Source organism: Spirochaeta cellobiosiphila DSM 17781 (assembly GCF_000426705.1).
GTDB classification, from domain to species: Bacteria; Spirochaetota; Spirochaetia; order DSM-17781; family DSM-17781; genus Spirochaeta_E; species Spirochaeta_E cellobiosiphila.
The window spans coordinates 346029-394611 of record NZ_AUFW01000007.1; the positions used below are offsets into that span (position 1 = coordinate 346029).

At 33.1% G+C, this 48583-nt stretch carries 44 protein-coding genes (1 of these 44 running past the window's edge); 23 read left to right on the forward strand and 21 right to left on the reverse strand.

The genetic code is table 11. The features are described from left to right. The 5 genes in view from dgcA to K345_RS19250 are tightly spaced (at most 41 nt apart) and all read left to right on the forward strand, a layout consistent with a single transcriptional unit that may run on beyond the window. A protein-coding gene (gene dgcA, locus K345_RS0101520) for a diguanylate cyclase DgcA (protein ID WP_053227968.1) crosses the window boundary here: on the forward strand, window positions 1-197 show its final stretch. The gene continues 832 nt to the left of window position 1, outside the view; the window shows 197 of its 1029 coding nt (coding positions 833-1029); the start codon falls outside the window, past its left edge; the stop codon is at window positions 195-197. Continuing rightward, window positions 197-502 carry a 2Fe-2S iron-sulfur cluster-binding protein gene (locus K345_RS0101525; protein WP_028972672.1) on the forward strand — a complete coding sequence of 102 codons (306 nt, stop codon included), beginning with the start codon at window positions 197-199 and terminating at the stop codon, window positions 500-502. Before dgcA ends, K345_RS0101525 begins: the two co-directional genes overlap by 1 nt. A 41-nt stretch (window positions 503-543) precedes the next feature. Further along, window positions 544-1089: a bifunctional nuclease family protein gene (locus tag K345_RS0101530; RefSeq protein WP_028972673.1), complete on the forward strand. Its 546-nt coding sequence runs from the start codon at window positions 544-546 to the stop codon at window positions 1087-1089. Next, window positions 1086-3047, forward strand: a complete 1962-nt coding sequence (locus K345_RS0101535; protein ID WP_028972674.1) for a 4-alpha-glucanotransferase — start codon at window positions 1086-1088, stop codon at window positions 3045-3047. Before K345_RS0101530 ends, K345_RS0101535 begins: the two co-directional genes overlap by 4 nt. Next, window positions 3034-6525, forward strand: coding sequence for an alpha-amylase family protein (locus tag K345_RS19250; RefSeq protein ID WP_053227969.1), 3492 nt, complete (start codon window positions 3034-3036; stop codon window positions 6523-6525). Before K345_RS0101535 ends, K345_RS19250 begins: the two co-directional genes overlap by 14 nt. Here the strand turns inward: K345_RS19250 and K345_RS19255 are convergent. Together K345_RS19255 and K345_RS0101550 are read right to left on the reverse strand one after the other, a co-directional pair. Continuing rightward, window positions 6485-8128 carry a PP2C family protein-serine/threonine phosphatase gene (locus K345_RS19255; RefSeq protein WP_053227970.1) on the reverse strand — a complete coding sequence of 548 codons (1644 nt, stop codon included), beginning with the start codon at window positions 8126-8128 and terminating at the stop codon, window positions 6485-6487. The two genes, K345_RS19250 and K345_RS19255, sit on opposite strands and share 41 nt — an antisense overlap. A gap of 109 nt (window positions 8129-8237) precedes the next feature. Next, entirely contained in the window at window positions 8238-8813 is a 576-nt protein-coding gene (locus K345_RS0101550; RefSeq protein WP_028972675.1) for a TetR/AcrR family transcriptional regulator, read from the reverse strand. Between the two features lie 143 nt (window positions 8814-8956). Here K345_RS0101550 and K345_RS0101555 point away from each other — a divergent pair, with 143 nt between their 5' ends. Both K345_RS0101555 and K345_RS0101560 read left to right on the forward strand, forming a co-directional pair. After that, a complete protein-coding gene (locus tag K345_RS0101555; RefSeq protein ID WP_211227809.1) occupies window positions 8957-9601 on the forward strand; it encodes a Rossmann-fold NAD(P)-binding domain-containing protein in 645 nt (214 codons plus the stop codon). A gap of 11 nt (window positions 9602-9612) precedes the next feature. Then, the gene (locus tag K345_RS0101560; protein ID WP_028972677.1) at window positions 9613-10833 is read left to right on the forward strand and encodes a dicarboxylate/amino acid:cation symporter; all 1221 of its coding nucleotides are present in this window, start codon (window positions 9613-9615) and stop codon (window positions 10831-10833) included. Here the strand turns inward: K345_RS0101560 and K345_RS0101565 are convergent. From K345_RS0101565 to K345_RS0101575, 3 genes are read right to left on the reverse strand one after another with little or no spacing between them, the layout of a single operon-like run. After that, window positions 10817-11425 (reverse strand): hypothetical protein, encoded by a 609-nt coding sequence (locus tag K345_RS0101565; RefSeq protein ID WP_156888264.1) that lies wholly within the window; start codon window positions 11423-11425, stop codon window positions 10817-10819. The genes K345_RS0101560 and K345_RS0101565 overlap by 17 nt on opposite strands. A gap of 7 nt (window positions 11426-11432) precedes the next feature. Continuing rightward, a complete protein-coding gene (locus K345_RS0101570; protein WP_028972679.1) occupies window positions 11433-12503 on the reverse strand; it encodes a DUF8086 family protein in 1071 nt (356 codons plus the stop codon). Between the two features lie 7 nt (window positions 12504-12510). Then, window positions 12511-13212, reverse strand: coding sequence for a DUF2259 domain-containing protein (locus tag K345_RS0101575; protein ID WP_028972680.1), 702 nt, complete (start codon window positions 13210-13212; stop codon window positions 12511-12513). Between the two features lie 96 nt (window positions 13213-13308). Here K345_RS0101575 and K345_RS0101580 point away from each other — a divergent pair, with 96 nt between their 5' ends. Then, window positions 13309-14151, forward strand: coding sequence for a hypothetical protein (locus K345_RS0101580; RefSeq protein WP_156888266.1), 843 nt, complete (start codon window positions 13309-13311; stop codon window positions 14149-14151). On the opposite strand, the gene K345_RS0101585 is transcribed toward K345_RS0101580, so the two are convergent. Together K345_RS0101585 and K345_RS23400 are read right to left on the reverse strand one after the other, a co-directional pair. Continuing rightward, window positions 14152-14772 carry a diacylglycerol/polyprenol kinase family protein gene (locus K345_RS0101585; RefSeq protein ID WP_028972682.1) on the reverse strand — a complete coding sequence of 207 codons (621 nt, stop codon included), beginning with the start codon at window positions 14770-14772 and terminating at the stop codon, window positions 14152-14154. A gap of 159 nt (window positions 14773-14931) precedes the next feature. Continuing rightward, complete coding sequence (locus K345_RS23400) at window positions 14932-15174, reverse strand: hypothetical protein (RefSeq protein ID WP_211227810.1); 243 nt, start codon at window positions 15172-15174, stop codon at window positions 14932-14934. 121 nt (window positions 15175-15295) lie between these two features. On the opposite strand from K345_RS23400, the gene K345_RS23405 reads away from it, so the two are divergent. Next, window positions 15296-15484 carry a hypothetical protein gene (locus K345_RS23405; protein ID WP_211227811.1) on the forward strand — a complete coding sequence of 63 codons (189 nt, stop codon included), beginning with the start codon at window positions 15296-15298 and terminating at the stop codon, window positions 15482-15484. A gap of 82 nt (window positions 15485-15566) precedes the next feature. On the opposite strand, the gene K345_RS0101595 is transcribed toward K345_RS23405, so the two are convergent. From K345_RS0101595 to K345_RS0101615, 5 genes are read right to left on the reverse strand one after another with little or no spacing between them, the layout of a single operon-like run. Further along, complete coding sequence (locus K345_RS0101595) at window positions 15567-16679, reverse strand: hypothetical protein (protein ID WP_028972684.1); 1113 nt, start codon at window positions 16677-16679, stop codon at window positions 15567-15569. Continuing rightward, window positions 16676-17626 carry a prolipoprotein diacylglyceryl transferase gene (gene lgt, locus K345_RS0101600; RefSeq protein ID WP_037570752.1) on the reverse strand — a complete coding sequence of 317 codons (951 nt, stop codon included), beginning with the start codon at window positions 17624-17626 and terminating at the stop codon, window positions 16676-16678. Before lgt ends, K345_RS0101595 begins: the two co-directional genes overlap by 4 nt. A 9-nt stretch (window positions 17627-17635) precedes the next feature. After that, window positions 17636-20509, reverse strand: a complete 2874-nt coding sequence (locus K345_RS0101605) for a flagellar assembly protein A (protein ID WP_028972686.1) — start codon at window positions 20507-20509, stop codon at window positions 17636-17638. Window positions 20510-20530: 21 nt separating this feature from the next. Beyond that, on the reverse strand, window positions 20531-21673 hold the full coding sequence (locus K345_RS0101610; protein WP_028972687.1) for a P-loop NTPase: 1143 nt from the start codon (window positions 21671-21673) through the stop codon (window positions 20531-20533). Next, a complete protein-coding gene (locus K345_RS0101615) occupies window positions 21673-22137 on the reverse strand; it encodes a hypothetical protein (protein WP_028972688.1) in 465 nt (154 codons plus the stop codon). The genes K345_RS0101610 and K345_RS0101615 overlap by 1 nt, the downstream gene beginning before the upstream one ends. Before the next feature lie 61 nt (window positions 22138-22198). Between K345_RS0101615 and K345_RS19260 the strand changes: the two genes are divergently transcribed. Genes K345_RS19260 through K345_RS0101635 form a run of 4 tightly spaced genes read left to right on the forward strand, consistent with a single transcriptional unit; the run spans window position 22199 to window position 25570 of the window. After that, window positions 22199-23680, forward strand: a complete 1482-nt coding sequence (locus K345_RS19260) for a S41 family peptidase (RefSeq protein ID WP_053227971.1) — start codon at window positions 22199-22201, stop codon at window positions 23678-23680. A 2-nt stretch (window positions 23681-23682) separates the two neighbouring features. After that, window positions 23683-24084 (forward strand): secondary thiamine-phosphate synthase enzyme YjbQ, encoded by a 402-nt coding sequence (locus K345_RS0101625; protein WP_028972689.1) that lies wholly within the window; start codon window positions 23683-23685, stop codon window positions 24082-24084. Continuing rightward, window positions 24084-24830, forward strand: coding sequence for an RsmE family RNA methyltransferase (locus K345_RS19265; protein WP_053227972.1), 747 nt, complete (start codon window positions 24084-24086; stop codon window positions 24828-24830). Before K345_RS0101625 ends, K345_RS19265 begins: the two co-directional genes overlap by 1 nt. Next, window positions 24815-25570, forward strand: a complete 756-nt coding sequence (locus K345_RS0101635; RefSeq protein WP_053227973.1) for a WecB/TagA/CpsF family glycosyltransferase — start codon at window positions 24815-24817, stop codon at window positions 25568-25570. Before K345_RS19265 ends, K345_RS0101635 begins: the two co-directional genes overlap by 16 nt. Here the strand turns inward: K345_RS0101635 and K345_RS0101640 are convergent. Next, the gene (locus K345_RS0101640; RefSeq protein ID WP_028972691.1) at window positions 25567-26010 is read right to left on the reverse strand and encodes a hypothetical protein; all 444 of its coding nucleotides are present in this window, start codon (window positions 26008-26010) and stop codon (window positions 25567-25569) included. The genes K345_RS0101635 and K345_RS0101640 overlap by 4 nt on opposite strands. A gap of 157 nt (window positions 26011-26167) precedes the next feature. Between K345_RS0101640 and K345_RS0101645 the strand changes: the two genes are divergently transcribed. The 4 genes from K345_RS0101645 to K345_RS0101665 all read left to right on the forward strand — a co-directional run bounded on the left by K345_RS0101645 (window position 26168) and on the right by K345_RS0101665 (window position 30869). Beyond that, window positions 26168-26719 carry an STAS domain-containing protein gene (locus K345_RS0101645; RefSeq protein WP_028972692.1) on the forward strand — a complete coding sequence of 184 codons (552 nt, stop codon included), beginning with the start codon at window positions 26168-26170 and terminating at the stop codon, window positions 26717-26719. 42 nt (window positions 26720-26761) lie between these two features. Beyond that, the gene (locus tag K345_RS0101650) at window positions 26762-27145 is read left to right on the forward strand and encodes a YbjN domain-containing protein (RefSeq protein ID WP_037570754.1); all 384 of its coding nucleotides are present in this window, start codon (window positions 26762-26764) and stop codon (window positions 27143-27145) included. Window positions 27146-27154: 9 nt separating this feature from the next. Continuing rightward, complete coding sequence (locus tag K345_RS0101655) at window positions 27155-27835, forward strand: PspA/IM30 family protein (protein ID WP_028972694.1); 681 nt, start codon at window positions 27155-27157, stop codon at window positions 27833-27835. Window positions 27836-29189: 1354 nt separating this feature from the next. After that, on the forward strand, window positions 29190-30869 hold the full coding sequence (locus K345_RS0101665; RefSeq protein WP_028972696.1) for a hypothetical protein: 1680 nt from the start codon (window positions 29190-29192) through the stop codon (window positions 30867-30869). Window positions 30870-30880: 11 nt separating this feature from the next. Here K345_RS0101665 and murA read toward each other — a convergent pair whose 3' ends face one another. Both murA and K345_RS0101675 read right to left on the reverse strand, forming a co-directional pair. After that, entirely contained in the window at window positions 30881-32161 is a 1281-nt protein-coding gene (gene murA / locus K345_RS0101670; RefSeq protein ID WP_028972697.1) for a UDP-N-acetylglucosamine 1-carboxyvinyltransferase, read from the reverse strand. Window positions 32162-32192: 31 nt separating this feature from the next. Continuing rightward, window positions 32193-33314 carry a hypothetical protein gene (locus tag K345_RS0101675; protein ID WP_156888267.1) on the reverse strand — a complete coding sequence of 374 codons (1122 nt, stop codon included), beginning with the start codon at window positions 33312-33314 and terminating at the stop codon, window positions 32193-32195. A gap of 118 nt (window positions 33315-33432) precedes the next feature. Here K345_RS0101675 and K345_RS0101680 point away from each other — a divergent pair, with 118 nt between their 5' ends. Both K345_RS0101680 and thrC read left to right on the forward strand, forming a co-directional pair. After that, window positions 33433-34806, forward strand: a complete 1374-nt coding sequence (locus tag K345_RS0101680) for an aspartate kinase (protein WP_028972699.1) — start codon at window positions 33433-33435, stop codon at window positions 34804-34806. A 1-nt stretch (window position 34807) separates the two neighbouring features. After that, the gene (thrC, locus tag K345_RS0101685; RefSeq protein WP_028972700.1) at window positions 34808-36121 is read left to right on the forward strand and encodes a threonine synthase; all 1314 of its coding nucleotides are present in this window, start codon (window positions 34808-34810) and stop codon (window positions 36119-36121) included. A gap of 65 nt (window positions 36122-36186) precedes the next feature. Here the strand turns inward: thrC and K345_RS0101690 are convergent, their stop codons facing one another. Further along, entirely contained in the window at window positions 36187-37926 is a 1740-nt protein-coding gene (locus K345_RS0101690; protein WP_028972701.1) for a DUF4954 family protein, read from the reverse strand. 83 nt (window positions 37927-38009) lie between these two features. Here K345_RS0101690 and K345_RS19270 point away from each other — a divergent pair, with 83 nt between their 5' ends. Beyond that, a complete protein-coding gene (locus K345_RS19270; RefSeq protein ID WP_053227974.1) occupies window positions 38010-39272 on the forward strand; it encodes a glycosyltransferase in 1263 nt (420 codons plus the stop codon). On the opposite strand, the gene K345_RS0101700 is transcribed toward K345_RS19270, so the two are convergent. The 4 genes from K345_RS0101700 to K345_RS0101715 are packed head-to-tail and all read right to left on the reverse strand — an operon-like array spanning window position 39269 to window position 43805. Then, window positions 39269-40933: a hypothetical protein gene (locus K345_RS0101700; RefSeq protein WP_028972702.1), complete on the reverse strand. Its 1665-nt coding sequence runs from the start codon at window positions 40931-40933 to the stop codon at window positions 39269-39271. The two genes, K345_RS19270 and K345_RS0101700, sit on opposite strands and share 4 nt — an antisense overlap. Next, on the reverse strand, window positions 40926-41720 hold the full coding sequence (locus K345_RS0101705) for a DUF6675 family protein (protein WP_156888269.1): 795 nt from the start codon (window positions 41718-41720) through the stop codon (window positions 40926-40928). The genes K345_RS0101700 and K345_RS0101705 overlap by 8 nt, the downstream gene beginning before the upstream one ends. 8 nt (window positions 41721-41728) lie before the next feature. Further along, a complete protein-coding gene (locus K345_RS0101710; protein WP_028972704.1) occupies window positions 41729-42691 on the reverse strand; it encodes a GDP-mannose 4,6-dehydratase in 963 nt (320 codons plus the stop codon). Window position 42692: 1 nt separating this feature from the next. Further along, the gene (locus tag K345_RS0101715) at window positions 42693-43805 is read right to left on the reverse strand and encodes a glycosyltransferase family 4 protein (protein ID WP_028972705.1); all 1113 of its coding nucleotides are present in this window, start codon (window positions 43803-43805) and stop codon (window positions 42693-42695) included. 51 nt (window positions 43806-43856) lie between these two features. Here K345_RS0101715 and K345_RS22020 point away from each other — a divergent pair, with 51 nt between their 5' ends. Next, the gene (locus K345_RS22020; protein ID WP_169714741.1) at window positions 43857-45215 is read left to right on the forward strand and encodes a sugar transferase; all 1359 of its coding nucleotides are present in this window, start codon (window positions 43857-43859) and stop codon (window positions 45213-45215) included. 3 nt (window positions 45216-45218) lie between these two features. Then, window positions 45219-46919: a hypothetical protein gene (locus tag K345_RS0101725; RefSeq protein WP_028972706.1), complete on the forward strand. Its 1701-nt coding sequence runs from the start codon at window positions 45219-45221 to the stop codon at window positions 46917-46919. Here K345_RS0101725 and K345_RS0101730 read toward each other — a convergent pair. Then, window positions 46916-48040: a glycosyltransferase family 4 protein gene (locus K345_RS0101730; protein ID WP_028972707.1), complete on the reverse strand. Its 1125-nt coding sequence runs from the start codon at window positions 48038-48040 to the stop codon at window positions 46916-46918. The two genes, K345_RS0101725 and K345_RS0101730, sit on opposite strands and share 4 nt — an antisense overlap. A gap of 239 nt (window positions 48041-48279) precedes the next feature. Between K345_RS0101730 and K345_RS19280 the strand changes: the two genes are divergently transcribed. Then, a complete protein-coding gene (locus tag K345_RS19280; RefSeq protein WP_053227976.1) occupies window positions 48280-48504 on the forward strand; it encodes a transposase in 225 nt (74 codons plus the stop codon). Window positions 48505-48583 lie beyond the last annotated feature (79 nt).

A 48583-nucleotide genomic window follows, 5' to 3' on the forward strand; every position in this document is an offset into this window, starting at 1 on the left:
CAGAAAGAATCAGAACTGATGTGGAAGATTGTGTTGTGCGTTCACACAATGAATCATTAAAAGTAACATTATCCATTGGTGTTGCCGAGTTTGATACTAAAAAAGACAAACAAGAAGTGAATTTCATTGATCGTGCTGATAAAGCACTATATACATCTAAGACTGAAGGAAGAAACAGGACTACAATAGCAGTATAATGGCGTCGATTACACTATTGAATACTAATACAACCATTAAAACCTCACCAGCAATATCCATACTAAATTCACTACTAAGAGAAGGTATATTCATTAACCATCTTTGCGGGGGCAAAGCAGGGTGTGGGACGTGTCAGATTAAAATCATCAGCGGGCATAAATATTTAAGTAAAAAAACAGAAAGAGAGAAACTTAGGCTAGTTAAAGTGAAAGCCCAAAAAGATATTCGCCTAGCTTGTCAATGTCATACTTTTGGAGATATCACAATAGCCATAAGATTCAAAAAAGCTTCCATCAAACATTGAAAGTTGAAATTAAATACATAGAATTTAGATGGGAGACGAATATGCTTGTTGCTGCTGAGATATGGACGGTAGCAAGAACAAACCAAGGAAATGCAGTTGTTGTTAAAGCAATAAATACTGAGAAGGCTATACCAATACTGATAGGTAATTTAGAAACACAGTCTATTCTCATTGGCTTAGGTAAACTAAAAATACCCCGTCCATTAACACATGACCTATTTATATCTCTTTTGGATCAATTACATGTTGATATACAACAAGTAGAAATTTATAAGTACTCAAATGAAACATACTATGCGAATATTGTATATATGTGTTCCGATGAAGTTCATAAATTGGATTGCCGTCCATCAGATGCTCTCAGTCTAATGGTTCGACTTAAAATTCCATTACTCATCGAAAGTGAAATTTTTGAAGCACAAGGTGTAGAAATATTTACATTTGAAGAGGACATGCAAATAGAATCACACCCTAATAAGAAGATTATGTTGGAAGAGAAACTAAAGGACTGTGTCGAACAGGAAAAATATGAAGAAGCTGCAGTAATCAGAGATTTATTAAAGGAGATTGATGATTTAACAAAATGAATACATCTGTGAAAAATATCTATAAAACGTCTGTCAGCATCCCTCTGTTTTCTCTTTCATCAGAATCTTCTGTGGGATGCGGTGAATTTCTTGATTTGATTCCATTTGGAAATTGGTGTAAGCAAGTAGGCATAGATAACATACATCTACTCCCCGTTAATGATACTGGATGTAATAAATCTCCTTATTCAACAATTAGTACTTTTGCTCTTAACCCAATATATATTCAATTGCAAGTGTTAGCTCATTATGAAAATATTAAGGATGATGTAGAAAAGAGTTTTAAAAAAATAACTTTTAAAGAACATATAGACTATAGCGCTGTTAGAAATAAAAAAATAAAAATACTGAGACAATTGTACCATTTATTACCAAAGACATGGTCAGAAGGACCTGAAATCAATAATTGGATAAATGACAATACATGGGTGAAAAGCTATAGTTTGTTCTGTCATTTATTACAAAAACAACATAATGACCCATGGAAAGGGTGGAAGGAATACCGAACTTTAGAAGAGGAAGAGTGTTTTTCACTATGGAATAAAAAACAAAATAAACAGGAACTATACTTTTATATTTGGGTTCAATATGAATTAGATAAACAGTTTAAAAGTGCAGTGAAGCATCTTGAAAACCTAGGAATAACATTGCAATGCGATCTATCTTTATTAGTACCCGAGGACAGTTGCGATGTTTGGTATCATAGAGAAATTTTCAAACCACGCTTACATGCAGGAGCTCCCCCAGAAAAAAACCTTCCCTCAGGACAAAATTGGGGGTATTCCATATATAACTGGAAAAATTACCGTCACGAGGTTTATAACTATTGGGATAAAAGATTAAATTGTTTATCTCAATATTTTCACTCCATTAGAGTAAGTCATGCTCAAGGATTGTTTAGAATCTGGTGTACACCAGAATATAATTACTCTGGAATACTAGGATATTACACACCAGCAGTGTACATAGATCATAAGAAATTAATGGAATTTGGTTTCGATGATACACGAATCAAATGGCTCAGTTTACCCCATATTGAGGGATCAAAACTTTTTGGAATCTTAGGCCAAGAAGCATCAAAGGTCATAGAATTAGCCCTCAATCAATTGCCTAATGAAGATCTTTACCTTTTCAAACCATTTATTAAGGGAGAAAAAGTAATTAGGGAATTGCCCCTGAGTAAGGAAGCAAAGAAATTCCTCACTAGTGAATTTAACAGTCGTTGCTTAATAGAAGTATCTAAAGACAAGTATGCTCTGGCATGGAATTATAAATACTCTCCCTCCTATCTTTCCTTAAGTTCATTAGAAAAAAATACACTTTTAGCCTTAAGCGAGGAATGCCAAAGAGATTCACAAGTATTATGGAAAAAACAAGGAACAAATACACTTCAATATCTTATTTCAAAAGACTTGGATATATCTGTAGAGACTTTAGGCGTAAGCCCTGAAGGGATATATGATGTTCTTAAAGATATGAATATCGAAAATACAGTAGTGTTAAAGTGGCATAGGGAATGGAACAAATACGGTTCTCCCTTTCTTAAAAGTAACCAATATACATACTTATCCAGTTGTACATTAAGCACTCATAATACGAACACAGCTAAACAATGGCTCAGGAATGAAGTATTGAGTGATTTACAAAAAGAAAGCTTAAACTTACCCTTAGGAGAGAATCAAACGAGCTTCAATAGTTATAAGAGTCTCATCAAGCATCTACTTTCTATAAAATGTAGGAATGTACTCCTTAATATCCAAGATATCATCAACCTGGATGAAAAGAATTTCCATAACATCAATGACATTATCATAAATGATGCAAATACAAATAATGAATTGAATTGGTCCTATAAAATTCCAATAACTATTGAAGAATTGAGTAACAATAATGACCTAAATACTTATCTAAAAAGAAACATACAGATACGAAGAGGTATGGAAGATGCATCATTTTAATAGGCAAATAATAGTAACGAGAAGTCAATCTCAACAAGGTCGATCTATGGAGTTTCACATTTCAAAAGAAACACGTGATAAATATCAATTTGATAATGAATTATTTACTACTAATGGTAACGTCATTATCACGAACCTTAATGGAGCTAGACAATTAGCTTTCAAATTAAATGAAAATAAAGATCTATTAACAAATCCTGAAGAGGAAATTAAAGCAGCACAAATTTTCACAATGGGATTAATTGATGAAATATTACATTACGTGTGTCATTTATATCGAACAGAAAAAGGCGCTGATACATTTGATAATGTCATTCCCCATTTAGTACAAGCACTGGGACAAGAAGAACTTAATAAAGTCCTTTATGAATTTACGAATCTTTTCCCTCCTAAAGCAGTGTATCAAAATACCCAAACTAGTGAAGAATACTTATCAACATCTACTGATACCATAGACAACAATATCATTTCCATTGAAGAAATCATGCTATTATGGTTAGCAAACCAAAACCAAGCTTTTAAACCTTATAAAGAATTGTTTGATGATTCTAAATTAATAGAGAATACAAAATACACTCTGCTTATGGGACAATTAGATATTTATTTTAAGGGCCAAGATTTCTTTGGTCCAGAAAATTTAGACTTATTAGGATTATTGCAAAGTCCATCAAAACATCATCCTACGTCACTAAGAAAACAGTTAGAGTATATAAAAAATAATTGGGGGCATTGGCTAAGTGAGTATTTATTGCGATTGTTGAATGCATTGGACTACATGAATGAGGAGGACAAGTTTTTCCTGAGACCTACATCATTTAACCCGCAGCCCTCCATTCCCTCCTATAGTGGACTATCAGAACGTGAGGGATTTACGGAAGACAAATCTTGGATGCCTAATGCCATTGTATTAGCAAAAAATACTTTAGTTTGGTTAGAACAGTTAAGCAAAAAATATCAAAAAGACATTCATACTTTAGACAAAATCCCGGACGAAGAGTTGATTAATTTATCGAATTTTGGTTTTACAGCTATTTGGTTTATTGGATTATGGGAACGCAGTAAGGCCAGCCAGACTATAAAACAAATTAATGGAAACTTAGAAGCAACGGGATCAGCTTATTCTGTTGCTCATTACGATATTGCACAAAATCTAGGAGGCTGGGAAGCATTATATAATCTTAAAAAGAGAGCCTCTCATTATGGTTTGAAGATTGCTAGTGATATGGTTCCAAACCATACCGGAATTGATGCTAATTTATTATATGACCATCCTGATTGGTTTATACATTGTGAATATTCCCCTTTTCCCAATTATAGCTTTAATGGAATTAACCTATCCCAATCATCAAATGTAGGTATTTTTCTAGAAGACCATTATTATGACCATACAGATGCTTCTGTAGTATTCAAACATATCGAATATTCAAACAATAAAATTCGATATATCTATCATGGAAATGATGGAACTTTTATGCCCTGGAATGATACGGCACAGCTTAACTATTTATTACCAGAAGTTCGTGAGTACGTTATAGACCAAATAATAAAAATAGCCAATATTTTTCCTATTATCAGATTCGATGCTGCTATGACCCTAACAAAAAAACACATTCAACGGCTGTGGTTTCCAGAACCAGGTACAGGTGGTGCTATTCCCAGTAGAGCAGAACATAGCTTAAATAAACATGATTTTGATCAATTAATACCTGAAGAATTTTGGAGAGAAGTGGTCGACCGAGTTCAAAAAGAAGTACCTGACACTTTATTAATAGCAGAAGCCTTTTGGATGATGGAAGGATATTTTGTTAGGTCATTAGGTCTACATAGAGTATATAACTCAGCTTTTATGCATATGTTACGAGATGAGAAAAATGGAGAATTTAGGACCCTCATCAAAAATACATTATTATTTGATGCTGATATACTGAAGAGATTTGTAAACTTTATGAACAACCCAGATGAAGAGACGGCAATTGAACAGTTTGGTGATGGTGATAAGTATTTTGGAGTTTGTACTCTATTAGTAACACTACCAGGAACACCAATGTTTGGACATGGTCAGATAGAAGGTTTCAAAGAAAAATATGGAATGGAATACGTAAGACCTTTATGGGATGAAAATCCTAATCTTAGTCTTTTAAATAGACACCAAAATGAAATATCGCCATTGATGAAGAAACGATATTTATTCTCTGGTGTTAAAAATTTTTATTTATATGATCTCTGGTCAACAGAGGGATTTGTCAACGAGAATGTCATTATATTTTCCAATAAACTAAACAATGAAAATGTCTTAGTTCTCTATAATAACTGTCATCAAAATGCTCAAGGCTGGATTAATCAAACAGTTGGATACAAAGATAAATATCAATCAGATGATCACATAAAGCAAAGAAAATTGGGAGAGGTGTTAAATCTATCTCTTGCACAAGATAGATATGTGATCTTCAGAGAGTATTTTTCTAATTTATGGTATATCAGAAGCTGTTATGATTTTTCCTCAGAAGGTCTTTTTATTAGTTTAAATGGCTATGGTAAACATATTTTTACAGATTTTTATGAAATCCAAGATGATCATAATAGACATTATAATAGTCTTTGTTACTACTTAAATGGACATGGTGTTTCTAATATCCAGAAAGCTTTAGGAGCCATGGTAATAGCGCCGATCGGATCAGCAATTCTTAACTTTATGACCGAAGGATATAATGTCATTAATAGAGAAAACAATTTTGAAGAAAGGTTAAATGAAATCACAGGACTTTATTCTACTTTTGTAAATGATCTCAACAAACACTTTCATCAAAATTTAAATTATAAATGTGATATTACAGGACTTGTTAAAATTCTCGAATTCGAAAAAATATTCAAAGCAAGTAAGTCACGAAAAGTAAATACAATTATCGACTTTATAAACAAAGAGACTGTTATAAGTATCTGGATAGTTTTTGCTGCCAAAACTCTTTTAGATAATATTATGACCAATGTGATAGAAAAACCTGAGTATCTTTATATAAAGGATTTAATACTAGAAGCTATCATTGAAGAATATTTCCTTCCCTACTGTAACACACATAATATCAAAATTGATAATTTGAGTTATTTATTGAGAGTACTAACACAGGAGAGGATCTGCTTTATTCATAAGAATGAATCTACCAATAGTTATAAAGTCTTAACAAGACTTTTTAGAGATACTGATTGCCGTCAATTATTTGGAGTCAATCAGTTTGATGGAATATTATGGTATAATAAGGAAAAATTTATAAATACATCAATGTGGTTAACCATTAATAGTCTTATTACAAATATCAACAATATGCCCATTGATAAGAACGTCTATAAAAAGATTATTGATCATAGTATTAAAATAATTGAACCTTGGATAAATAATTCTGATTTAAGTGAGTTCAGGGTAAAGAAATTACTAAGACTTGTTATGGAGTGTTCAGATCAAAAATCAGCTCAAGTAAACTGAAGTCATCTTCAAAGAACTCAAGTTCCGAAGTCTTTTTTATATTTAAATACAAAGGTTGAACACTGGTATCACCTTTAGAAATTGATTGAACCAATATCCTTTTAAAATCTGAGAACTCCAACATTTTGCCATTACTCTGGCGTATTTCAAACACACCATCAGAAAATAAGTAGATCCTATCTCCAGGTTGTACTGTTGTAGTGCATGTCTTATATTTATACTCAGTATCTAGTCCAATTATCATATCACCTGATGCCAATTCCTCTAGTTGAACTTCATCACCTTCATTAAAACTTACCAACATAGCAGGAGGAGCACCAGCACTACCATATTCCATCACATTTGTTTTGATATTTAAGACACCGTACCAAACAGTAAAATACATGTTATTTTGTTTTTCCATCTGGAAATTATTGCTTAAGGCTCGTAAAACATCAGAAGGTTCATGAAAATTTGTCTGTGGTAAACTTTGCGTTCTTAATACATTCATGACGGATACTGAGAGTAACGCAGCCCCAATACCATGACCACTAACATCTAATAAATAGAATGCAAAATGATCCTTATCCAGCTTGTGATATCCAAAAGAATCTCCACCTAATTGTGTTGAAGGAATAAAAACCCAGTTTGTTTTAATACCACCTTCTGTTATAGGAGGAGGGAGTAAACTTGTAACATAGGAAGCTGCTTCTGCTAATTCACTTTCAAGGTTTTCCTGACTTTCAATCAATGCAGATATATACATAGCTTCTTGATCACGAAGTTGTTTCTTTTCTAGACAGGCTCCTATACGAGCTTTTAATAAAATAGGATCAAATGTTTTAGGTAAGTAGTCTTCAGCACCCATTTGAATACATCGAATAACACTTTCCATTTCATCAAGTGCAGATATCATTATCACTGGTATAAATCTAGTTTTGGGAGAATTTTTTACCTCTTCTAAAACCTGATATCCGTTTATATCTGGCATCATAATATCCAGTAGAATTAGATCAACTGAAGATTTATGTAGCAGATCAAGAGCTTCACGTCCACCTTCAACGGAAACGACCTTATGCCCTTGTCTTTCCAAATGACGAGACAGAATATCTCTGTTTAATGCATTATCATCTACAATAAGAATTTTACCAGTTATCGTAGGAAAATCTGTAGCCAATGTTGCTGATTCAAAATTGGGAATTACTTTCTGCGGAACATCTATAGGTACAAATTCCTTTGCAGTATTTGTGGGAGCAATAAAGAGTTGAAGTAAACTATTAGCTGATTGTACGATCTTATTTAAATCTGTTACAAAAAAATCCGTATTTGTTTCATGAGCTATGTCAATAAGCCCCTCTGTTAAGCCTATTATTGTGTATATAGGAGAATGAATACTTTTTGCAAACCTATTTAATTGCGGATCAACTCCATCATCACCATAAAAAAAATCCTGAAGTAACTGTTCGAGATTCACGCCTTCCTTATGAACTCGTTGTATATCAGGAATCATTGATGGTATTTGAACATCCTTTATGTCATCTTCAAGAAGTTCACTATAAGCAGTAATGTGATTCACAAAAGTGCGAACTTCATGTCTAAGCTCTGCAATTGAATCTTGTGTCATGGATGTCTCCCTTCAAACTTTACCACTAGGCTATTATAACCCTAAGAAGTGAGAAGCCAATTGTCAAGTTCAGTAAAACACTTTACTCGAAGGGTATTATTTGATGGCATTATGATTTCATAAAAAAGTGTTTATATATACCCTTTCTGATAAAATCTATTTTTTGTTTTACTTCTTTTTTTTCTACAACAGATAATTCAAATAGAATTCCACATATATAGGTCTCAAGTTGAAAACTTCGTAATTCTGGATCATCAGATATTACAAAAATGCCTTCAGCCTGACCTGCCAAAAACAATGGTTGAATAGCATTGATTGTCTGTTTTAAGTGAAATGTAAGCATTGCTCGTCTTTCTGCAGTAGAAAGCATACTGCCCAATAGATAGTGAGCCTTATAAAGTAGCTCTAAACCAAAATCTATTGATTCCATAAATTTTGTTTCAAAATCCCAGTCTTCATTAGAAATGTTTATAGTTCTTTCAATATATCTATTCCACACATCGTCTATAGTCGCTACAAAAAGTGTGGTTTTATCATTAAAGTAAGTGTAGATTGAACCTGGAGCAATTTCTGCCTTTGTGGCAATATGTTTGATAGTGGTTTTCTTATAACCAAGCTCACCAAAAGCCTCTAGAGACGCTTCCAAAATCTTTCTCTTCTTATTCTGATCTGGATGTCGTGACATGAATTCCCCTTATTTATTTATGAATTTAGAGAATAATGATAAGTTCTTCAACTACTACCTTATTAATAACTGAATATTATGCCATGTTTTTTCAATTAATTGTTATGTTGACCGTGATGATGTTTAAAGCTAATATGATTTTCATGGCTAGGAACGTACTTTTAACAGGTTATGATACACATCTTGGATATGAAATCGGTTCATTCTTAAATAAGGAAGGATATAACGTATTAGCTACAGTTGAAACATCTCTAGAAGACAAACAAAATGAAGAAGACGTTAATACTATTTCCTGGAAACCTTCCTCTTCTATTTCAGCAAAAAACCTACTTTTACAAACTAGAACATTTTTTGAAACTGTGGATGAAATTATAACTATATATAGACCTATTAAAGAGGGTATTCGATTTCAAGATTACACCAATCAAGAAATAAGTAATATCCTCACAAATTACTTATTCAGTTCACTGTACCTGTGTAAAGAATCATTGCAGTTATTAAGAAAACAGAAACAGGGGAACCTTACAATCATTATATATGAAGAAACAGGTGATTCTCACAATAAAGCCATTGATGCCTGTGTGTATGAAGGCTTTAGAGGTTTTGCAACATCTCTGATTGGTGAATATACCGATAAAAGGGTAACTGTTTTTGATTCAAAAGCTTCAGAAACTGATAGCTTTTTAGAATATTATTATGACTTAATACGATCAATGCCTAAGAAATATCCTTATGGTAAATATGTTAAACACAAAGATCGAAGAAATTTTTTCTGGAATAATAAATAGCAGGAGTACAAATGAAAATTTGGATCAAATATCTTATTGGAATACTGGCAGGTGTTATATTAGGAGTTTTTATTCCCAATACATCATTTTCACTAATATCTGAAATTAGCGATTTAGTTATCCGAATTGGGAAGTACGCTGTTTATCCCTTAGTGTTTTTCTCTTTCTCAATTGCTGTCTATAAAATGATGGAAGAAAAAGATAGTATAAAAACTTTTTTATATTCCCTCTTCTTTATTGTATTTAACACATTTGTTGTTTTATTAATTGGGGCAACTGTAGCGTTTATAATAAATCCTAGACGTATCCCAATAATCACAGAAGAAGTAGCTCAAGTACAGGCTAGTAATTGGATTGATGTATTTAAATTGCTTATACCAGATAATGTATTTAATGTCTTTTTAGGAGCAAATGCTCTCCTGCCTATTTTATTTTTTAGTTTTATGATTGGTATTCATTTAAATTATGATAAAAGAGAAACCTTAATTATAAAAGATGTGTTAGATACTCTAGGTAAATTATTCTACCAAATGAATAGTTTAATTGTTGAACTTTTAAGCTTAGGAATGATTGCTTTAGGAACATTTTATACAATTCAATGGAAAATGGTTGAAGACATAACCCCCTATTTACAAGTTGTATTAATTATTGGAATATTCACAGTCTTTCTTCTATTCGTTATTTATCCCCTACTAACTATGTTAATTACTAAAACAAAAAATCCATATCAATTATTAAGAGGGTATATTGGTTCAATAATGGCTGCTTTGATATCTGGTAATTCTATATTTGCATATGGAACTATTGTTAAAGAAAGTAGAGAAAACCTGGGTATTCCCAGAAAAATAGGAGCTATACACCTTCCTTTGAATATTTTATTTGGACGGCCTGGTACAGCGGTTATCACAGCAGTAAGTTTTTTTGTAATTCTAAGATCTTATTCAAGTCTAGAAATTACTATTTTTCAATATTTATGGACTTTTGGATTCTCATTTCTCATTTCATTCACACTACCCTTTCATTCCTATGGAGCATCATATGTTGCCCTTTCTATGCTTTGTGGCTTATACGGCAAGGGGATGGAAGACGGTTTCTTAAATTTACAACCAATTCTATTTGTGTTATCTAGTTTTGGAGCCTCTATTGATGCCGGATCAGCTTTAGTTAATGGATATTTTACCTCTGATAAACTTGGAAGAACTCACAAAATTAATCCTAAATATTATATTTAAAGGAAATACCGCACTTAATGGTTAAGTTATCAAATGGATCAACCTTAGAAATTAATAGAGGGTAATAAATGGCAAACTGACTTTCAATATCCCATTTATTACTAATTTCACTTTCAAAGCCAAAACCAACTCCTGGGTAAAGAAAATGTCCACTTCCATTAAAATTAGTAAAAAGACTAGATCTGTATTTTTCACCTTCGCCATAACTTATTAATGGGATTCTAAAAACAAAAGCTGGTGAAAGAAATAGATATGGTTTAATAACTGTTTTTAAATCTATGTGGTACAGAAACTGTGGATCCAACATCACCGTCAAGACACTAATAGCATCTTTATATTCTATTTCTACAGGAACTGTCCTATTATCAATATTAGAATAGTCATTTATCCAAAAAATCATATGCGGTTCAAAAACAACATACTCATTAATTGGTCTATTTCCATACACATCAAATGCTGTTAATAGAGGACTAGGTGCACTATCTTCATGACTATTATGTATATACACACTATTTAAACCTGCACCAATTTGCCATTGACTAAAGCTAAGTGTTGAGACCAGCATTAATATAAATATACCAAATAAACGCATACTAATATTATATATCAAAATAGTAATAAGGAAGGTAGATTATTCCACTATTGCCAACTTTATAAAAGTCCTGTTCTTCCCACAAGAGATAATATCCCTGTTCATTCCAGATAATATTGGTAATTCCAATATTACTTGGCATATTTGGTATACTATAAAAGTCACTAACAGAACCATTTTCATACAAGAAGATAACCCTTCCTTCAGGTAAATAAATAAAAAGACTGTTACCTAGAGCATAAGCCAGGATTTCTTTTAATTCTGAGTTACCAGACAGCAACTCTCTTGTTGAACCTATTTGGTATCTTTCAGGAGCCTTTTGATCTTTACTTCTAATTGTCAAATGTTCCACACTTGATTTACCATAAAAATCGTTCAATTTGGCTATTAATTCTGTATATATTCTTGGAGCCTCTGGCGGTAAAATAAAATCATAACTAGCTCTATATTCACTTATAGATATAGATTTAAATTGCTCTAACCCTGGATGATATAAGAAATAATCAAAGTAAATTCTGTCTCGTTGATTTCTTTTTACTTCTATAGCCCAATCACCTGATTGCCTTTGGACAAGCCCAGTCATTTCTTCTGCATTATTAACTATAAACGGTAGAGGTCTCACACTATATTGACCATTACTGAACTGAAGCCAATTAACTCTATCGAGATGTGGTTTGCTATGTCCAAATACAGTGTTGTAGTAGATATGAATATTAATTTTACCCCCATACCTAAACATGTTCACAGCACTTCTTTCTGTAAAAAGTATATCTGGAAAATAGGAAAATTCAAGATCTTGGTTGATTTGCTTGATATTTATCAATCCATAATGGTTAGCAAGCCCCCAGATATCATTATCTGACTCAATGATATCTACTAATCTATCTTTTTCAGACCACGCTAACCACGAAGCAGGCTTCCTATTACTCCAGCTTGTCAACCTTTGTAATTTTTTATCCTGCCATATATAAATAAAATGATCTTTTTGGGGTTTATCATCAATATCTTTTTTCTCGACAGATTGATAGCAACTTAAAAGAGACAATAGAGATAATATAAGTATTAAAAAACGAATCATTAAATGGCTATTTCAAACTTACAGTCTCAACCATATATCTAACTCCGCCGCCCTGGGCTTCAGATAAATTCTTTTCGATAACAAAAACAAGCGAATTACCATCAGGACTTTTAATAATTCTATTGATCCTATAGCTACTTATTCCAGGTCGATAATAATTAGGCAAACCAACAGTTTTTCTTATTTTGCCACTATTATTAAGAGTGATATCTAGCTGTATAAAAAAAGATGACCTTTCTTGTTTTCCAGTGCCTTCTTTTTTCTGATCAATATTCACCTGATAATTATCTTTAGTTACAAAATCAGTAAAATTAATACCAGAAAGGTCTTTAGAAACATCATTAGGTTCCATAACTCTTACAAAAATTAATCGACCTTGATTAAGATATTGAATGCCATATTTCTTTCTTTGAGGAACCATTTCCTCCAATAGAGAATACAAAGCCCCCTGCGCTGTTCCACCCAAGCTGATTGTCGAATTGAATTCTTTCTTTCTCACACCATCATTTAAGAATTGATTACTTGAGACATCGACTAAATACACTTCACCATAAGGGTTATGATTTTCATCGGTTACACCATACTGACCGAAATAAAAATACCTTCCATCTGCAGAAAAACCTAAATTGACAAAATCTGCCACATCTCCAGCAAACACCCCAACCTGTACAAATCCATATAATAAAAGTAGCAATATAGTTTTTTTCATTAGTCTGCACCTCACTATTACTATCGACAAATAACAAACAAGATTAAAGTATTTTTCCTTTGACCTAGTTACTCGTATAGTGTTTAATTCTAGTATATGACATTGGCCCTTAGAAGTACTTTTACATTATTATCAGTTATTCTATCATTACTTTTATCAATTTTAGGTATTTATATATTTGCTCAACTCCTTTATCTTCATGGTCTGTCATTTTTTGAACAACTTAACTTGTCCAGTTCCTGGATTTGGTGGTTTCTAACAGATGAATCACCTGTTATGCCAAAACAAGCTTTCCAAACTTCTATCTCTGCCATTATCCTTAGCTTGATTGCCTTCATTGCGCTTGTATTATTTAGAATGTATTTCCGAAAAACATCATCACCAGAAGTCTTTTTCTTTTCCTTATTTCTTTTAACTTTATCTTTTAATGTTTTAAGAATTTTAAATCTGTATATCTATAGTGAAAATTATATAATTAACTTTATAGAACTGAACACAAGAATTATCCTTATGTCTCGTATATCAGGTTGCCTGTTCTTATTGTCAGCCTCTTTATATGCAGCGGACTTTAAATATCAAGATTATGGAATACTCATATTATTAAATATAGTATTGTCTTTTCTAATAAGTGCGAATATCCCAATTAATGATATGAAAATATCCTCTAACCTGCTTAACACACCAGGAGATCTTCCCTATTTTGTCATATTTCTTCTTATAATAGAACTATTAGGAATACTTAATCTTATTGTTGCGTTTCTCATTAAGAATAATCAGGATTACTTATATTTAGCTGTGAATTTATTATTTGTTTATCTAGGTATTGAATTAGTATTCCAACCCTTGCCTATCCTGATAAACGTCTTGGGATATGTACTTTTAATTATTGGAACAATCAGATTCGGAATCCGATTCCATAGAATATATCTTTGGATCTAATTAGGCCATTATTATCAAAGAAAATAGCCCTGTTAGTACAGGAATAGCTATATTATCAAAATCTCTTAATGGAAAAATTTCTACAAATCCGCAAAACAACGCTATAGCGATACTCAAAGAAACATCATTAGTAATAAAAAAAACTGCTATTAAAACTGCTATTATACCAGCCAAAGTTCCTTCAAAAGTTTTTCCACCAGTAAATGGGATTTTTATAATACCAAAATATTTACCAACCAGACTGGAAATACCATCTCCAAAGGCCAAAGCATATATTCCAATAGAAGCTGATGGTTCAGGATATAATAACAAACATAACATAGTCCCCAATCCTAGGGTAATGGGTCCTAAGACCATCTTACCAGAATCACGCTTTCTGGCTGCCATCACTGTCACCTTACTTAATACAGGTATATTTATTCCGTTAGTTCTTAACATCTCACTAACAGAATAAAAAATGGTTCCTAATGCCAACAAAACCATAGTTAAATTTAAATTAATTTTAGCGAATAACGGAACTAATGCAATAGTCATATGAATAGACTTGCGAACTAGTTCAGTACGTAATTCTGAACGATCGCTTTTCTTAACTAAACTCACTGTTCCAATCACTTGTTCCATATTCAAATCCTCATCACTCATCCCTTACATATTATGCAATTATTTTGCCAACAATAAAAATATTACTTATTTATATAATATATATAGAATTAAACACCACTAATATAGTTTATCTAATGAACCAACCTTATTTGTGTATACTATTTAATACAAACTAATTCATTTTTTACTATGAATTTCTTTTTTAAGATCTTCTAGGTCAGTTCTTAAATCATTTATTTGTAGCTTTAGCTTTCTTTGGGCATGGGCAGTGTAAATCATTCGCAATAGAGTTACAGGGATATAGGATAGAATCGCTATCAAAACTTTGTTGATAAGAAAATCAGATTGAAAACTCGAATTCTCAGGACTTATATAAGGCCATATAGATTTTAGAAGGTCTATATTCTTCGCCTCTTCCATTAAATATATCACAGGAATCAAAAAAGGAGGATAAAGCCTAACACTAAACAAAACTATTAGACTCACTATTGAAATCAGTAAATAGGATATTGTGATAAGAACGAAGGAGCGCCTATAACTTTTGGGTCCTCTAAGACTGGATATCTTCAATAATATTGATAATGTTAATATCAATATTATCTGTAATACCATACCAATTATGTCTAATGGAATAACAATATTGTTAGAAAAACCAGAAAACATAGTCAGCAAGAAAATAGAACTCGGTGTAACCATTAATAAAAAACGCCAAGGGCTGTCTTCTGCATAGTTTAAAGGATGTTCCCATTGTTTATACAAATATATTGACCATGACACAATTATCAAAAAGGTAAGAATATAAATTAACCAAATCATCTTGAGCGGCTCCAAAAGGATACGCCTAACCATTTACTAGGATCAGCTACATTACTCCCAATCAAACCAATGGATACAGATTCTGTAGTTTCTGCTACTACATATTTTCTAGAATTAAAATTAAATTGGGCTCCAGTATAATCCATACTTATACCGACCATAGCATGAGAATACTCTTCAGATACCATCAATATTGATTCCACCCCCCAATGCTCTAAAATACTTATAATGAGTAAGGATCGCGAATCACAATCACCACTAAACTCATAAGCTGTAGCTACAGGTGACAATAGATCTGAGAAAAGTTCAGATCTTGTATACTTAAAATTTTGAACCCATGACACTAGTTTCTGAATTCTTTCAGTCTCTGAGTACTCGGACCAGTATATATCAAGAAAAGAAGACAAAACATCAAGTCGTTCATAGTTATCTTCATATATAAGCTGATAATATCTAATCCATGCTTCAGTAAAATCATTTTTACCATAAGAGGCCAGTATCCTTGCTTCCCGTTCAATTATAATCTGACTAACCTTAATAGAATTTTGATCGTAAAAAATATATCTGTTATCTAAAACCAAACCTTTTTCATTATCTTGTTTAAAATGAGAAGCAACACTAATAATTCCTGCACAATTTTGAATAGGGAGGATACGGACACTATCAATGGTGGATAGTATAATGTCAGAGGCATTATCAAAATCGTTCTGAAGGGTAAAGCAAGAAATACCAAGAAATCCATCTTTGGTTTCAACAAAGGCAAAAACACCAGTCATATCTATAGCATTAACTACAAAATCATAAAAACCCAATACACCTTTATATGAACGATACTTAAAATCTGTTGAGTCTCCAACTAATACAAATTGATCTGAATACAAATCAACCAACTGATTTAAACCTTGTATTTCTTTTGAAGTATAATACCCAATTTGACAGGCAATCTTTCCATCTGAAGAGCTAAAAGACCACAAAAAATCATTAGTGTTATCCACAATTTTCCAGCCCACTGGTAAGTAAATAGAATATTGACCTAACTGATTTATTATAGGATCTGCTCCTAATCTCTGAACAATTATAAATAAGAACAGGAGCAGTAGCTTTTTCATTTTTTTGTCTTTCTATCCACTTGAACAAAAGCAATATAAGAAATAATTCCACCTAAAATCATTAGAAAACATAAAATCTGACCAGTAGTAAAATTAAATAAGCTTTGAAAAAGATAGTTAGGATTATTTTGCACACCAAACATAATGGGGAAATCCATACCTACATCTGGTTCTCTAAAATATTCAATAACAAAGCGGAAGAATCCATAGCCTATCAAATAAAAACTAATCAGGCCTCCTCTAACTTTTACAAAACGGGGAATGACAAACCAAAGCAACAGCCAAAGAATCACACCTTCAAACAAAGCTTCATACAACTGAGAAGGATGTCTTGGTAGATTGATTTTATCCATGTTGTTCGCAATAGTAATATTCAATCTATTCATAGTATCTTTAACCCAGGGCTGATTAACATCAAACTTTTCAGCATTTGGAAATATAACACCCCATGGAGCAGTGGTTACTCTCCCATATAGTTCTCCATTCAAAAAATTACCTATCCTTCCAAATGTATACCCTAATGGAATAGAGGTTACTAACATATCGCCCCAAACCAGAACATCCATTTTCTTGATCTTTGAGAAGATAACAGCAGCAATGGTTCCTCCAATTACACCACCATGATAACTCATACCAGCCAAGCCAGTAAAATGACCATTTTGAAAAGGCCAAAATATTAACCAGGGGGCAGTCCAATAACGGCCAGAAGTATCATATACCAAAGTAGCAAAGATTCTTGCCCCAACAATAACTCCAACAATGACCCAAGTAACATAATCACTTACAATATCTTTTTGCGTATTCAATTTTTTCTGTTTTATTTGATAATTCAATAAATAATACGCTATAGCAAAAGCAACCAAATACATAAGTCCATACCAACGTATTGGTAGCCCAGGAATTATTTCAGGTTTAATCCATGAGGGATAATTTAAATATGCCAGCATCTTAACTCCTTATATTGATTCATATTTAATATGACCTGTTTCTTTTTCAAAATAAAATTTTACATTTTTTAACTTTGTTTCAACTACATATTCACGACCGTGGCTTTCTAGAACAACTCCTGGAAAAATACTACCCCAAATAACAACATCAGATTCGAAATGTTCTTCGTATTTTTCTCTAAGATTAAAAACAGCTAAAGTCTTCTTTTCCATTTTTTTCATAATATCTACTTTTTGCTTTCGAATTTTATCCAAACCTTCCTTTTTTTGATTCTTTTCATAGGCTACCATTATTTGATCTATCTTTAATATAGTTTGTTTCAACTTCTCAATATCCCGCTCTTCTGCTGCAATTTTATTTTCAACTAAGTAATCTTGACCAAAAGAGACCCTGGTTGTAACAGCAGATTCAGAACCTAAGTTTAAGACTTCTAAACCTCTTCTACTCTTGATCACTCCACCAACAAGTGAAGACTGAGTTTTATTTAAAAAAATACGGCCATTGCAATTAATATTAACTCTCAAACATGACTTTGTTATATTAACATTACCTACAGACATAAGAGTCGAGTTTTCCACAAAAGATAAATTAATATGCTTCTTGGCCCTCAAAACCCCCTTACCAAGACCTCTCACTCCCATTTTGACGATAATTGATCCATCTGCTGAAAGAAGAGCACTTTGAACTCCTTGATAGACATGAATATCACCTCCTGCAATAGCAACAGAACCAGGTGTTATATCACCCTTAATAATAATCGATCCAGGAAAACGTAACTTTCCTTTTGATCGGGTAAGGTTTCCATCTATATACTCTGAATCCCGTATATAAATACGTTGATCCTCATAAATCAACTCTCCAGCATTTTCTGCAAATAAGGAATAAACACTATCAGAGTCCTCTCTAGTAATATTTCTCCCTATTTCTATAGAGAAATCTTCATCACTTATACCAGGTATTGGGCGATTATAGACATCTTTGCCTTCAACAATACTATCAGAAAGCCTAACATCAATAAGATGCTGGCCTTTTTTTACAGGGATGTTGAATTTGTTATCTTTTCGTAACAGGCCTTTAATATCTGGAAATTGGTAGATTATTCTACCTTCAAAACTATTAGAAGGAGGAGTTCCCTGTGCGATTAAAAAATTACGAACTTCTCCTCCTGCTATAAAAATATCTAAAGCTTCTTCTAATCTTGATTTGTCTACACCATTATTTACTTTAGCCTTAGTTAACGTATTTGTTAACATTTCCATATCTATACCCAGGCCACTACCTTCTGGTCTATCAATATTAAGAAAAGCTCTAAGCCTATCTTCACTTACTATGATTTCTATATTTGCATTCTTATAACTTGTTACCAATAAAAAGATACTTTCTTCTTTTTCTGCTATCACTAACAGTCCATCAGTTGAAGCAATAAGATGATTACCATTCATTCGAAGACCATCGACGATCACAATATCAGGATCATTTCCTGGCATACCTGGAATCTCTTTACCAAAAATATCACGGCCAGTTGTTCCCACAACTTTTGCTCCACTAGGAACAGAAAATTGTGCTAATTGTTTACCTTTTGTAACATATGATGCTTTAGTTAAATAATTTATAGGAAAATTTTTATTTTCAATTCTTATTTTGCTAAACTCTTTCTGGCTCATAAAATCAAGCTTAAATTCTAAAAACCTCGATTCTCCTTGGGTTGGAGCTATTCCTTCTACAATAACATAGTTTTTTAACACCATTTCTTTGGATGATATAAAATTTTTTAGATCCCTATTGATCTTGTCAAAATCAACATCTTTAAATTGATACGATTGTATTAGGGTTTTTAGCTTTTTTACATCAAGAGGACTTCCTTTGCCCACACCTTTATGTAGATTTAGATATGCAATTACTTTATCAGTAGAAATATCTACAGAAACTTCACAATCTTTATCTTGAGAAATGCATACCTTTTTATAACTTTTCCTATTCTGTATGGACTTGATTATTAAAGCATAAATCTTATCTTCATTTTTTAAGAACTCTTTGGGATATTTAAGAGAATGAAGTGAAGTCAGAACTTTTTCTTTGGATGGAAGACTACTTTCGGGAGAACCAGTTGTGATAGATAAATAACAGGTACTATTATCTTCTGATAAATAAAAATTAAATGCGTGAGGAGAAAAGGGAACAACATCCACCCAGTTACTACCTATTCTAGCAAAACCTCTTGTCTTAGCTATTATTGAGTGCTTACTAACTTCAACGCCATTACCAGGAAGAATGCTATCATCATTTAAAGAGGGAGCGGGAATTGGCCTACCAAATACATTCTTACCAGGAGAACCAGGAGAACCAGGAGAACCAGATACAATATTTGCAATAATATCGTTAGTATCAACATAAAAAGCATTTACAACTGCATCATTCACAGTTACAGCTTCTTTGATCTCTTTTTTCTCTATAAAGGAAACTTTTTCCTGTTTAGCTTTTAAGAAAGGCAAAGATTTCTTATCAACTAGTTTTTCTTTTTTTACTTTTTCTATAATGATTTTGTAAACCGCAGGAGCTTTTGCAGCACCTAAGAGAATATCTTGTTCAACTTGCAATTCCGGTGGAGTTTGCTGCTCTGTCCAATTGACTACTGTTTTAACAGGTTCTGTGGGTGCGGTCCCAGAAGCAGCCAATACCCTTTTGTCCTTTCTTAAAACCTTTAGGTAATCATCATAAACGCTAGTGTCTGATTCTAAGATGACACCTTTTTTTTTAAGATGCTCCATAAGGGTCTGGGAGGTAATGTCATCACCATCAGGATCCTCAACAAAAATTAGGTAGGCTTCTAATTCTTTATCATCAACTTCTAAAGTAAGAAACCCCTTCAATTTATCAGCCATACTACTCTATTCCCGCTGTAACTAAACTTTAAAGCCCTGTTTAGCAGCCCTCAGGATTTTAGACTTCAGCAATAAATTCTCTTTTTTAATCTGATTCAATTCTAATTGTTGAACTCTTATTGTTTCAACAAGATCTCCCATGGTAAGAGCACCTGTATTTAATAAGGCTTCCACATCTTGTAATTTTGCATTGAAATCAACCTCCGCTTCATAAGCCGCTTCAAGATAGGTATCATCAATTGAATCAATTTCGAAATTTCCATCATCCTCTTCTGCTAACTGGAGAACTTTATCGGCGATTCTGTACATAGCTTGTGCAACAATTGATTGGGGTTTATATACTATTATCGGTAAACGACTACCTAAGGCCGTTTTTTGAATCTCATCTCGATAGATAATACCAAGGTGTTCTAGATCAACGCCTAAATATTCTTTAGTACTTCTTCGAATTTTGTCTGCTTTATCCACATCCTTTGGATCATCAAGCATATTGAAGACTAATCTTGGTCGAAAATGCTTTATTTTTTCATAAAATTTATTATAACTTTCAGGATCTTCCTTTCTAATGGTCTCTAGGAATTTAGGCAAATATATCTTCTGTAAACCAGAAATCGATTGAAATGCCTTATCTAATTGATCAGCTGCAATAGACCCTTTTTTAAAGGAAGCCGATAATATCCTGAATACTGTATTCTTTAGAAACAAGTAAGCATTAAGAGTGGCTGTTAAGGTTGGTGTTGATACTATGATACCATGACTGGACATTAAGAAAAAATCCAGCGTATTAAAACTACTACCAGCCCCCAAATCAAGTATCAAAAAGTCACAATCCAAGCCCTTAAGAGCTTTTATTAAACGACTCTTTTGACTAGCCTTAAGATTGGCTACACCCGGAATTTCAGAGTCTCCTGGTAAAAAGAATAAACCAGCATACTCCGTTTCCATAACCAAAGAATTAAGAGCTAACTTAGAATTACTTAAAAAATTGCCAATACCCTGAGGAATGGCTCTTATTCCTAAAATATGATGTAAATTAGAAGCTCCTAAATCCAAGTCAGTCAAAATAACTTTTTTACCTGTTTCTGCTAAAGCAATAGCTAGATTGGCAGACAAAGTTGACTTACCAACACCCCCCTTACCACTCGCTATGGGTATAATATGCATCAGTCATCCTCCAAAGGTGTTTCTGTCCAATCAGGTAATTGATTCGTATCCATTTTATCTATTTTGGGATCAGATACTTTAAATAATAGTGCTGTCATTAACAATAGGTCAAAGGCCACAATACCTAACAAAGGTAAGATGTTAATAAATAATATACCATTATTTGTAATTCTTAGCATAAAGGCTCTATATAAGCCAAGTATTAATGAAAATTCAGTTATTACAGATAGGGCTTTAGAAAAGACTAATATTCTATTATATTTGAACAACTGACTTCTAACGAAACAAGTAAAGAATAAAAGAGCAGGTGTGACCAGTTGAGGAACCCCGACAGTTAGTACGATTGTAGATAGGATAGTATTTCCTTTTGGGTTGATATAGCCCATGGCCCATTGAAATAACATAATGGTCCTTAACAAATCTACAATAGCAATGATGAATCTTTGTGTTGATTTTGTGCTCATGTGTACTAAAGTTTATGCAGGAACCCCTCTACGGTCAAGGCTGTAAAATCAGGAGTATTTGATGAAGCTAAAAAATGAAAAATTCTTATGGATGGGCATCACTGCATTTTCAGTTTTATTTATAGCCCTTTTAATGTTAACACCAAAAGCATTCGCCCAGAGCCAGAATGATAAACAAGAGAACATATATAATTATGGAACCATGTTTCAAAGTGTTTTTAACTTTGTTTTGAACAATTACGTTGATGAAATGGATCCAGAAGTTCTATTTGAAGGAGCTATGAAAGGATTGTTCGAATCTATGGATGATCCCTATACGTTATTTCTGACAGAAGACGATATGTCAGATTTTGCCGATACCACAGAAGGAACTTTTGGAGGAGTAGGTCTGTATATATCAAAGCCAGATCCCAGAGCTGTAAAATTAAGAGAAGCTGCTCTTGAAAAAGAATTAATAGAAAAAGGAAAAGACTTTGATATTAAAAAACTTGATCCACAATATCGGGAATATCCAGACTATGTAGAAATAGTATCACCTATTGAAGATACGCCCGCTTTCAGAGCAGGATTAATGACTGGCGACTACATCACACAAATTGAAGGGAAGCCCATTAATGACCTAACTGTTGATGACGTGATTAGTAAATTAAGAGGAGAAGCTGGCACCTCTGTCAAAATAACCATACTTAGACACGGTACAATATCCTTTGATGTTGAGTTAAAACGAGCATTGATTGAAGTTCCAACAGTAAAACATGCCATGATCAATGACATCGGATATATAAGAATAATACAGTTCACACCATACACCGCAGACAGGGTCAAAGAAGCACTAAAAGAATTCAAAGATAAAAACTACAAAGGGCTTATTATCGATTTAAGAAATAATCCTGGAGGATTACTGGATGCAGTTGTAAAAACTGCTGACTATTTTTTTAGTGACGGTATCATCGTGAGCACTAAAAGCAGGATAAAAAGTGAAAACCATATATATAAGGCATCAAAGACCAAAATTGTTAATGACAATATTCCCATAGAAGTACTTATAGATGGAGGAAGTGCTTCAGCAGCAGAAATATTATCAGGAGCTTTAGGCGATAGAGATAGAGCAGAATTAGTTGGAAAAACAACCTATGGGAAAGGTTCTGTTCAGCAGATTATCCCTTTTGGAGAAGAAGGCTTTAAGATGACTGTGGCAAGATATTACACACCTAATGATGTTAATATTGATAAGATTGGTATCAATCCTGATATTGTTGTAGAGGAACCAGAGATGAGTGAAGAGGAATTAAAAAACTATCAGACATTATTACAAGATAATCGAATCGCTCAATTCATAGAAGCAAATCATAACCCGACTACACAGCAGATACATAATTTCTATGAAAACCTTGTAGAAGAAGGGATTAATCTAGAAGAGCGTCTTATAAAAAGAATGATACTTGTTGAAAATAGTCGAGTGACAAATGAACCACTCCCTGTTTATGATATGGAATATGATATCACTCTCCAAAAAGCAATGGATAGAGTATTAAGTAGATGAAAATGATAGTAAAGACTCTAACAACTGATCACCATGATCAGTTGTTAGATATTACAAAAACTGTTGAAACATATGTACAAAATTCAGGTATAAGAGAAGGTTTATGTGTTGTGTATAGTCCTCACACCACTGCTGGAATTACAATAAATGAAGCCTATGATGGGGATGTCAAAAAAGACATTATCTATCTATTTAATAATGTAGCACCCTGGAATGACAATAATTACAAACATAGTGAAGGAAATTCAGCAGCCCATTTTAAGACTTTATTGACAGGAACAAGTGCTACAATCCCTTTTGTTGATGGAGGCCTTACTTTAGGAACTTGGCAGGGTATTTATTTCTGTGAATTTGATGGGCCTCGTCACAGACAGTATCATATTAGTCTCCTTGGAAATTATTAATGAAACAACTTTTGATTCCCTCAGATAAAATAATCAAAAATACAATCACCTTAAATAAAGAAATATATCACTATTTGATAAATGTCAGAAGATATTCTATAGGACAAGAACTTAAAGGCATTGATGATAAGGATCAAGAATACAGTCTCATCATTCAAGATATCAGAGAGGGAGAAGTCCAACTTTCAATACACAAACTGGATAAGAATAAAACAAATACAACAAATATCATATTAGTACCCTTCCTTCTTAAAGGAAAAAAACTAGAGGATGTCATTCGTCATGCCACTGAAATGGGAATAAATATAATCCAGCCAGTAGAAGGACGATATTGCATTGCCAAAATTAGCGATAAAGAAGAATCGAAGCTAAAGCGTTGGCAAAAAATAAGTATAGAAGCTGTACAACAATCAGGCTCTTCAAAAGTCCCTACTATAAGACAGACAATAAAATTTAGTCAATTAAATGAGCATATACCAGATAACTATTTAAAACTATTTTTCCATCAAGAACCACTTGAACAAGAAAGCCTACATAGCTATCTTTCCCAAAGCTACCCAGGTATTGCTCTCATCATAGGTCCCGAAGGAGGCCTTGCTGCTGAGGAAGTTAATGAAATGCGTTCATGGAATTACAAACCAGTATTTTTAGGATCAAATATCCTAAGAGCAGAAACGGCTAGTTTATACGCCACTGCAGCAGTTAAAACAATAATACAGGAGAAAAGTAGTTGGAAAACATTATAGAGGCAAAGCGAGTTTATTTCTTAAGAATACCCATTGATATTGTTCCACCTGATGCTTTGGAACCTATTATTCTTAATTTGTTAGACAAAAAAGAACACCAACAAATAATATTTCTGTCTTTTTCTGATTTCATGAAGGCTAGAAGAGATAAAGAATACTTTAGAATGTTAGAAAATGCAGGATTAGTCATACCTCTTTCCAAGAGTTTGCAAAATGGTATGAAGTTTTTAAAACTCGATATACCCCAACAATATGAACCTTTTCATTTTGTCATCAGAACATTAGGTATCTTAGAAAATTATAGACGCTCCTTGTATATTTTGGGTGGAAAAAAACAAGTAACCCAAATATCAGACAACAATCTAAGGAGCAGTTTTCCCGGTATAAGTATGGTAGGAAGATACTCTGGATACTATCCTAAAAATATGGAAAAGGATATAAAAACAGCTATACAAAAGAGTAATCCAAGTTTTCTTTTAATTGGGGATGGTATTAAGAAAGCTAATTCCTGGGTCTACCAAAACCGCAAGCACCTAAATGAAGGATTATCATTATATGTAAAGTCTATCTTTCAAATCATTGCAGGTAGAAAAAGACGTCCTGATCGTGAAAAATTTCTCAAGGGCCAAAGCAATATAGGAAAAACTATTCTTAATCCTTTAAAATACTATAGATTATTTCAATACATTTATTACTATATATTATTGTTTATTAGCAAAATAAGATCCCCAAAAAACTAAGGGATGCGTTTTATCAACGAACCTGATAATAAGGGAATATTCTCATCATCATAACCTACAAATCGACAAAGAACTAAGACTTCATCATTAGTGGATATTTCATTAATGGTAGGAGTCCTAGATCTTCGTGGAGGAAAATTCAAAAGAAATTCCTTCCCTTTAAATTGAACATAACACTTATACAACTCTACAGTTTCACCACTCCATTCTCCATCATATAACTCAACAAGAACTGTATAACTATCTTCATTACGATCAATCAAATTTACCGAATATACTCCTGCAATAAGAACTAACCACTTATCTTCCTGGAAATCCGTATTATGTAAAGATTTAATATCATAATCAAAACTTATCCTATCCAAAATATCACTACTACTTTGTGCAAACACTATAATAGGAACAAAAAACATGATCAGAGTTAATAACTTTTTTTCCATTAACCTTCTCCTACAATTACTTAATATTATTTAGTCAAAGTATGCCATGGTCAAGGGTTGCATTTATTCAAAAAAAAACCTAATACATTTGACAAAGGTCTAAGCACCAAATAATATTAAGTACTGACTATTTATACTATTTTTTTGAAGGGGAACCATGAATAACAACGATATTGTACCTGGATTCGACGATGAGAAGGACGATTCCCTAAAAATCCGTCTACAGAAAATTGATCAGGTGGAAGGTTGCCTCGTCTTGTATCTTACGGGATACATCGATACTTACAATTCTAATTTTTTCCAGAAAAGAGTAACAAAGGCAGTAGAAGCTGGATATATAAACATGATATTTCATTGTGGTGGTCTAAATTATGTATCTAGTACAGGGATTGGTTCTTTTACAGCATTTTTAAAAGCTGTAAAGCCACGTGGTGGAGATTTAGTACTTTTAGAGATTCAACCCAAAGTCTACGAAGTCTTCCAGTTGTTAGGATTTAGTCAATTTTTCAACATAAAAGAAAATTTAGACGAAGCTGTTGAGTACTTTTCCCATGATGACAAGGCAGGAGCGACAGGGACTTTTCCAAAGATCTTTAAATGTCCCATATGCTCAAAAAAGTTAAAAGCAACAAAACCTGGACGATTTAGATGTTCTGAATGCAAAACAATTCTGGCGATCGATAACTCAGGTCAAGTTTTTCTTGGTTAGTTAGTTAAAATTAATAAAAGATCGTCCCGTATGGGAGGTAATATGGATTATAAAAACAAAGTAGAGTCATATCTTATAAATCTAGATTGTACGTTTGAAAATCTTGATGACAGCATGTGGCTTATAACAGATGAGGAAAAAGGCCTAAACAACATAATATTAATGCTTGAAGAACCAATATTGATTGTTAGAATTAATGTTATGAGCCTACCTACAAAGAAACGTGAAGATTTATATAAACAAGTACTAACATTGAATGGTTCAGATCTGATGCATGGTGCTTATGCTATTGAAAATGAGAATCTTATCTTGATCGATACCCTGGAAATAGCTACTTTGGATTTAGAAGAGTTACAAGCTTCATTAGATGCATTTGGACTTGCTCTAGCACAACATTTTAAAGCATTAAGCAAGTATCGGGATTAGGAGGACAAGATGGGATTGTTTGACCGTATAAAGAGAGTATTCAAATCGAATATCAATGACATAATAAGCAAAGCTGAAGATCCACAAAAAGTTTTAAACCAGATCATTATTGATATGAATGAACAACTCATTGAGAGCAAAAAAAGTGTTGCATCAGCGATTGCTGATGAGAAAAAATTAGAACGACAGATGAACGAACATCTTTCTCAATCTCAAGAGTGGGAGAGAAAAGCTATGCTTGCAGTAAAGGCTGAGAAAGATGATTTAGCAAAAGAAGCTTTAATTCGTAAGCAAGATATAGACAAAATTGCAGTATCTTACAAGGGGCAATGGGAAGCCCAACACAAAACTGTTGAACAGTTAAAATCCAGCTTACGCCAACTGCAACAGAAGATAGAAGAGGCTCAAAGAAAGAAAAATTTACTTATAGCCCGTGCTAAGAGAGCTGAAGCTCAACAGAAAATCAACTCTACCCTATCAAAGATGAGTAATAATTCCGCGTTTGATGCTTTTGATAGAATGTCCGCTAAGGTAGATCAGATAGAAGCAGAAATTGATGCTACCCAAGAACTTGAAGATTTAACATCAGGAGACACTCTTGATAAGCAATTTGAAGCTCTAGAGGATCCTAGTTCTGGAGCAGAATTATTACTGGAACAGTTAAAAGGCAAAATGGAAAAAGAAAGCTGACGAAATTCTATTTTGAATAATAAAAACCCACTTCTAGAAGTGGGTTTCTTTTTTTATAACCTAATTTATTTTTTAAATCACATACATCTTTAGGTATTAAGTTTCTATTGTCTGAAAGAGTAGGAATTATGATATTGTACTTGTTCACATTTTTTTGTGGATAAATCTATGAATTCTCATATATAGTTGTGGATAACTTGTGGAATGTTTGTTGGAATACTGCATTATCTATCAATTACATAATTGTAAGATTGATATACCTAGGAAAAATAATTTACTCCAACATAGAATATGAATTATTAATTCCTTTACACACAAAGATATAACAGTTTTTTTAGGGGAATTCTATTTTTTTTTACGAAATTCACTTGAATTTCTTGAATTCACAAATTTCCACAAATTCCCAATTTAGCTTGTGGATAAGTAGTGGACAAAGCAAGAAATGAGATCAGACTACTGATTTTGAAGATAATCTTTCGTTCAACTAATAAAACGCATTTCTTTATAAGTTTCTTGCAATATGAAAAGTCGATATGTTAGTCTTCTATTGTGGTTAGGCGAATTTACTCATTATTATATTTTGTATTAATTTATCTACTATCTACAATCTCAATACTGGGATTAACATTGATTTATCTATCAATTAATCCTTACGATTTTTCGCTAACTTTTAATTGGTTTATTAAGTTAGTTATTTTCATAACACCCGCAAGTCTAACATTGGCTTTATTTTTTAATTTCATTAGAAGTAGTCGCTATAATAGCCTATCCGCTTTATTTTTTTTAATTTGTATTGGGGTGTTCTTTTTTTTCATACCTATGCCTCAATTTAAGTTTATCCTTACAGACCCGCAATTTGAAAATGGTGTCATATATCCCTTTGATCAGATAGTGTATAAAAGAAATGATAGATATCTACAATTAGAACCTGACCAGACCATAACAGAAACATCCACAAGGCCCAAAAGTCATGGGAGAGAGAGATTTAGTTTAATTCACTTGCAAACTGTTCCTAATCTAATTCAACAATGGATAAATGAATATTCTAAAATAATAAATATATTATCCAAATGGAGATCTCAGTCTCTCTTAAAGATTATATTGTATATCAGTTTACCTTTGTTTCTAATATCCACAATAACTATCAGTCACCTCTTTCACTATAGAGTACTTAGCTTTGGCATATACTTCTATCTATTTATATATTTACATCAAGTGAATTTATTTTATAGCCAGACAAGCGAACTACTAAGGCAGTATGTACCAACGTCATATTATGAAAAAATTCATTTAGGAATTATCTATCTACTTATAGTAGTATTATGTGTGATATATACAACAGCCAGGAAGTCTCATGCTAAAAAAAGTAGTTAACACTTTTTTACTATATCTCCTTTTATTAACTTTCATCATAGTGATTATTGGCAGTACTGTTTCCATATCCAGAGTATTAAGTGGTAAATATATAACGGGAATTATTATTTTTTATCAATCTTTGAAGTATTTATTAGATAATTTTTTTGCCACTAATGTGGTAATAATATTGCTCCTTTATTCCTTTATTGTTCCTCGTTTAAATCAAAAGTTAACAACAGAAACTCTCATTTACCCTTTTTTCGCAATCATGGTATTTGCAACAGGAATGGCTACATTAAATAATAACTATTTACAATATGTACTGGATAGTAGGTATTCCAGCTATAACTATACAAGACTTATGTCTGAACGTTTACTGGATCAAGCTCAATCGGCGATAGCAGATAAGAATGACAAAATGGCCGTCAATCTCTTAGAGCAATATATCCAAATGCATCCCGATGATGAAGAAATACAACAGCTTCTCTTTTTAAGAGAGCGTTCCCTAGAAATGTCTGATCAAAATGTTGATGCTAAAATATCCCAGAATTTACAAAATGACCTAACCTATTATTCTTATGAAAAACTCATTGAATTATCACAGAAAGAAAAAAAACCTGTTGTCGCTCTCAATTACTTATTAATAGCCAAACAAATGAAAAAATCAGACATAGTTGTGGATAACTTAATAGAAATTCAAAGAGACAAAATATCCAAGTTACAGCTTACAGAATATGAATTATCAAATGAAAAATACTACGATAAAAAAAAGGAGTACTTAAATCTTCTCTTATCAGGTGACCCAATAAGAGCCTACTATGGATTTAAGAATCTCATACTTACTTATCCTAATGATCTTGATTTAGAGAAATACTATTACATGAGCTTAGGAACTGTTAAAAAAAAGGCTTTCTTTATATCTGAAGCAAAGAAGAATCTTCAATTAGAAGGTAAGACCAATTTATTTTTCATCAATAGTACAGAACCACTAGAAATTATAACAGCCTCTAAAATGGTTAACACGAATCATGGAACCTATTGGCAAGATCTAAATATCTATAGATACAATAAGGATAAAATCACTATCCATATTATATCCCCCTATGCAAAACTCATCGAAGATTCTATTTACCTCCGGGCATTGGATGAAGATTCTTTTGAAGATAGAAGATACCCGATATTAAGACAAGGATTAGAAGTACCTATTGATATGGTTAGTTTTAAGCTCAATATTGATGTGGAGAAACTTATGAGATTACCATCTCATTCTGATGACTTAAAAAAGCTCTCTTTGTCTGTATTAATTAATTTTTACCGAGATCATTCTTATTATCCTTACGACAATGTATTAATTGAGAGAGAGATACTAAATAGAATTGTCTATCCATTTAGTTTTTTCATCTTCTTTATCGGATGGTCATATTTTTCCTATCGTTTTAGATTAAATAAATGGTCACATTTATTCACCTTTGGACTGGTGACCAGTATAGTATTCTTTCTATTAGCGCAACCTATCGAGATCATATACAACTACTCTTTTTATCTTATCACAGGAATACTACTCCAATATTTTCAATTGGGATTAGCTATAATAGGAACAATTCTCATGTTCTTTATAATACTTCTCATTCTTGTAACCTTGTGGGTTAAAACAATACAAAAAAGAGCAGCTTTTTAGCTGCTCTTTTATTATTCTGGTAATCGCTTGATTCGTGCTCCAAGCAACTGAAGCCTTTCACAGATATTTTCATAACCCCTTTCAATTTGATAGACATTATGAATTTCACTGGTTCCTTCCGCACATAAAGCAGCAATAACCATGGCCATACCAGCGCGTACATCAGGAGAAACAAGGTCACTTCCCCGTAGACGAGAAGGGCCTGTTACAACAGCTCTATGGGGATCACAAAGAATAATCCCAGCACCCATAGCAATTAATTTATCAACAAAAAACATTCTAGATTCAAACATTTTCTCATGAATAAGTATTGTACCATTGATCTGTGTAGCCACTACTGTCATTATACTAGTTAAGTCAGGTGGGAATCCTGGCCAGGGGGCATCATCTATTTTAGGAATGGCACCACCAAAGTCAGGATTAACTCTCATCTTCTGACCAGAGGGAACTAATATAGAAGATCCAGAGGTTTCCCAATGAATTCCCATTTTATTATAGGCGATCCTAACCATTCTTAAGTGTTGTGGATCAGCATCAGTAATTTCTAATTCACTTCTTGTGACAGCAGCTAGACCAATCAAAGAACCAACTTCCATGAAATCAGCACCAATTTTATAAGTGGTACCTTTTAATTTCTTAACCCCATCAATAGTTAATATATTACTACCCACACCAGTAATCTTAGCGCCCATCTGATTAAGCATATTACACAAATCCTGAACATGTGGTTCAGAAGCTACGTTTTCCATAACAGTTTGACCCTCAGCTAAAACAGCTGCCATAATAGCATTCTCTGTGGCCGTTACAGATGCTTCATCTAAAAATACATTTTTACCAACAAGTTTATTGGTTGATATATTAAAAGCACCATCATGGTCTATACTTGCTCCCAAACTTAGTAGAGCAAGAAAGTGAGTATCTAATCGACGGCGTCCTATAACATCTCCCCCAGGAGGAGGTAGTTGAACTTTTCCCAATCGAGCTAACATAGGACCTGCAAACAATATAGAAGCTCTAACAGCTTTCGCTAGTTCTACGGGAATTTCGTGTGTCTTAATATCTGAAGCTTTGATTTGAAAGGTATGTTTTTTTAAGTGTTTAACTTCACAACCTATTTTTTCTAGAATATTTAGCATTACAAGAACATCCTCTATCTCTGGAATGTTCTCTAGTATAACTGCTTCATCAGTTAGCAAAGCTGCAGCAATACAAGGAAGCGCTGCATTTTTGTTTCCATTAGCTTTAATCTTTCCTTTAAGAGGAAAGCCACCATCTACAATATATTTATGCATAATGGGACTTTAACGTGTGAAAAACTAATTGTCAATCAAAGATCAACTTAAACTTACGATCGCCAAAAGGGTTGCTTGTTAGGCTAATAGAGGCCTTGAAAAAGTATTCACCATTGTCATCTGTTAGAACTCTAAAGGAAAGAGTATAAATCTGATGAGAGTTTATTGAAAATGGATTCTCAAGCGGCTCAGGTAAATTTACCGTTCTGGGATTAAAATTCCAATACAAACTATCATTATCAGCTTTGAAGAGCTTTTGAATGATTTCATCTTCCGTAAACCCCTTAGCTTTTAATTTATTGAGTTGATTTACGTCAACCATATTTGATAATAAGTATTTCCAGTCTTTACGATAAATAACTATTTCCAACTGTTTAAGATATTCCCGTAAACTTCGAAGAAGGGGGATAGAAGCCTTTTCAACAAATTCTGATCCATCCCATTCTTCCCACGATAGAAAAGTTTCGTATCCTAAACCTTCCTCAAATCCTTTTCTTATTTGTACAATATCCAGTAGTTCATTATTGTTCACTTGTGATATGAAGAAATCTCGTTGTTTGTCTTTGAACAAAGACAAGGATTGCCGTCGTTCTTTCTTCCAGACAGTAGCCTTGACCTCATCTTTTTCAATATTTGGGAATGTGGCAACCAATAAAAAAGGGACATCTGATTGGGCTAAGGAATAAGCAACAAATTGACCAAAAACTTGATACTCTCCCATAGGAATAACGTCACCTAATATGACACGACCTGAATGCTGATAGAAAGTATAGATATAAGCTTTTCTTTTGTTAGCTTGTTGGTAAAGCCGGTCTATATTTCCTAAATTAGCTCTATTAGATTCACTCCAAGACTTAGCTTGAATAGCCATTATAATTAGATCCGAGTACCCATCATCATCTAAGTCTTTATAGATAGCATAAATTTTCCCATTATTATGATAGGGGTATAGTTCTGATGGGAGCATACGACTAGCTTGATTTAACATAAAAAATCGGTCTAAAGATTTATCTACAGAAGAAGGTAAACTATGAGAGGCAGAACCTTCAATATTATTATCTACATTGGGAATACTTATGTTAACAGATGTGTTGTCTGCCTCTTGTTTTTTATTTGACTGACAAGAAATGAATAGACTTAATATAATAAACATTATTACTCGGATATATTTCATGACTTATCATATCTTTGGAATGGTGAATCATCAATGGTGTAGAAAATTTATTTTAAACAGGATATAAAAATATTTAATAAAACTATAGGATAAAATCATGATTGTAAGGAAATTTGGAGGATCTTCCCTAGCTGATAGTGAAAGAATAAAAAATGTGGCTCATATTATTCAAGACAGACAGGATCAAGTTGTTGTTCTATCAGCAATGAAAGGTATAACAAATCTGCTAATTGAAGTATCAGGTTTGGCAGAACTCGGTGATCAAAGCTATCACGAAAAGCTAGAGAATATTAAAAATATCACCATAAAAACGGCCCATGACTTATCAGTATCACAAGAAAAAATCCAGGAAATAAATCAGCTTTTAGTGGAGCTTAAAGATATTCTCCATGGAATTGAATTAGTTAAAGAATGCAGTCCGCGAAGCTTAGATTTGGTATCAAGTTTTGGAGAAAGGTTTAGTTGTAGGCTTATGACGGGATATCTTTTATCTCTAGGTATTGATGCTACCTATATAGATGCCCGAAAATTAATCGTTACAAATACATCATTTAATCATGCAGCAGTGGATAGCAAAGCTACAAAAACAAAAATTCTCTCCCAGCTCAGAAACATTGATAAAATCTCAATTATGACCGGATTTATCGGTGCCACCAATGAAGGAATTACAACAACTTTGGGAAGAAATGGCTCAGATTATTCTGCTAGTATTGTAGGCGGAGCTTTAGATGCTGAGAAGGTGGAGATATGGACTGATGTTGATGGTGTGTTGAGTGCTGATCCCAGATTTGTACAAAATGCATTTGTGATTAACGAACTTAGTACACAGGAAGCAATGGAATTATCTTATTTTGGTGCAGAAGTAATCCATCCTTCAACAATGCTTCCAGTTGTTGAGAAAAATATTCCTATAGTTATTAAAAACACTCTTAACCCTTCAGCCGCAGGCACAAAAATAATAGCTAATCCAAAACGTCACTCCAATCCTATTACAGGTATAGCTTCTATTGAAAAAGTTTGTATGATCAATGTAGAAGGTGGAGGAATGATCGGCATGCCTGGAGCTGCATCCAAAGTTTTTACCGCATTAGCAGAGGCTGATATCAATATAGTAATGATCAGTCAGGCCTCTAGTGAGCATAGCATATGTCTTGTATGTAAAGCTAATGAAGCAAATCTAGCAATGGAGACTCTCCAAACAAAACTACAACCAGAACTGCAAAGTAAATTGATTCAATCATTTGATCTACAAAAGGAACTTGAAATCATAGCCATCATAGGTGAGAATATGCGGGGAACACCCGGAATAAGTGGAAAGCTTTTCAAAGCACTTGGTGATGCTGGTATCAATGTTCTGGCTATAGCACAAGGTTCAAGCGAAAGAAATATATCTTTTGTAATACATAAATCCAGCAGAAATTTAGCATTAAATGTTGTACACGATGCCTTTTTAGGCCCAAAAGGAAGTTAATATGAAATTTTACTCTACAAGGAACCATCAGGCAAAAAAATCCTTCTCAGAAGCTATTTTCCAAGGTCTAGCGCCAGACGGAGGTCTTTATGTTCCAGAAGATTGGATTAATTTAAAATCCGATTTTCTCGAACTTAATCACCAAACAACAATCAATGAGATTGCTGAATTAGTGACCTACTCACTAATGCCAGAAGAATTAAGTCGTAAGGAAGCTTCAGACATTGCTCAGAAAGCTTTTCCTTTTGCTCCCAAAATAGACAAGGTTAAAGATCAACTATCCATTCTCGAGTTGTATCATGGTCCCTCATCAGCCTTTAAAGATTTTGGAGCAAACTACTTAGCTACAGTAATGGAACACTTTCTTAAAGGCGATAATCGTAAGGCAATCATATTAACAGCAACAAGTGGAGATACAGGATCAGCAGTAGCTCAAGCCTTTTATGAAAAAGATAATATTGAAGTTGTTATACTTTATCCTTCAGGACGTGTTAGCCCTCTTCAGGAGAAACAATTAACGACATTGGGTAAGAATATTACAGCCATCGAAATTGAAGGATCCTTCGATGATTGTCAAAAGATGGTCAAAGAGGCTTTTGTGGATGAAGAATTAATGAAGTTACTTCCTTTAACATCTGCAAATTCAATCAATTTGGGACGTCTAATACCTCAATCCTTTTATTATATTTGGGCCTTTTCACAACTTAAAGAACAATTAGATGAAGAAATCTATTACTGTGTTCCCAGTGGCAACTTTGGAAATTTGACAGCCGGAATATACGCCTGGAAATGGGGATTGCCCGTATCAGGTTTTCTAGCTGCTACAAATGCTAATGATGTTGTACCGGAATATCTTCAAAAAGGAGATTACCAACCACGACCATCGATACCAACATACTCTAATGCTATGGACGTTGGTAATCCTAGTAACTTTGAAAGATTAAGGCATGTGTTTGATGACAATTGGAATTTGATGCGATCCATGATTCAAGGGGAAACTATTTCAGATAAAGAAACCTTATCCACAATGAAACGCTACTATGAAGAGAAGAACCGTTTCATCTGTCCCCACACTGCAGTTGGAGTTCTTGCCAGTGAAAACTTCCTTGCAGAATATCTTAAGGGATCTGGTTATGTGGTTTCTCTTGCCACTGCTCATGCTGGTAAATTCCTTGAAGTATCTCAGAAAGCTATAGGACGAGAACCAGAACTTCCAGAAACTCTGAAGAGCCTGCTAAAGAAGGAAAAACAGGCTTACTCCTTAGGAAATACATTAGCAGATCTTAAAACTTTTCTTAAAGATCACTTTGCTTAATATAAAAACGTCAGACTTTTTACCTAAAAAGGTCTGACGTTTTTGGGTATTTGCTCAGACGTTTTCTAGGTAATGGTCTGAGCTTTTTTATCTAAATAAAGGCTAATCTTGTTCTCTTCATTAGCAAGACGAGATCTAAAACTAATAACAAAGGGATCTTCTTCTGCAGGAGCATGAGTATCATGATAATCATCGATGATTTTCTCTCCCCTTCGATCATCCTTTTGACGGCTTTTAAGGATATGTTCACCAATTAATGTTAAAATAGTGATATATCTTTTTAAATTACTTTCTTTCCCTCTAGCCATCCAATTAAACCTATCCATTAAGTCCTTCTGGTAAGGCCAATCAATACCAGGTTGTTCTAGAACAGCCTGGGTATATCCCATTAAACAGTAATATTCTATATAAAATTCGTAGGTTTCAATGGCTCTAATACGATCAGACTCTAAAAGGTAGTTCTTACCTAAATGAGTGTCATCATAGTATGTATACACATCTTTTCCAGATAATTTAAGTAGTTTTTCACGTCCTATCCACATTTTATCCACAATCTCTTTACGAAAGATTCGATGATCCCATAGGAGCCTTTTTGATTTATCTCTCTTTTTATACTTTCCTTCATTACGCATTACACCATAAATATTGTCAGAGAGAACCCACGCCGGAATAATTCTATTAAAGTCAGCTCGAACATCATGAGGATGTTCTTCTTGATGTTTAAATAAACTGAAAGGCAGACTAACCCTTTGCGGTTGCATAGTCACACCAAAGGCTATGATACTATAAGGAGATTCAACAAAGTTACAGGGATACTTTACTGCGGAATCCAACCCAAAAAAGATACCTTCCCCTGGCAATATCTCCTGATCAGGCATTCGGGATGTGTGATTTGATCCTATATTGGCTCCATAGGCGACATTACCTCTACCTTCTGGCCACCATGCGGCTATCAGTAAGGACTGATGATGGAAACCAACAAAAGGTCCTACCAAAGAGGATGTTACTTCACCTTCTGCAATACCAGTATTTGGACCAATAACACTGGAAAATACCTTCCCATGCCTTTCAACATGACTATGTTCTAACAAAGCTGAATCTTCAACGATCGCCATATCTGTTACACAAGCTCCCCATTGAACTAAGGAATTGCGAAGAATAGAACCATTACTTATGATAACTGGCTCTTGTTTAGAACTGAGAATGAAAGAATTATCCACAACTTGTGCACAATCTACTGTGGAAAAATCTCCTATATAGGAATCAACTATTTTCTTTGTATTATTGATAGAACTGTGACTACCAATATAACAATACCCTTTAGGCAACTCTTCGTCAGACATTTTTAGATTGGCTAAATTCATTTCAGGAAAGAAACTTATGCTCCGACCTCCTGTTTCAATACCAACATCGATATAGCGTCCTAAACCATAAGAACTTTCTCTGTAGGACATTATTTGTGATTGTATAATAGTAGAATGGCTACCTACAAAGATCATTGAAAGCCTGGAACAATATTCAATGATAACAGAGTTGCTTATAATAACATTGTGCAATGAACTATAAGATATTTGAGAGCCATGAGCTAAAATTATTACTCCTGAAAACTGAGAAAACCAAACATCTGAAGGCTCCCAGTCATCTTCAACAACAAAGATAGTACCCGATTTTATTCTATTACCCTGGCTTATTAATTGGTTCTTTTCAATAATAGTAAGTAATCTACATTTTACTTGATTTGGTAGAACATTATTTTCAAAACTTTTTTTCCAATGGCTTAGTTTATTATTTATTTGCTTCGTCATAATTATACTATAGCATTACACTCCCCTTTTTGCATACGATGTGTTATATTTGCCTTCATCACTATGTTATTTTGCGAGGAATCATGAAGATTGCTATTTTTACAGATACTTTTTATCCCATGGTTAATGGGGTAGTTACCGCAATCCTTAATACGGCTAGGCCATTAGCAGATCGTGGACACAGAATATATATTGTTACTCCAAAAATAAATAAAGAGGATGATTTTCATTATCCTGGTATCACTATCATTCGATTGTCTTCTTTGCCAGCTACTTTTTATGAAGATTTTAGATGGACGACAGTTAGGAGTACTTCTACTTATAGAAAGCTTAGAAAAGAAGGTGTTCAATTAGTCCATTTCATGACCCCTTTTACTGCTTCTTACTTAGGTATTAAAATTGGTAGACTTCTTAAAGTACCCGTAATAGGTACATTTCATACCTTCATATCTGATCCAGCATATTATGAACACATGTTTAATAAAATATGGAAACCTACTGAACCTGTTGTATGGAAATATACTAACTTTTACTATAATGCAGCAGACTTAGTCACAGCACCAAGTCCTAGTACTCTAAAATCCATGCATGAAAACGGATGCCATGTAGAAGGTAAAGTGATATCCAACGGAATTAGTCCTGATATTTTTGATAACACAAATTGGAAAGAGTTCAAAAAAACACATAACCTTGGAGAAAAAGTAATTTTATATTTTGGTAGATTAGCCCAAGAAAAGAACTTACTTACTGTAGTTCGTGGCTTTGCAAAGGCATGGGAAAGTGATTCAGAACTGCAGTTATTACTAATTGGTGATGGTCCACAAAGAAAAGACGTTGAAAACATTATTAAAAATCAACCTTATGAATCAAATGTTATGATGTTAGGATCTATCCCTTATTCTACTCTGATCAAATCAGGTGTTTTTAAAGCTGCCAAGTTATTTGTCTCAGCATCAAAAACAGAAAATCAACCTATGACTATTCTGGAATCCCAAGTAAATGGCTTAGTTTGTATTGGTGCTAATGCAAGAGGAATTCCAGACCTAATAGAAGATGGAGTGAATGGTTTACTATTCCATCCTGATAAACCAGAAGAATTAGCTGATAGAATTACTACGATAACATCAAATCCTGATTTATACGAAAAGTTTAAAGCTAATACCATAACCCATATAAAAGACCATACTGTAGATGCAGTATCAAAAACATGGGAAGATCTTTATAGTAAAATGATTGAAGATTACGCCAATGGAGCTTATCCAATAAAGGATTACTTACATCTTAAAAAAATCCTTAGCATAGCTAAGGACTTTAAGTTTGACTTCTCAAAGAAGAAAAAAGACTAAAAATTATATCCAACTCGAAGAGAGAGATAGTGATTCATTGCTGTCTCTCCCTTAACAACACCTTCATTATCTACATATTCAAAAGTATAACCACAACCACCAAAGAAATCAGTCATTCCGAATGCTGAGGAATATTTGAAATTGATACCGGCTTGGTAGGTTGTTTCTATAACATCTTGTGTCAAGAAGTTAGCTGTATTAAAGAGGTGATCCTTATTTTCATAGTCATATCCAGAATCAAAGATAGATCCATCTACAGAATCTCGATGACCTGAAGTATCAGCACCCTCAGAAGCATTACCATGTCTCATCATACTTCCCCAGAGGTCAAAAGATAAGTTCGTAATTGGTGCAAATGACATGCTAAGTTTTAATCTATCCGAGTTAGGATCCAATGATGTTCCTAATGACTCACCCATATGTGAATAATTCACATAGTTCACTTCATTGTTTAAATAATCATAAGAGTCCAAAGCTTCAACGTAAACTTCATCAGAGTATTTATAGCTTTCTTTTCTGTGGGTATACATATAAGGAAGAACTGCTGTATAGCCTAACTTGATCTGACTTAGGAAGGATTCCTTAGGTGTCCAAGATACCGTACTTTGGGTTGCCAATTTAAACTTCGTATTGAAATCTCCCATCAACATATCAATCAAATGGAGATCATCTGCATAGACAGTATTATTAAGCTTTATATCCTGTGGTAGCCAGAATTCCAAGGATCCTCCTAACAATATGTTATCTGCATTACCTTGATATATGGAAGTGTACAAGTACTCTTGAAAGGGTAAGAAATACATTGGCTCGATTCTTTCTCCATAGACTACAGTCTCAAAGTAGGACATCTTTACCCAAGACTTAGGCCTCCACTCAAGTGAATGGAATTGAAAATATTTATCAGGATATGTATCTATTGTTCCATCAGAATCAATAATAACATTTTCACCACCAACATCTGTAGTGGCTAAAAGGGTTTTTATTGTTTGAGTATAAGTTAAATTATTACCTATCCAATAAATGCTTAAACCAGCGGACTGTTTAGCTCCCGGATTGAGAACAATACTATCTAATTCGGGGCCATAAGAATTCCGTGTTAGTCCCGTTTCTAAGTAAAAGTTTCTCCAATTGTATGATAGATCATTTGTTAAGCCTGGTGATAATAAAAACGTTCTTCCTTTTACAGAAAAATCTGTTTGATCAATAGTATAATCCTGTATGGATCTTTGCAAAAGAGGAAGAACAACCCCATCCGTCCTATCTATTAACATAAGGTTAGATAAAGTATCAACATGTAAGTTATCATATACAAATCCAGAGGCAAAAATGTCAATATTAGCTTGGCTATAAAAAGAATCAATGTCCGTTCTAGCAGTTTGAGATATTGATGTATCCAACTCAAACTTACGGTCTATTACAGACAAATAATAGCTGGCTAGCTTTGCATCATTACCTGAAGTCTTTGAGTATACTTCGTGTAATAAATCAATTACCATTTTTGCTGGTAGTGGCTTCATCCCGGGTACTTCAATATATCCTTGTCGAGACCATCTATCCAAATCCACATATAGCTCGTCATTTACATCAGATAAAACTTGTGCAAAAGTTGGAACGATAGCTGATGTAAGAATTATCAATAGAAATAATATTCTCTTATTCATTATCTTGCTCCATTGCAAATATAGGTTTTATGTGTTCTTCCAGATACCATTCAAAAAGACCATTTGTCCGATAATAAAAAGGATCTGATATTTTATTTTTTAAAGTTCCAAAACCATCAAACACATCAACACCACCTACACCATATATTACAGTAAAGTCACTACCATAATAAATCTGAAAGTAAGTCAGCATATTTCCAGGTTTTACAGCCGTAAACCAATCATACTTAATGGGTGTTATATTTGTTCCAGTAAAAGTAAATATATTTGCTTTGCTTTGATATTTATATTCAGACACAAATCTTGAAAATGGTTCCATTTCTTGATCAACATAGATTTTATCATTTTTAACATTCACTTCAAGCGGATCATTCTGTGGAGTCAAATCATTCTTATTAGATATCACTCTAGAATAGTCAAACATATCTCTCATTTTTTGTTTATTCCAATTCCAATAGTCTATATCTACGAATTTTGAAATTGATCTTAATGAATTAAATAGTTCAAGCTTAATATTGTCATCACTATATTTCGGAATATAAATCAATGTTTCAGATATTACATTAGGTTTTATATTTTTAATGGCCTTCTCAATAGTATTTTTTTCAGAACTATTGGGAATGAGGGATATCTTCTTATAACTATCTAGATCTTTACTCCATACCATAATGTTTTCTGGTTTTTTTTCATTTGAGAGACTCGTACCTTTAGTTATGTCAGACCAAGATTGGCAAAATAATGATGTACTAAGAATGGATAATATCAGAATTAATGCATACTTTTTCAAGATCAATTTTATAACTCCTTTTGTGATTTATAGTATTCAACGTATAAGGGTATCCCCTCAGTAATCTTTGTTTTTGGATTAAATCCAAAAGTTTTTTTACTCTTACTAATATCAGCGAAGGTTCTTTGTACATCACCTAACTGCATTGGTTGTCTATCAATGATAGCCTTTTTACCTAAAGCATTCTGAATAAGTGTAACTAAGGAAGAAAGACTTGTTGTTTGTGATTCTCCTAAATTAAATACATCCCAGGTTCCTCTTGGTTGATTTAGTAACCAATCCATAACATTTTCCAAACCATGAACAATATCATCAATAAAGGTGTAGTCTCTTTCTGTTGTACCATCCCCATAGAAAGGAATGGGAGTACCCTCATCTATCATTCTTGTAAACTTATTTATTGCCAGATCTGGTCTTTGGCCCGGCCCATATACTGTAAAAAATCTCATTGCAGCAATACGCATGTCTTTGGTTTTAGCATAAGTATGGGTCAATAACTCACAAGCCTTTTTTGTCGCTGCATAGGGAGAAATAGGGAAATCGACTCTATCATTTTCAGAAAAAGGAACTTTATCATTATTTCCATAAACACTGGAAGAAGAAGCAAAAACAATATCAGAAATACTATTTTGAGAAGCTAATTCCATTAGTTTAACAGTGGCCTCAATATTATTCTTAGTATAACCAACAGGGTCTTCAATGGAGGGACGTACTCCAGCTTTACCTGCCAAATGGAAGATAATATCTATATTATTTGTTTCAATAATTTTATTAAATTTTGAATCTAATATATCAGTTTCATAGAACTCAAATCTAGGATTTGAGTTCAATGGTTCTATATTGTTATCTTTAATTAATCTTGAATAGAAAGGATCAAAGTTATCAATTCCTATAACATAATGATCATTTACTAACTTTTTTGAAAGATTAGATCCAATAAATCCTGCAGCTCCTGTAATCAATATATTCAATTTAAACTCCTAATACAGACTTATATAAGGTAAATGTCTTATCAAACATTGTTGCAAATGTGAAATTTTCTACATAATGCTTTCGACCTTCTAATCCAAAATTGAGAACATCCTTGGGGTTATTTAGAAAATACTCTATACGTTCTTTAACAATAATATTGTCACCATGAGGTACAATAAAACCCGTTTTATCTTCAATGATGGACTCACGAGAACCGCCTACATCACTTACAATTACTGGCAGAGAGGCTCTCATAGCTTCTAGTGTACTTCTTGGAAATCCTTCCCAATTACTAATAAGTAAAAATAGATCTACTTTTTTGAGAAAGTCCGGTACATCATTTCTTTTATTATGGAATACAACTTGTTTTTCCAATCCATATTCATGGACCATTTTTTTTACAGAGTTTTCCAGGGGACCATCACCGATAAAATTACATACCCAATATAAGCCCTTTAGTTCCTTCAACGCTTTTAACAATGTAAAATGATCTTTCTGCTTCTGAAACCTAGAAACCATTACCATTTGAAGGGGATTATCTGATGTAAAAGCTTCTTTGAACTCTCTTTTTATCTCTTCCAAGAGAGGTAATCCATTATGAATAACTTTCATTTTTTTTTCAGTTGCAACATTAAACCTTAAAGCCAAATCAAAGTCGTTTCGTGAGACCGTTATTATCCTGTCACAAAATCTACTAAAATGTCTTTCAATTGCTGCATAAACTTTTTGTTTAAAATCACCGACCCCATCAGTAAAAGCCCAACCATGAGCAGTAAAAATAACCTTTGTCTTTAACTTATGTGCAGCATATCTTCCTACAATTCCAGCTTTTGAAGTATGAGTTGATAAAATATCATAATTATTCTTAATAATGACAGATCGAATTTTTCGATATGCCACGTAATCCTTTATAGGAGAAATACTTCTTTGCAATTCTTGTATATGATAAAAGGGAATATTATGGCTTTCTAATTGTTTAGTAAAATCACCTCTACTCCCAACAATGACTTCCACTTGATGGCCTAACTTTAATAAATGTATACACATATCACGTACATGAATTTGGGCTCCACCAAAGTGGTCACCACGTGTTATTATATAGGCTATTTTCATCTGCTATCCTTGCTTGATATTTGGCCGAGTATAACATATATTGTAGTCAATATGAAATCACAAACTCAGAAGTTTTTTATGTTCCTGGGAGACTATAGTATGTTACAACTTAGTCTTCTTGTTACCATATTTATTAGATATGGTAACAGCTTTACGAATTTAGTTTGGTGGCAACACATAGTATCATTCACTTGGTTATTTATTGTATGGTGTATCGTGTTTTATGCTTGGGATTTGTACAGTCTTATACGAAAATGGAGTCATAAAAATTATTTTTTTGCCATAGTGATGAACGTTTTCATATCTATGGGCTTATTTTATATAGTCCCACAGTTTGGTATAACACCTAAAACAAACCTAATACTACAGTCCATTATTTTTACTGTTTTGTTCTATTTTTGGAGATTTATTTTCAACAAAGTCTTTAATTATATTGGACATATAAAAAACGTTGTTATAATAGGTGGAGATGAAAACTCTCTATTACTAGTGAAATCATTACACAAGAATCATAAACTCGGTTACAAACCTGTGGCAATTCTTCTTGATAAAGAAATAAATAAACCTGAAGAAATTATAAATAAAGGAACCGTGTTATTTAGAGATATAGAAAAATTAGAACAGTTTATTTCTCAAAATGAGATTCATACTGTTGTTATCAGTGAAAATTGGTACCAATCTATTAAAAGAAATCTATACGATTTAATTCCACAAAAAATCAATTTCTATAATATTAGTTCCTTTTGGGAAGAATATAATAGAACCATTCCCATTTATGCCACTAATGAAATATGGTTTCTGGAAAACCTAAGGGGTTCATCAAAAGAATTTTTCGAGGTAATAAAAAGATTAGAAGACATTCTATTATCGCTTATTATGCTCCCCATCATTCTTCCTCTTTCTATAATTGCCGCATTCTTGGTTAAGATTACAAGTAAAGGTCCCATTCTCTATAGTCAAATACGTATAGGTAAAGGGGGCAAAGAATACAGAATATACAAATTTAGATCTATGAAAATTGATGCAGAAAAATATGGGGCTCAATGGTCGACTAAGAACGATCCTCGAGTAACAAAAGTTGGTAGGTTTTTAAGAGCTACACGAATAGATGAATTTCCTCAATTATTCAATGTTCTCAAAGGAGATATGAGTTTAATTGGACCTAGACCGGAAAGACCTGAATTTGTAAAAGAATTAGTAAAACAGATTCCTCACTATAATCTTCGACATTTGGTCAAACCTGGCTTAACAGGTTGGGCTCAAGTAAATATGGAATATACAGATACAATTTCAGATACTGGTAGAAAGCTAGAATATGATCTTTATTATCTAAAGAACAGAAATCCTATTTTAGATTTTAAAATTTTGCTTAAAACAGTTATGACTGTCTTTACTGGAAGTGGAAGATAAACAATGAAACAAAAAATTTTAGTTCTCAGTTTTATAATAACTAGTACTTTATCTGTAAGTGAAATCTCAGCACTAAACACACAAGAATTAATACCTAATAATTCCAAAGTATATGATTTAATGGATTACCTATTTTTGTCAACAGGTAGAACTTTAACATTAGTAGCAAAACCTGTAACCATTCAAGAGCTACTCACTCAATTAGAAAAAATAGATGTAATTGGTTTAAATGTAAACCAAAACGAAGCCTACAAAAAAATCAATAGCTTAATATATAAACAACCCCGTTTCACTATTGCAGATGGTTTGAACCTAGATTTTTCAGGCCTAATAGCCATGGAAGGTTATTATCATACAAATACTAATATTAATGAGTTCTCCTATTCCTATGCGGATCGTCTTCCTTTTTTTGGATTATATAATGATTTTCTGATTGGAGAATCTGCTTATGTTGGTGTTGATGCCGTATTCAAAAATGATAGAACTGTTACAGAGTATTACGATAGTAATTATTCTAATTTACCTTACAACCTATGGATAGATCTCGAGTTCTTACAAAGATCTGTTTTTAGTTGGGGGGGCAATAATTGGAATGTAACAGCGGGAAGAGATTTACTGGATTGGGGAACGGGATTAACTGGTAACTTCCTCATTTCTGATGCTACTGAGTACCACGAATTTATTAGACTTAAAAGCCAATGGAAACCAGTCACTTTTTCTTTTATGTGGATGTCCATTAATCCTGTGGTGTACGATAGCAATGGAAAAGCCTCTTCCTATGAAGACCTACTATCTTATTATTCCACTCCAAATGGTGATGGTACATACAAAGGAAATAATGGATACGATGAATGGGATGAAGATGTATTAGGTTTTGATTTATATAAGGCACTATATGCTCATAGAGCAGATATTCAAATAACAAATAATTTATTATTTAGTATTTCAGAATCGGCTATCCAAGCTAACCAATATCCTCAATTAGGAGATCTTAATCCATTCATGGTTTTTCATTCCAGTTTTATGGATAGGTTCTTGAAATATGCAAATATCCTAGCTGTTGCAGAACTCAACTACACACCCATACCTGGTATTATGTTCTATGGTCATTTATCTTCAGACCAATGGTCAACTACAGAAGAACAAAAGAAATGGCCTGATGCTAATGAACCAAATGCCATTGCCTATTTAGCTGGCATAAGAGGGACCATTGATGGGGGTTCTCATGGTTATTTTACATGGGGAGCTGAATATACTCATACAGATCCCTACTTTTATTTAGAAAAATACCCTTTACTCAGTTATACCTACACAAAAACAATTGTCTCTTTATACAAATCCAAAGTAACAGAAGTGGACAGTTTGGGTCACTGGATAGGGAATGATTCTAACCTTTTTACTTTAATGGGTACTTGGTATAGCAACAAGGACCAAAGTATCAGTATGATATATACTTTGCTTTTCAATGGAGAACTCCAATTAACTGATCTTTTGGAATATTCTAATGAAGCAGTAGGTAAAACTACACCAACAGGAACAGATGAAGTAATGAACCGGATCCAATTTCGTTACAATAATAAATTAACAGATAATCTTGGTTTTATTTTTGATACTGCTTTTTACCATTTTCAAAATTATGAGAACACCCATGATAATACTCAGCTAGATTATCAAATAGCAGCCTCTATATCGTATAGCTTTTAATAGTTTTTTATGAGCTCTAAGAATTTTTCTGACCAGTCAAATTCATGTTTGGCTTTGCACTTTTGCATTACTTTTTTTAGAGCTTCATATTCCAACTGATTAGAAAGTATTTTACGCAGCATTTCATACATGGATTTGACTGATCCAGGTTTACACATATATTTTGTTTCATTCAAAATAGCTTTAAATCCACTAACACTAGTTCCAACAATAGGAATACCAACTAATAATGCTTCTAGTGCAACATTAGGATAACTGTCATATAAAGAAGGTAATACTAATAAATCATGTTTAGACATTTCTTCAAGAGGGTTACTAACCTTTCCAAGAAGTTTTACATTTTCTTGAAGATTATGATTAAATATGTATTTTTTTACTTTCTTTTTATATGGACCATCACCAATAACCGTTAATTTAATATTATTATATTTTTTACATAATAAATTAAATGTTTTCAATAAAATCATAATTCCCTTTCGAAAACCAAGACTACCAACATACAGTATATTTTGGATTTCAGTTGATGAATTACTATTTTCATATTCACGATTCATCCAACTAGCACCAATATGATTCGGTATAATTTTACAAACATTAGTACTTTTGGGATTACGTTTACAAAATGCTTCAAGATCATGTACTGTTTGAAATACAATAAGATCTGCCTTTTTGCTAATTCTTTTTTCTAAGATTAATGATTTAACCAATAGGATTACAGATTTCAATTTATCAAGAAGGTTTAAGGAATACTTTATCGATAATATTTCCTCTTCTACAAAATTACTTCTTAGGGCTATTAGTAACTTAGCACCTGTTTTTTGTTTAATGGCCAATGAGCCATAAAAACTCGTTTCACCAAATATAATTATCCAATCAGCTGTATTTCTTATAAGTGTTTTATCAAGGTATTTTTTATAGAACATACTTGTTGATGAAAAAAAACTTTTATTAACATTAGGTAATATTCTAACAACAACATTTTTATTATTTATCTTAAATTTTTTTGTCCCAAAAAGAACGACTTCATTTTCTTTTTTGGCAATGTCACTGATTAATTCAATATATCTTTTGTGACCACCTGTTCTTATTTCTTGTGCAGCAGAAAAACCAATTATCTTCATAACTACACATTAACACACTTATAGCGTAACCGTCAAAATCATAGGATGTTAAAAGTCATCTTTAGAACAGCTTTTCAATCACAATTCAAGAGAAACAATTTTTCTTTATAAAAATTGAGGTTACCCAAAAGTTCGACCACTTTATAAATTACCTTCAGTCTTAATTATTATAGACTCATACTCATATGGAGTCATTATAGCGTTCCCCCTTAAATATGGACCATCTATAGGTAAAAGATATGGCATTAGAAAAAGCAGCTAGATGGACAGCAAAGAAGAAATCAGAGCTAGTCCTACAGATATTAAAAAAGGAAGTAACTCTTGCAGATATCTGTAGAGAAAATGATTTGAAACAATCAGAAGTTCAAGCTTGGCCTGATGATTTTTTAAATGCTGGTATGAATGATTTAAAGTTAGAAGCAAAGAATGAACAAGCTCAGCGTGATAGAAGCTTAAAGATATGAGAGCTAAAATTGGTGAGCTAGTATTGGAGAATGATGTATTAAAAAAGCCAAGGCTCTTATGGAAGACCAGGACAAGATC

Excerpts from the sequence above, each read along its gene's own strand:
- K345_RS0101525 (WP_028972672.1), top strand. The coding sequence starts at position 197 with ATGGCGTCGATTACACTATTGAATACTAATACAACCATTAAAACCTCA.
- K345_RS0101530 (WP_028972673.1), top strand. The coding sequence starts at position 544 with ATGCTTGTTGCTGCTGAGATATGGACGGTAGCAAGAACAAACCAAGGA.
- K345_RS0101535 (WP_028972674.1), top strand. The coding sequence starts at position 1,086 with ATGAATACATCTGTGAAAAATATCTATAAAACGTCTGTCAGCATCCCT.
- K345_RS19250 (WP_053227969.1), top strand. The coding sequence starts at position 3,034 with ATGCATCATTTTAATAGGCAAATAATAGTAACGAGAAGTCAATCTCAA.
- K345_RS19255 (WP_053227970.1), bottom strand. The coding sequence starts at position 8,128 with ATGACACAAGATTCAATTGCAGAGCTTAGACATGAAGTTCGCACTTTT.
- K345_RS0101550 (WP_028972675.1), bottom strand. The coding sequence starts at position 8,813 with ATGTCACGACATCCAGATCAGAATAAGAAGAGAAAGATTTTGGAAGCG.
- K345_RS0101555 (WP_211227809.1), top strand. The coding sequence starts at position 8,957 with ATGGCTAGGAACGTACTTTTAACAGGTTATGATACACATCTTGGATAT.
- K345_RS0101560 (WP_028972677.1), top strand. The coding sequence starts at position 9,613 with ATGAAAATTTGGATCAAATATCTTATTGGAATACTGGCAGGTGTTATA.
- K345_RS0101565 (WP_156888264.1), bottom strand. The coding sequence starts at position 11,425 with ATGCGTTTATTTGGTATATTTATATTAATGCTGGTCTCAACACTTAGC.
- K345_RS0101570 (WP_028972679.1), bottom strand. The coding sequence starts at position 12,503 with ATGATTCGTTTTTTAATACTTATATTATCTCTATTGTCTCTTTTAAGT.
- K345_RS0101575 (WP_028972680.1), bottom strand. The coding sequence starts at position 13,212 with ATGAAAAAAACTATATTGCTACTTTTATTATATGGATTTGTACAGGTT.
- K345_RS0101580 (WP_156888266.1), top strand. The coding sequence starts at position 13,309 with ATGACATTGGCCCTTAGAAGTACTTTTACATTATTATCAGTTATTCTA.
- K345_RS0101585 (WP_028972682.1), bottom strand. The coding sequence starts at position 14,772 with ATGGAACAAGTGATTGGAACAGTGAGTTTAGTTAAGAAAAGCGATCGT.
- K345_RS23400 (WP_211227810.1), bottom strand. The coding sequence starts at position 15,174 with ATGGAAGAGGCGAAGAATATAGACCTTCTAAAATCTATATGGCCTTAT.
- K345_RS0101595 (WP_028972684.1), bottom strand. The coding sequence starts at position 16,679 with ATGAAAAAGCTACTGCTCCTGTTCTTATTTATAATTGTTCAGAGATTA.
- lgt (WP_037570752.1), bottom strand. The coding sequence starts at position 17,626 with ATGCTGGCATATTTAAATTATCCCTCATGGATTAAACCTGAAATAATT.
- K345_RS0101605 (WP_028972686.1), bottom strand. The coding sequence starts at position 20,509 with ATGGCTGATAAATTGAAGGGGTTTCTTACTTTAGAAGTTGATGATAAA.
- K345_RS0101610 (WP_028972687.1), bottom strand. The coding sequence starts at position 21,673 with ATGCATATTATACCCATAGCGAGTGGTAAGGGGGGTGTTGGTAAGTCA.
- K345_RS0101615 (WP_028972688.1), bottom strand. The coding sequence starts at position 22,137 with ATGAGCACAAAATCAACACAAAGATTCATCATTGCTATTGTAGATTTG.
- K345_RS19260 (WP_053227971.1), top strand. The coding sequence starts at position 22,199 with ATGAAGCTAAAAAATGAAAAATTCTTATGGATGGGCATCACTGCATTT.
- K345_RS0101625 (WP_028972689.1), top strand. The coding sequence starts at position 23,683 with ATGATAGTAAAGACTCTAACAACTGATCACCATGATCAGTTGTTAGAT.
- K345_RS19265 (WP_053227972.1), top strand. The coding sequence starts at position 24,084 with ATGAAACAACTTTTGATTCCCTCAGATAAAATAATCAAAAATACAATC.
- K345_RS0101640 (WP_028972691.1), bottom strand. The coding sequence starts at position 26,010 with ATGGAAAAAAAGTTATTAACTCTGATCATGTTTTTTGTTCCTATTATA.
- K345_RS0101645 (WP_028972692.1), top strand. The coding sequence starts at position 26,168 with ATGAATAACAACGATATTGTACCTGGATTCGACGATGAGAAGGACGAT.
- K345_RS0101650 (WP_037570754.1), top strand. The coding sequence starts at position 26,762 with ATGGATTATAAAAACAAAGTAGAGTCATATCTTATAAATCTAGATTGT.
- K345_RS0101655 (WP_028972694.1), top strand. The coding sequence starts at position 27,155 with ATGGGATTGTTTGACCGTATAAAGAGAGTATTCAAATCGAATATCAAT.
- K345_RS0101665 (WP_028972696.1), top strand. The coding sequence starts at position 29,190 with ATGCTAAAAAAAGTAGTTAACACTTTTTTACTATATCTCCTTTTATTA.
- murA (WP_028972697.1), bottom strand. The coding sequence starts at position 32,161 with ATGCATAAATATATTGTAGATGGTGGCTTTCCTCTTAAAGGAAAGATT.
- K345_RS0101675 (WP_156888267.1), bottom strand. The coding sequence starts at position 33,314 with ATGTTTATTATATTAAGTCTATTCATTTCTTGTCAGTCAAATAAAAAA.
- K345_RS0101680 (WP_028972699.1), top strand. The coding sequence starts at position 33,433 with ATGATTGTAAGGAAATTTGGAGGATCTTCCCTAGCTGATAGTGAAAGA.
- thrC (WP_028972700.1), top strand. The coding sequence starts at position 34,808 with ATGAAATTTTACTCTACAAGGAACCATCAGGCAAAAAAATCCTTCTCA.
- K345_RS0101690 (WP_028972701.1), bottom strand. The coding sequence starts at position 37,926 with ATGACGAAGCAAATAAATAATAAACTAAGCCATTGGAAAAAAAGTTTT.
- K345_RS19270 (WP_053227974.1), top strand. The coding sequence starts at position 38,010 with ATGAAGATTGCTATTTTTACAGATACTTTTTATCCCATGGTTAATGGG.
- K345_RS0101700 (WP_028972702.1), bottom strand. The coding sequence starts at position 40,933 with ATGAATAAGAGAATATTATTTCTATTGATAATTCTTACATCAGCTATC.
- K345_RS0101715 (WP_028972705.1), bottom strand. The coding sequence starts at position 43,805 with ATGAAAATAGCCTATATAATAACACGTGGTGACCACTTTGGTGGAGCC.
- K345_RS22020 (WP_169714741.1), top strand. The coding sequence starts at position 43,857 with ATGAAATCACAAACTCAGAAGTTTTTTATGTTCCTGGGAGACTATAGT.
- K345_RS0101725 (WP_028972706.1), top strand. The coding sequence starts at position 45,219 with ATGAAACAAAAAATTTTAGTTCTCAGTTTTATAATAACTAGTACTTTA.
- K345_RS0101730 (WP_028972707.1), bottom strand. The coding sequence starts at position 48,040 with ATGAAGATAATTGGTTTTTCTGCTGCACAAGAAATAAGAACAGGTGGT.
- K345_RS19280 (WP_053227976.1), top strand. The coding sequence starts at position 48,280 with ATGGCATTAGAAAAAGCAGCTAGATGGACAGCAAAGAAGAAATCAGAG.